The organism is Actinacidiphila sp. bgisy167, assembly GCF_965342175.1.
Taxonomy (GTDB): Bacteria; Actinomycetota; Actinomycetes; order Streptomycetales; family Streptomycetaceae; genus Actinacidiphila.
The window spans coordinates 1-47,284 of record NZ_CBDRBL010000052.1; the positions used below are offsets into that span (position 1 = coordinate 1).

Consider the following 47,284-nt stretch of genomic DNA (forward strand, 5'->3'; position numbering starts at 1 on the left):
TCGTCTTCTTCAGGCTCACGCTGGCGAGGCAACTGGTCGATGGCAAGCTCTCGCTCGACTTCTCTCATGGCGTCTGGGCTCGGGCAGAGAGCTCTGTGAGCGGGCGTGATCACTTCGTCTGGGGCCGGCTCGATGGCTCCGACCTTGACGGCGATGACGTCAGTGATGACGGTTGAAGACCTGGGGTGGACGCTCAGCAGGCGCCATCGGTAACGGCGCGGAACGTCCTTTGCTCTGACGTCGACGGTACTGAGATCAACCCAACGATCGTAGTTCGTAGGAGTACGCCGGACTTGCAGTCCGCATGCGCGACAGGTCGGCGGTTCGATCCACCGAGTGTCGTCCTGGTCCGGCTCTTCGAGAGGTGGAGCTGTAGCCCCCTCCGCTTCGGCGATCTCGTTCGCGTAGCGGTTCCAGCACGGCTCGCAGAGCACAGCCATCAGGTCAATACGCCCCCGCCTTAGCGCCAGATGGCTCGTGTCTCCGCATTGCTCACAGACATGCCGCTCAACGCCTGTAGACCCCATATGTCGGATTGTGAGCGAACTTGCTCATCCCGCAGTAGAGCGAGAACCCGCCTTTATAGACCCCCATTGAGCGAGTCGCGTGAGGCTGACGTGCCCGAAGCTACGCGCCGAACTCGTATTCGAGGATGTAGGCGGCAGAGTCCAGGGTCATCTCGTTGACCTCGACCGGGCGACCCCCGTCGGCGAAAGCCGTGCGGCAGATCAGGATGACGGGCATGCCCATCGACAGCCCGAGTCGGGCTGCCTCGTCTTGCGATGGCATCCGGGAGCGGATCTCCTCGCGGAAGTGCACGGGCTTGGAGCCGAGTTCGGCAAGGCGGGCGTAGGTTCCCCCGGGGCCGGTGTCTTCTTGGGTGATGGCTGACCCAGCCACGAGGTTCGCCGGCAGGTATGAGGTCGACAGGAGGACAGGCTTCCCGTCGAGTACGAAGCGGCGGCTGCGGACGCACACCGCATCCCCGGCGGGTACGTCGAGCACGCCGGCGATGTGTTCAGGGGCGGGTGCCTCGGTCACGGAGACCTGATCCACCACCAAGTTGCGGTCCGCGATGTCGGCCGACCAGATCGAGCGGCCTGATCCCCACTGCTCTTGCGCCAGTCGCTGAATGCCGCGGCGTCGCAGTGGCCGAAAGTCGCGTACGAAGACGCCTGCTCCCTTCCGGGACTCGGCGATGCCTTCGTTCTGCAGGACGCTCAGGGCCTGCCGTGCCGTCATGCGGGCTACGCCGTGGACGGTCATGAGCTCGTTTTCGCCTGGCAGGCGGTCACCAGGGCCGTACTCACCTGCCCGGATGGCGTCCTTCAGCGTGTCGGCGATCCGCTGGTACTTGGGGCGGCGGTCGGTGCCCTCGGTGGTCATGAGCGATCCCTCCTTCCTCTCTAGACAGCTTAGCGGCTAGGCGGTCAGGCGCCCCCTGCGAGATGAATCCAGCCAACATGTATAGAGAGGTTGACGTGTATAGAGATGTTGGCTTCACTGGAGACATCTCTAGACAGGTTGCTCGTCCGGAGCAGCCTCACGAGCAGGGAGACGCTTCATGCCGTCCTTCAAGATCGACGTTTCGACCGCGGTGACGTTCGTTGCGACCGCGCCTACCCCGAAGCTGGTGAACAAGCAGACCGGTGAGGTGGCGATCGACCGGGAGACCGGCGCGCAGATGATGACCATCGGTCTGCTGATCTCGGACGAGGGTGAGGGCAACCTGTACCAGGTGGCCGTGCCGGCGACCGGGGTGGACGAGACGCTGACGCCGGGCACGTTGGTGTCGGTGATCGGGCTGCGGGCCCGTGACTGGGAGAACACGTTCAACGGCCAGACCCGGCACGGGATCTCGTTCCGCGCAGTGGCTGTCACGGCGGTGGCCTGAGCCATGGTGGATCTGGCGACGCTGATCGAGATCGGCACCCCCCTGGCGGGTGCTGCTGGTGGCCTGGGCTACGCGAAGGTGAAGGCGCCGGGCGTGTACTGGTCGCTGGTGGGTCTGCCGGTCACGATGGGCCGGTTCCACTTCACCTATGCCTCCACGATGGACGTGTGCGGCCTGACGGTGGCCCCGTCCCGGCTGCGGGCGTTCATGGTCCGCAACGTCGCGCGCCGTGAGGTCCAGCCGGTCCCGCCGAAGATCCGCCGGGTCGCGGGGTCCGCCACCGGCTTACGCGTCCGCCTCCGGCTCCCCGCCGGCCTGGAACCCGATGACGTCGCCGCGGCCTCCAACAGGCTCAGGCACGCCTGGGGTGTCCACGCCGTGCACGTGGCGGAGATCAAGCCCGGCGTGGTGGAGCTGCGCATGACCGGCTACGACGTCCTGCGCACCGTGCGGATGCCGCGCCGCCTGCCGTCCGGCCCGATGGTGGTGCCCGTGGCGCTGCGGGAGGACGGGACCGCGTTCGTCCGCGACTACAGGGAGATCCCGCACGCCCTCACCTTGGGGGCGAATCAGTCGGGCAAGTCGATGTATCAGCGCAACCTGATCAAGCAACTCGCCAAACTGCCGGTGGCGCTGGTGGGGATCGACTGCAAGCGCGGGGTGGAACAGACCCCGTATGCGCCGCGCCTGTCGGCCCTGGCCACCGACCCGGACCAAGCCGCCGGCCTGCTGGACGCCTTGGTGGGGGAGATGGAGGCCCGCTTCGACCTGCTCAAGGAGTACCAGGGCACCGCGTTGTCCACACCGGATGAGGAGATCACGTCCGACATCTGGGGACTGCCGAAGAAGGTGCGGCCGGTCCCGATCGTCGTCCTCGTGGACGAGGTCGCTGAGCTGTTCTTGACGGCGACGAAGAAGGACGAGGAACGCCGGGACCGGATGGTGACCCAGTTGATCCGGCTCGCGCAGATGGCCCGCGCGGTCGGCATCTACCTGGAGATCTGCGGCCAGCGCTTCGGGGCCGAACTCGGCAAGGGCGCCACCATGCTCCGGGCCCAGCTCACCGGCCGTGTGGTCCACCGGGTCAACGACAAGCAGACCGCCGAAATGGGCCTCGGGGACATCTCACCCGAAGCCATGCACGCCGCAACCGCCATCGCCGCCGACCGCCCCGGGGTCGCGGTCGCGGGTGATGCCTCCGGTGGCTGGACCCACATCCGCACCCCGCTCACCTCGATCACCGACACCGCCGCGGTCTGCCGCGCGCACGCCGACCTGGTTCCCGACCTTCCCGCCCTGGCCCCGTTCCGGCCGCTGGTGCCGGTCGCCGACGAACCGTCCAAGGACACGGCTCCGCTGACCCGGCCCCGACCGGTCACCGAGTAACCCCGCACCCCCGCCCCACGGTCGGCGCGACCGCTTCGCGTCAGGTCCCTACTCCGCCCATCCCTGAAGGAGGTGATCCCCGTGGCCCGCTCCAACAGGTTCGACCCGGTGCTCATCCAGGCTGTGATCGCCGGTGCGCTGTCCTTCGCCCACCTGCACGACATCGCCGAAGCCGCCGGCCAGCACGACTGGAAAGCCTGGGCCTACCCCATCTCCGTCGACCTGCTGCTGGTCGCCGCCTGGCGCCGCATGCGCACCCTACGAGCCGCCGACCTCCCGGCCCGCGCCGCTTGGACCTGGTTCGTGATCGCCCTGGCCGCGTCCCTGGGCGCCAACGTCGCCACCGCCGGACTCCTCGACATGAACGCCGTCCCAACCTGGCTGCGCATCCTCGTCGCCGGATGGCCCGCCCTGGCCTTCCTCGGCGGCACCCTCCTCGCCCACACCCCCACCGCGGCACCCGAACCGGATGTTGAGCCGATTCCGGTACCCCAAGCGGCCCCGGTTTCCGAGCCGTCCGAGCACGTCACGGTCGAACGCGCCCCCGAGCACGCGCCCGAACTTCCCCCGTCTGCTGCGCCCGCTCCTGTATCGGCTCCGGTGTCGTCGCCGTCCGTGCCGCCTGCGCTCTTGGCACACGCCCGGAAGGTCGCCGACACCCACCACGCCACCACCGGCACGCCGATCGACGCCGCGACCCTACGCACCCGCCTCGGCGTCCCGCCGGCCCTGGCCGACGTCCTCGCCACCCAACTCACCTGAGAAGGAGGACACCGCAATGCGACCGCACATCCGCGCCGCCCTGGAACGCTCCGCCGAACTCACCCGGAACAACCGCCTCGTCGACGGCATGCGCATGGGCGAAGCCGCGATCAACCAGGCCACCGACGACGAACACCCCGAGATCCGGCAATGGCTCACCGACCACGCCGACGACTTCACCCGGCGGGAGGACTGACCATGCCGCGCCCGAACCGCTTCTTCAACGTGATCCGCATCGGCCCCGTCAAAGTCGGCACCTACCACGACGGCCGCGGACACACCCGCCACACCGCCGCCTGCACCGCCCCGGCTGCGGCTTCTCCACCGACTACCGCGACCGCTCCGGCGCCGAACTCGCCGCCCGCACCCACCGCTGCCAGCCCTAACCGGCGAAAGGAGACGACTCATCGTGCGCCACCCCGACGCGCAACTGAGGGCCAACCACCGCCCCTCCGAGCTGATCCCGCCCGGCGTCCACCCCGGACAGGCCGTGGTCATACAGGCCGCGCCACCCTCCTACGCCGGGAAGATCCTGCTCACCCTCGCGGCCAGTGCCGGCACCGCCCTGGTGATCGTGGTCCTGGCCCTCGCCTTCCAGACGATCGCCGCCGCAGCAGCCGCGGCCATCCCCACCGTGGGCGGGGCAAGCGTCACGCTCCGCCTCGCACGCAAGCGCTAACGGGCCCCCGGGGCGGCACTCAGCCACCAAGCATCGACCGCCCCGGACGCCCTGCTCCCTTCCAGACCCAACGGACCCGAAAGGACTGCCACATCATGCCCCAGCACGCCTCGAACCGGCCGGTCTGCCGCGACTGTGACGGCTTCCCCATCGTCGCCATCACCACCGGCACCCGCCTCCCGGACGGCACCCGCGCCACCCTCCGCGTCGCCTGCCCCGCCTGCCACGGCACCGGCCACACCACCCCCGCAGGCCTCCTGGCCCGGACCGGGAGGTGAGCGACTTGATCCACACCGCCGCCGCGGCGGGCCTGGACCCGGCCACCCTGCGCGATCTGCTGCGGGTGGCCGGGTCGGACGGCTTCGACCGCTGGCAAGACCAGATCCGCCGCACCGGCGGCTGCGCCGACCCCATCCACCTGACCGGCTACACCAAGACCCTCGACCGGGCCACCGGCACCGTCCTCCACACCTACTCCACCGACACCGAACCCGGCGGACGGCTCCGCGTCGCCTGCGGCAACCGCCGAGCTTCACGGTGCCCAGCCTGCGCCTGGACCTACGCCGGCGACACCTACCACCTCATCCGCGCCGGCCTCGTCGGCGACCCGGCCAAGGGCACCCCCGAGTCGGTTCGGGTGCACCCGAAGGTGTTCGCCACCCTCACCGCCCCGTCCTTCGGCTCCGTCCACAACCGCCCCGGCACCGCGGCCTGCCGCTGCGGCGTCCGCCACCTCGAGGACGACCAGGCGTTGGGCACGCCGCTCGATCCCGAGTCGTACGACTACGCGGGTGCGGTGCTGTGGAACAACCACGCCTCCGACCTGTGGCGCTACTTCACCATCTACCTCCGCCGCGAGATCGCCGCCCGCGCCGGCCTCACCCAGAAAGCCGCCCGCGGACAGTGCCGCGTCTCCTTCGGCAAGGTCGCCGAATACCAACGCCGCGGCGCCGTCCACTTCCACGCCGTCGTCCGCTTCGACGGCCCGGACGGACCCGACTCCCCGCCCCCACCGTGGGCGACCCTCGACCTGCTCACCGACGCCATTGGTGCCGCCGCCCACCGTGTGGCCGTGGCTGTCCCGGATGCCGGCGACTACCCGGCCCGCACGCTGGGTTGGGGCACTCAGCTCGACGTCCAGCCCATCCGGTCCGCCGACGCCACTACGGACGGGGAACTGACCGAACAGGCCGTCGCCTCCTACGTGGCCAAGTACGCCACCAAAGCCGCCGAAACGACCGGCACCGTCGACCGCCGCGTCGGCAACCGCGAAGCCCTCGAACTCCTCAGCGTCCCCCCGCACCCGCGCCGGCTCATCGAAGCCTGCTTCGACCTCCACAAGCTTTACCCCGACCGCAAGCTCCTCGACTGGGCCCACATGCTCGGCTTCCGCGGCCACTTCTCCACCAAATCCCGCCGCTACAGCACCACCCTCGGCGCCCTACGCCGGGTCCGCGCCGACTACCGCGCCACCCAACAACGCCACGCCCTCGGCCTACCCGACCCCGACGACTCCCCAGAGGCCACCACCCTCGTCCTCGCCCACTGGGCCTACGCCGGCCACGGCCACACCCCCGGCGAATCCGTCCTCGCCGCCACCATCCATCGCGACATCCAGACCAACCGCGAAACCGCCCGCGAAGCCCTGCAAGACCTCCGCGCCACGGAAGGAGACCTGTTGTGAGCGACGTTCTGCTGACCGTTGAGCAAGCCGCCGAACGCCTCGGTACGACCGCCCGCTTCCCTCGTCGGCTGATCGCCGAACGCCGCATTGCCTTCGTGAAAGTGGGCCGCCACGTGCGCATTCCGGCGGGTGCCCTGGCGGCCTACATCGAGAGCAACACTGTGCAGCCCCTTCGCCGGGTTCGCGCTCGTCAGGGGAGGGCCGCCTGATGGCCAACAGGAAGGGAAGGCGCCGTAGCTTCGGCGCGGTTCGAAAGCTGCCGTCGGGTCGCTATCAGGCGCGCTATCCGGGCCCGGACGGCGTCATGCGGCCTGCCCCTGACACCTTCGAGACGACGCGGGAAGCGGACGACTGGCTCGCGGAGAAGCAGACTGAGATCCGCCGTGGCGACTGGCGAGACCCGGACACGGGGGCGGTCAACTTCGGGGAGTACGCGTTCCGCTGGGTGAAGGAGCGTCGCCTCTCTCCGACCACCGATGAGCTGTACCGGCGTCTGCTCCGCCTGCACATCCTGCCCACCCTCGGGGACCTGGACCTCGATGAGATCACCGCCCCGCGCGTCCGGAGCTGGCGGTCCGAACGGCTCGACGTCACGGGGGCGGAAACCACGATCGCCAAGAGCTACCGGCTGCTCAAGGCCGTGATGGAGACCGCTGTAGAGGACGAACTGATCCGGCGGAACCCCTGCCGTATTCGGGGCGCCGGCAAGGAGTCCGCGGCTGAACGGCCCGTCGCCACCGTCGACCAGGTCGACGCGCTCGCTCAGGCACTCGGCCCGCGCTGGCGGTTGACGGTCTACCTCGCCGCCTACGGACCGCTCCGCCCGGAGGAGCAGGCGGAGCTCCGCCGCCGGGACGTCGACCTCGACACCCTGACGGTCCGGGTCCGGCAGGCCGCTCCCGAGCTGACGACCGGCAAGCGTGCCGCGGGACCCACCAAGTCCGAAGCGGGCAGGCGGCTTGTGGTCCTGCCGGCCTTCGTGCGTATCGAGCTGCGGCGGCATCTCGACTGGTACGCCGAGAAGGGCGCCGACGGGCTGCTGTTCGTAGGGGAGAAGGGCAAGCCGTTCCGCCGGTCCACGTTCGGGCGAAAGTGGCGGAAGGCCCGTACGACTGTCGGGCTGCCGGAGAGCTTTCGTTTCTACGATCTTCGTCACACCGGGCACACCCTGACGACACGCTCCGGCGCGACGCTCAAGGACACGATGGTGCGTGCGGGCCAGTCGACGGAGCGGGCCGCGCTGATCTATCAGCATTCGGATCTGGAGCGGTAGAGGGAGGTCGCGGCCGGCCTGGATCGCCTGGTCCGCGAGCGGCGTGCGGCGGCAGATGACATGGCATCTGGCACGGATCTGGCACGAGACGCTTGATCCGGTCTAGACAACAAAGAAGCCCCGGGCGGCTCGCCTGGGGCTTTCTGCTGGAGCGGGTGACGGGAATCGAACCCGCGCTCTGAGCTTGGGAATCAACGGCGCTCCGGAGTGTCGCAGCTCTCTGACCAGGGATTACTTGGGTCCATGAGTTGTACAGGAGCCGGTCTGGATTGACCGCTTCTGCCCCTGGTGTACCGCCCTGAAGGGCTGGCATGGGGCTGGCCGTCAGAGGGCGATAGCGGGGACAGCGGGTGGCGCGAGCCGGTACGACGGGGGACTTCCGTCCACAACCAGAGCGCTTGACGGCGACCGTCCACGAACCCCGGGGGTTGACAACCCGAACTGCAACCCTCTGGTGCACCCTCCTACCGCATGGGGCACGTGGGCGAGGGGCACTTGCTACCCGCAGCGAGCAGTCGGATCGCCAGCACCGAGCCGTCCCGGCGGATCGACACGGGGCCGCCCCAGGAATTGTCCCAGTCGACGCGGGCCAGATCTGACCTCCGGTTGTGCACGTCGGCTCGGTACTGCTCGACGTCGCCCTTCACCAGGTGTGCGAAAAGATCTTCCGCTACTCCCGAGAACGCCTCGACACGGGTTCTGTTCAGCCGGAAGACATGGTCGGTGCCGACGAACGGTCCACCCATGAGCTCGTGGTGAGCGTCGTGCACGCTGCCGACCGCCGCATCCGCGAACCCGCTGAAGCGCTCATTCCCCTGTCGTTTGGTGAGGTACTCAGCGGTGGTGTTGCCGTCGCCGGCGAAGGCGCTGAGTCCGGCGGCGGCAGTGCGGGCGACCACTTGCTGGAACCACCGGTAGTGCCCCTGTTGGACGTGGTAGCCCAGTTCAAGCTCCGAGGTCTTGGCGCCTTCGGCCGGAGGCTGGATACCCGGGAAGATGTTCTGTTCCTGAACCTGTTGGTTGAGGCCGGTGCCGGGAGCGGCCGTCGTGTTCCGGAGCCAACCCCCGGTCCCGGGTGCCTCCAGAGTATGGACCGTGAGCGGTCCGTCGACGGGGATCTCGGTGCTGAAGATCAGAGCGGGGGTCTCGTTCCACGCGCCGATGTGCACGGCTTCCACGTGAGCGGATGCTGATGCCAACTGCTCATGTGAGGTACTGGCGTTGCTGTGGTTGCCTTTGCAGGCGATCGGTATCACCCGGGACGTTTCCCCGGGCTTCCATACTTCGGCGAAGAATTGCGGGCGGTAGCGATAGCCAGAACGGTGGCCCTTGTCTCTGCTGGTGAGTGCCCAGCCCGCGCGCAGAGCGGTGTCCGCGGGAATGATGGAGACGGAGTGCTCCGGGTAGCGACGTCGGAGAAACCGCTCGGCGAGTATGAGACCGAAGCCGATGCCGAGCTCGTTCGACTGGAGGGCTTTGTAGTACTCCGCCGTCTCCTTGCCCTCGGTGGATAGGGCCAGGAACGAACCGACCTTGCCGGTCAGGGCTTGGTTGTACTTCAGGCAACCCCAGTGCTCGGCGAGGCCGCGTCCGGCGCCCTTGCGGGAAAGGGCCATGGAGCTACCGAGGACATGCAGCAGCTCCCAGGGTGTCAAATGGACCTGGCGTGCCAGATCGCTCTCCGGGATCGACGCGAGGACGGGTTTGCGACGGAGCTTCTCCGTCTCGCCCTTCTTCTGATTCTTGCCTTCTTGTTCCTTCTTCTGCTCTCGCGTCTCGTCGTCGGCTTTGGCGGCGGCATCTACGCGGCCCACCAGTGGGACGCCCGAATCGATTGAGATGTTGGATGGTTGGACCAGATCGCTCAGAACCTGCTCGGCCGACTTCAACCGGTTCCCCCTGACTGACACGAAATGGCAGACAGGGCTGAAGGTATGTGACGAACAGGCCGGGTCCGTAGGGCGCATCCGGGGCGCAGACGAGCATTCCGGTACTGGGGTTGCTCCGGGTGTGCATGGGGATCGGAGGAGGCCGCTGAGGCAACGGGCGGGAGAGGTTCGACTGAACCCTGACGAGGCACGCCCGAGGTCTCGTCCAAGAGAGGCCACGCAACTTGCCGCCGCTTCTTCAGCGCTCCTCGTCGTCCCCGCGCCGCCGGAGCGCTCGCTCGGCGATCCCGCTGGAGAGTTTGTCCGTTGCCGATTTGGCCCGGCCGAGAGTTCCGCTGCCGAGGCGCCGGGCAGCATCAACCCTTTCGGCACCCTTTTCGAGTACTTTATCCTTCACTTCCTCGGCCGCGTCCACCCATCGTCTCGCCTCCCATGACTGTCGCCCGCGCTCGATACCGAGCCGCCCGTGGAAGTCGACGACGCTGCTCTCGACGTGGTTGCTCGATGCCACCACATCCCTGGACGCGGTCGGGTGCAGTAGCACCTTCGCGTTGGCCGTGCCAGCAGCCGCGCTCAAGCGGGCCAGCAGACGCTCGGTACTCCGTGAGATGAGTTCCAACCGCCTCTTTCGGGCAACCCGAAGTCCAAGGCGATGCCTGTCGAGCTCGTCCGGAGCGGCGTCCAGCACCCGTTCGAGTTCGAGTACGGCGATCGCGTCCTGCAGTTGGAAGCAGCGAGCCAGAACGGCGAGCCACTCCTGGGTCGTGGACTCGGCTTCCTTGGACGCCTTGGCGAGATCACCGACCTTGGCCTTGCGCTCTATCTTCTCCGCAATGGCGTCAAGGCGGCGTAACGCGTAAGCCTGGGTACGCGTGATCGTCATCGATGTGGTCTGCACCTTGGACCAGGTGATCTCGGAGACGCGGCCCACCTGCTCTCGGATGGACATGGCCTCCTCGATCACGAGATCCACTCCGATCATGTCCGCCACCACGGCATCCGTCTGAGCCCTGAGCACGTCGTCGACCTTCTCGTCGATCCTCGCGAGATAGTCGGCGATTTCGTCCATCGTCTGCTGCATCGCGAGCTGTGCCATGATTCCCGCGGCGCCGGCGAGTAGTGCCGGGTTGGTCAGGATGGATCCGGGGGTCCTCGCGAATTCGACGAATCCCTTGATCTGCCCTTTGTTGCCCTTCAACACACCTGTGCTGAGACCCGACTTGGAGCTCTCCCTCAGCCCGTACTGGCTGACGCGCTGCGCGGACTCCTTGGTCAGCTTCACCCAGCGAGCGGAGTTGGCGGCCATTCCGGAACCTGCCTGTGCGACTTCAGCCGCGTTGCCGAGCGCGGGTCCGAGCCGTCGCAGTCCGAGGTCCTTCGAGGGCAGTCGCTCCGTCGCGAGGAAGCGATCGACCGCCGACTGGTTTCCCATTACGGTGAGGCCATCGCCGTCACTGATCAGCTGAACCTCGTCGTCCATGATCGGCTCCTTTATGTGTCGCAATCAACGTGAGGTTGGTCGGGGCGGGACGCAGATGGTGGCGCCGGTGCTTGGGCAGTTCGATGTCTGAAGATCGACGCTCGATGGAGTGCGAGTCCTACTGGGTCGGCCCGCGACGGCGCTGCTCCGAGGCCGGGCAATGCCACGTGACAGCGCCGAGCGGGCCAGTACTCATTCCCCGGTGGTGCCGTCCTGGGACCACTCGTTGGCGAAGTGCTCCATCTGCTTCAGGACCAGGTTGATGGCCTCGACTTCCTGGTCTGGCGGGTAGCCCCGGCGGGCGAGGAGTCGTTTGATGGCGCTGCGGAGGCGGGCGCGGACCGGTTCCCGGGCGATCCAGTCGGGTTTGAGCTTGCTGCGGACCTCGGCGACCAGTTCGCGTGCGATGCCTGCCAGCACCTCGTCGCCCATCAGCGAGCGTGCCGTGCCGTGGTCGGCCACCGCGTCGTAGAAGGCGAGCTCGCGCCAGTCCAGAGGTGGCTCGAACTTCTCGCCGCGGCGGGCGTCTTCCACGACCTCCTTGGCCATCTCGACGAGCTTGGCGATGAGCTCGGCGCTCGTGTACTGCTGCCGCATGTACCGCACCATGAGGTCCTGCAGCCGCTCGGAGAACGTGGTACGCCGAACGACGTTATGCCGCGTCACCTCCCGCATCTTCTTCTCGATGAGCCGACGCAGTGCCTCCGCCGCCAGGTGCGGTGTCTCGCTGTTCTGCAACTGGGCGACGAGGGCGTCGTTGAGGTGCGTGAGCTCGGCTGTCTCCAGGCCGGCCTCGGCGAACAGGTCCGTCACGCCGTCGGTCTCGACGATGGACGACGTCAGCTGCGCCAGATACAGCTCGATCTCGCGGCTCTGGCCCACGGGCAGCCCACGGGCTTCGCGGTCCATTGCGTCGAGCTTCGCCATATAGGCGCGAGCCTCGATGAAGAACTGGATGTCCCGTCGCCAGGCAGGATGGTCGGGGAACCTTTCGTGGATGGTCTGGGAGCTCGCGGACAGCGCGTAGAAGCGCTCCAGGCGGTTGGCGTGGTCGCGGAAGCGGCGGCCGAGCGTCTGGCGCGGGTCGTCGAGCTTCTCCGGGTCGTTGCCCGCTGTCTGCGGGTCACGGAGGTAGCTGGCTGTCTTCCTCGCCGCGTCGATGAACGCCGTCTTGGTCGGCTGAGCAAGCCTCGACTGCCAGTCGACGGGGCGCAGCATGTCGGTGAGGATGTCGTACTCGTTGCGCAGGTGGTCCAGTGCCCGGTCGAGGTCCTGGCCGAGAGTGCGGTCCTGCTGGTCGGCGTCGGTGTACTCGGCGATCGCTCGCTGGAGGTTCTCGGTGAGGGGCGCGTAGCCGACGAGGAGGCCGTCCTCTTTTTCGCGGAAGCGGCGGTTGACGCGGGCCAGGGCTTGCATCAGGTTGGCGCCCTTGAGCGGCCGGTCCAGGTACATCGTGTGGATCGGCGGGGCGTCAAAGCCGGTGAGGAGCATGTTGTTGACGATGAGCAGTTCCAGCGCGTCGTCGGGGTCCTTGGCGCGGTTGATCACCGCCTTGCGCCTGCTGTCGCTCAGTACGTGGGCGAGCAGGTGCGGCTCGTCCTTGCGGGAGTTAGTCGAGAAGACGATCTTCATGGCGCCCTTGTCGACCTCTTCGCTGTGCCACTCGGGCCGCAGCTCTCGAAGCGCGTTGTAGACACTGACGCAGATCTCGCGGGTCGCGCAGACGATCATCGCCTTGCCGGCCGAGCCGCCCGACTCGGAGACGCCGACGAAGCGCTTCATCCGTTCGCGCCGTGCCTCCCAATGCTCCACCAGGTCTTGGGCGAGGTCCCGTATGCGGGCGGGCGCACCATACATCGCGTTCATGGTGGTGACGGCCTGCTCGACGCGGCGGCGCTCGGTGTCGTCGAGGCCGTCGGTGATGCGGTCGGCCTCTTCGTCGATCTTCGTCGGGTCGACATCGTCGTCCAGGACGAGTTGGATGGTCCGGCCTTCGTGGTAGACCTTCACGGTCGCGCCGTCGTCAGCCGCCCGCTTGAGGTCGTACACGTCGATGTAGTCGCCGAAGACCTCGCGGGTGTTGCGGTCCGCCTCGGAGATCGGGGTGCCGGTGAAGGCGAGGAGCGTGGCGTGCGGCAGTGCGTCGCGCAGGTGGCGGGCGTAGCCGTCGAGGGAGTCGTAGTGGCTGCGGTGCGCCTCGTCCACGACGACCACGATGTTGCGGCGGTCCGAGAGCAGCGGATGGTCGGCGCCGGACTCCTTCTCCTCCTTGGTCTTACCGAACTTCTGGAGGGTGGTGAAGAGGATGCCCCCGACGCGCTTGGCGGCAAGCTCTTCGCGTAGTTCGGCGCGGGTGAGGATCTGCTTCGGCGCCTCCGGGAGGATCTCGCTCTCCTGGAACGTCGAGTAGAGCTGATCGTCGAGGTCGGTGCGGTCCGTGATCACGACGACAGTCGGGTTCAGCAGCGCCGGGTTACGCATCACCATCGTGGTGGTGAGGACCATCTCCTCCGACTTGCCGGAGCCCTGCGTGTGCCAGACGACGCCGGCCTTCCCGTCGCTCGCGGCGGCCTCCCGCACGGCTTCGGAGGCTCGGGTCACCGCGTGGTACTGGTGCGGTTTCGCGATGCGCTTCATCCGCTTCGACGGGACGAAGTTGATGAACGACTGGAGCAGGGAGAGGAACCGGGGCTGCGTGAACAGGCCATGCAGCGCCAGGTTCTGACCCGAGTCCCATATCCCGTCGGCGTCGAGCGGGTCGACCCTGGCCCCGAACTCGTCCGTGTTCCACGGCGCGAAGTGCTCGTACGGGGTGAAGGGGGTGCCGTATTTCGCCGCGATGCCGTCGGACAGTAAGACGACGGCGTTGTAGCGGAAGGCGGTCGGAAACTCCTCGACGTAGCGCGCCACCTGGGAGTGCGCGTCCTGCAGGGTGGCGTCCTCGTCCCCGGCGCGCTTCAGCTCCAGGACTGCGAGAGGCAGGCCGTTGACGTAGAGGACGATGTCGAAGCGGCGGTTCTTCTCGCCGTCGATGACGGTGACCTGGTTGAGGGCGCGGTACGTGTTCGCGTCCGGGTTCGCCAGGTCGACGAGGCGGACTGTGGGGTTGTGCTCGGCTCCGAAAGCGTCGGTGTAGGTGACGGAGCGGATGCCGGCCGTCAGGTACGCGTGCGCGGTGCGGTTCTCTTCGTACGTGTCCTGAGAGGCTGGGGACGCCGCGACGGCGACGGCGTCGCGGACGGCGTCCGGGGGCAGCTCGGGGTTCAGCCGCTCGACGGCCTCGCGGAGGTCGGGGTAGAGGATCAGGTCGTCCCACGACTTGCGGTGCCCGGAGCCGGGCGCGAACTTGTTGCCGGGTCCGTGCTGCCAGGCGAGCTCGGCAAGCTCGTCGAGGGCGAGCTGCTCCCAGTCGGACTCGAAGGGGCGGTGGTGCTCGTTGCCGTCGTCGGGGTGCGTCATACGTGGTCCTCGACAATCTTCTCGGCGTCTTTGACGCGGAGTCGGCCGGACATGAGCTGGGGGAGGAGGGTGTCGCGGAGGGCAGTGAGGTTCCGGGACTCACCCTGGAGCGACTTCATGTGGGCGAACGCCACCGCAGCTTCCTTGCCGAAGGCCACTACGGCATCGCTGTCCGGTTGATTCACGAAGTAATTCGCTGCATCAGCAGCGCTCACGCGCTGACGTCCGGACGTTCCGACCATGTTGCGAATTGCGTGCTCACGGAACCGACTATCACGTGCCAGGAAATAACTCAGTTCCAAGGGCATTCCGGCAATGGATCGAATGACAATAAACTCAGTGGATCCGAGGCCAATCTCACCCTCTTGCATGAAATCGACGTACCCGGTTTTTCCGTTCTCTAGGCACGGCGTGATACGTGCCAAGAGTGTGTCACCGTTCGTGAATCGGGGGCCGGACTTGGGTGCTCGGTGGGTCCAAGAGGGAATGCTGGCACGGTTGGTCTGCAGCGCCGCCATGTCGACATAGACGGGTTCGTCGGCGGTGGGCTTGGTGAGCTTGCGATTGAAGGAGACGAGGTCGGTGACAGGGACCGCGATGGCGTCATCTGGTTCGTCAGACAGGCCAAGTTGTGTGTACTTGCACTGAAGCAGCTCCTCATAGGTAGCCGCGATGCGCTCGTTGACGGCGATCTTGTCATCCAGCGCCCCGAGTACAGTCGCGATTGCACGCTGCTCGCCTGGATGGGGCAGGTGGATCGGAATCTGCGTGATGTAATTCCGATTGAGCATTGGTTGGGCAGCGCCGGAGTTATATCCAGAGAAATCGATCTGGTCGAGTAGATAATATGCGAAGCGTGGATCATTGCCCATGAAGTCGGTGACGTACAGAGACGTATTCAGAGGCCAGAAATCCACATCGCAATATGTGGCGTGGCCCATCGAAGCGCCAGCGCGCCCGACCACGACTCCCGGCGCTTTAGCTATGGCTGTGTCATGCACACCGCTTGGCCCTGCCGCTCCAACTACGGGTACCTTTCCCAAGCGGCGTTGTCCCGTGGGGAGATCGTGCCCTCGCTGCAACCTGACCAACTGATCCAGAGTAGTTGCGCGCCATTCAGACATCGATCCTCCCCAGCTGCTCCCGCACCGCCTTCTTCAGCCCCGCTGACTGCCTACTCACCGCTCCCCCTCCAGTTCCTCCGCCGCCGTCGAAAGCTCGTTCAACGCGTCCCATTTGCCCTCCGCTTGTGCCAGCTCTCGCATCTCCCGCTCTGCCTCCTCATCCGCCCGCAGCACCTCCAGAGCGCGCCGCTGGACGTCGAATGCCTCGTAGCGCTCGGCGGACGCCGCGGCGGCTGCCGCGTGGGTGGCCCTGCCCGGTCCGGGGAGGACCGGCAGGTCGTTCATCTCGATGAACCGGGCCGTCGCGGTGCCCCATTCCGCCATGGTGATCTGCTGCCGCCGTCGGGCGCGGAGTTCCGCAAAGTCGAGGAATTGTGTCGTCAGCAGGTTCAACGTGCCGATCTCCTCAGATGTGAGGTAGTTCTTCGCGACACTGACGTCCACCTTGCGGACCCGGCTGCCCTTCCAGGAGGTTAGGCCCATGTTGGGCTGTGCCGGGTCGCAGCGGGCGAGGATCAGCTCTGCGGCGGTCTGGCGCGTCGCCGCGTAGAGCAGCTTGTTCTGGATCGTGGCGTAGAATGTCCGGGCCGTTTCGCTGTCGGGTCGGTAGTCCGCGCTGGTCGCCGCGAAGACGTCCCGCACCTTCTGGTAGAACCGCTTCTCCGAGGCACGGATCTCGCGGATCCGTTCCAGTAGCTCGTCGAAGTAGTCGAAGCCCTCGGAACCGGGGTTCTTCAGGCGCTCGTCGTTGAGAGCGAACCCCTTGACCAAATACTCACGCAGCGTGGTTGTCGCCCACTGGCGGAACTGAATGCCGCGCGGGGACCGCACGCGGTACCCCACTGCGAGGATCATGTCGAGGTTGTAGACGAGTACGTCGCGCCGAACCTGACGCGAACCCTCCTGGCGAACCATTTCCGTAGAGGAAATAGTTGCCTCCGTGAGTTCTCCGTCTTCCAGGATCTGACCGATCCGCTTGTTGATGTTGGGGATGCCCGTGTCGAACAGCTCGGCCATCTCGGCCTGCGTCAGCCACACCGTGTCGCCGGCGGCACGCATCTGGATCTGGCTGCGGCCGTCCTCCGTGCGGTAAAGAACCAGTTCCCCGGCGTTCCCGGAAGAGTACTCAGACATCGACCCTCCCCAACTGCTTCCGCACCGTCTTCTCCAGCTCCGCCGACCGCTCGAACAACCTGTACAGCTCTTCCGTCAGCGAGGCGATCCGCGTCGCCACCGCCTCCGCGTCCTCTTCCTCCGCCTCGACGGCCCCGACATACCGTCCCGGCGTCAGCACGTACCCGTGCTCCCGGACTGTGGCCAGGTCGGCAGAGAAGCAGAACCCTGGCTCGTTCGCATACGTCACCCCAGCCTCACGCGCCGAAGCGGTGCCCCGCCATGCGTGATACGTGCCCGCGATCCTCGCGAGGTCAGCGTCCGTCAGCACGCGCTCCGTGCGGTCGACCATCTCGCCCATGTTCCGGGCGTCGATGAACAAAATCTCGCCACGCCGGTCGTCCAGCCGCCGGGCGCCCTGCGGGGTCTTGTCCTTGGCGAGGAACCACAAGCAGGCCGGGATCTGCGTCGTCCGGAACAGCTGCGACGGCATCGCGACCATGCACGCCACCAGGTCCGCCTCGACCAGTGCCTGCCGGATCTCGCCCTCACCGCTCGACTGGGAGCTCATGGAGCCATTAGCCAGGACGACGCCGGCCGTGCCCCGCTCGCCCAGCTTGGAGATCATGTGCTGGAGCCAGGCGTAGTTGGCGTTGTTCCTCGGCGGCACCCCGTACTTCCACCTCGGGTCGCCCTCGTCCCTCGCCCAGTCCTTGATGTTGAACGGGGGGTTTGCCATGACGAAGTCGGCCTTGAGGTCCGGGTGCTTGTCCTCGGCGAACGTGTCGCCCCAGCGCGGAGCGAGGTTGCCGTCGATGCCGTGGATCGCGAGGTTCATCTTGCCCAGGCGCCAGGTGCGTTCGTTGAGCTCTTGGCCGTAGACCGAGAGGTCGGCCTTGTGGCCGCGGCCCCGGTGGGCCTCGATGAACTTGGCGGCTTGGACGAACATGCCGCCCGAGCCGCATGCCGGGTCGTAGACGCGTCCCTCGTACGGTTCCAGGACTTCCACGATGAGCCGGACGACGCTAGCGGGCGTGTAGAACTCACCGCCCCGCTTGCCTTCCGCCCGTGCGAAGTTGCCGAGGAAGTACTCGTACACCTCGCCCAGCACGTCCTGCGCGGGCTTGTCCTCGCTGCCGCCGAAGCGGGCGTCGCTGATCAGGTCGACGAGTTCGCCGAGGCGCTTCTGGTCGACGTTGTCGCGGTTGAAGATCTTCGGGAGTACGCCGGTCAGCGCAGCGTTCTCGCGCATGATCGCGTCCATGGCGTCGTCCAGCAGCTTGCCGACGCCCTGACTCTTGCCGTTCGCGGCGATCCACGACCAGCGGGCGGTCTCCGGCACCCAGAAGACGTGCGCGCCGGTGTATTCGTCGCGGTCCTCCAGGAAGTCGTCGAGGCGGTCCTCGGCGATGCCGTCCTCGGTGAGCTCCTTCGCCAGCTCGGCGCGGCGCTCCTCGAAAGCGTCGGAGACGTACTTCAGGAAGATCAGGCCGAGGACGAACTCCTTGTACTGCGCGGCGTCGATGGAGCCGCGGAGCTTGTCCGCGGCCTTCCAGAGGATGGCCTGGATCTCCTTGGCGCTGGAGGCGCTGAACAGCTCCGCCTGGTCGGCGGGCTTCTTCTGGCCGGGAATCATGGGGTGGTGCGTCTCCTTCAGGCGCCGGTGCGGGCGTCAATCTCGGTGCTGGTGTCGGCTTCGGGAAGGTGTTGGAAGGTGAGGGTTCCGTCGGCGACGCCGGCGGCCGTGATCCGGGCCAGGTCGTCGAGGGCGGCGGTCTGTTCGCGCAGGAGTGCGGCGCGGGTTTCGATCTCGGCGAGCACGGCGTCGTACCGCTCGGCATCGGCGCGGCTCAGGTCGGGTATGGCGAGGTCCTCGATGCTGCGGGAGGCCCGGACCGCGCCGCTGGTGCGCCCTTGATCGGCGGATGCGGCATGCAGCAGCGCTGCCAGTACGCGGGGCAGGACCGGAGGATCGGCGTCGGGGCGGACGCGCAGGATCCGGGCGGGCGCGGCGACGACGGACATGCCCTCCGCATCGACGTGAACGCCGAAGCGCGGGCTGGCGGTGACGACGATGTCGCCGGGCTCGGTGAACTGGGCGTGTTCGTACGCCGTGAGCAGTACACCGCGGTCGATGCGACGGTCGCCGAAGCGTGTGGTGCCGAGGATTTCCTCCGGGGCGAGCACGGGGTAGTGGCCGTGGATGGTGAGGTGTTCGGGGGCGATCCGATGGCCGGGGCGGCGGCGTAGGCGGCGCTCGTCGAGGAGCCTGCGGACCGTGGTGTGCCGTACCGGCTGTTCCTCCGGGCGCAGTATGGCTTGGATGCGCAGGGCTGCCCGCAGGTCTGCCTGGTGGCGGGCATGTTCACGGAGGTCCGTCAGGCGTTGTTCCAGTTCGCTGATGCGGGCCGGGCGTTCGAGGACGGTTCGGGTGTAGCGGGCCTCGGGTGGGCGCTGGTGCGGGGTGAAGGCGGCGCCGGGCCGGTCGTCGAGTTCCTTCACGGGAACGATGACCGCGTGGCGGGGCTGGTGCCGGGAATCCCTGCGCCAGCCGGAGGCGCGCCAGATGGCGATGTCTTCGGTGAGCGTGTCGAGGACCGGTTCGGTGAGGGGCTGCGCCGAGAAGTCGGAGAGGTGTACGAGACCTGTGCGCTGTGCATCCGGCGTGCGGGCCAGCACCCAGACCGCCGTGCGGTAGCCGGGGCGGTAGGGATAGGCGCCTTCGGGGAGGCTGATCGCGGCCTTGAGTAAACCGCTGCGGAGGAAGGAACGGCGCAGGCGGTCGGCGTCACCGTGCCGGGGGAGCGGGCGGACCAAGACGTCGGCGGGACCGAGGACGATGGCGGACGAGCCGGAGTCGAGGTAGTCGGTGAGGCTTTGCACCCGCTCCAGGACGGATCGCGCGCTGCGGGTCTCCCCGGCCTCGTACGGTAGGGCGCAGACGAGGAGATTCGGATATCCCCAGTCGTCGGCCGTGAGGTCCTCGCCGTGCGTGACGTCGAGCTGAAACTCGTTCACTCCACGTACCAGCATCCGGCGCCGGATGAGTCGTACGCGGGTGGCGTCGTGGTCGGTGGCGAGGTAGGTGTGGCCGGAGTCCTCCCGCGCTCCAGTGTGCAGGGCGGCGAGGAGATCACCGGACTGGGCATACGGGGTGGCGACGACGGATTCCTCGCCGAGGACGTCGACGCCGGACAGGGCCGCGAGGGCGCGGATCACCGCGGGTGTGGGTTCGTCGGCGGCCAGGTCGTGGGAGCCGAGTCTGCGGCGGGCTTCCAGCGTCCAGTCGAACGCCTCGGCAGGGGTGTAGGCGGCCTCGGTGAGCTCGTCGGCCAGCGCGGCCAGCGCGCTCCCGTTCCGCTCAGGATCGGGTACGGTCCGAAGCTCGGACAGCAGGAATGTGTCGTCGGAGTCGAGGCGGGTGGCCTTGCCGAGAACTTCGTCCCAGCCGTGCCCCGAGACTTCGGTGTCGAGCTGTTGACGCAGGCAGATGAGCGCCGTCAGGGCACCCACCAGTGTTGATGCGGGAAGTTCGGGTGTCCGCCAGGCCGCCAGGGTGTGCAGGGCCAACTCCGCCCGCAGACGGCGTGGTTCAGCGTTGCCCCGGCCCGTTGCCGTGAGCCACTCCACGACATCCCGGGCGTCGAACACCGCGCGGCCGTCCTCAACAGTGAGCGGCGCGGGGAAGTCCGGGTGCCGGCGGCTCCACGTCGTGGGGACGGGCCGCCGCACCTGTGCGAGGGCCGCGATTTCGGCGTAGGTGATACGCCAGGCACGTGCCCCGGGCAGGATGGGACGAGTCACGCTCCGCTCTGTGCTCATCGGTGATCGGTCCCCCTTCCTCCACTGGCGAGCCGCTGCTCGTACCCGGCCGGAGCAGGCTGCTCCCGGACGGGTGGCAGAACTGTACAGCTGTGATGCCTCTCAGGATCCGCTCGGTGTGATAACCGGGGTTATCGCCTCCCGCTTCTCTCTGTGAGGGTGCCGTCGGGCACCTTTGGCACCCGCTTGCCGTACCGGCGTACCACGCGACGGTCCCGAGGCCAGCCCGTCGATGTGGGCCGCGTCGGAAGCAGGCGGTGCCGCGGATGCCGTGTCCGCGGCCCAAGGGGAGGGAACCTCGATGACCGCCAACAACCCTCAGCAGCCGCAGCAGCCCGGATGGGGTGGGCAGCAGCCCGGCTTTCCGCAGCAGCCCGTGCCTCCGCAGTTCACTCCGCAGTTCGCGGATCCGGGGAAGAAGAGGTCCAAGGCCAAACTGGGATGCCTCGGGTGCGGCGGTGTCCTGGCCGCCGTGATCGTCATCGGCGCCATCGCTGCTGTGGCGGGCTCCGGTTCCGGTGGCTCGGTCTCCGACAGCGCTTCCTCCAGCAGCGCTTCCTCCGGCAGCGCCCCGGCGACCACCTCGTCCTCTGCGTCGGCGAACCCCGGCAAAGCCGCCCCGCCCCGGCTGTCCACGGTTGACGCGTTCAAGGCGTACGCGAAGGCGCACGAGTCCGCGAAGACACGCGAAGCCGCCGCACACGTCACGAAGATCCAGGGTGCCGACGTGAACAACGACATTCTGGACTCGGCCGATATCTACACCAACTACACCGGTGGACTGACCAGCGCGGACACCGGCAGCGCCAAACTCCTCGCCTCCGCGTTCGCGGACTTCCAGTCCAGCCGGGGAAAGGCCAGCAAGAACGGCCTGGTCACCGTGTACGGCGCCGACGGAGACATCCTCGGCAACGGGAACTACTGACCCCCTGCCCGCCCCGTCCCGGTGCCGCGCCACCTAACGAACTGCATGGCGCCGGGACAGGGTGGGAAGGGCCTTCGGGCCGACGCTCAAGTGGGCGCCGCCCCCTACGTCGAGCGATGATCCGCTGCTGCTCCGGGCCGGCGCACCGCACGCTGCCCGACGCCATCCTGCGGGTCACGCAAAGAAGCAATCATTTCTCTTCTGATGGTTGATAACCAGGGTTATCAACTTGCGAGCAGGTCAAGGCACTTCACTCGCTCTACCTTCCGTGGTGTCGGCGAAACAGGCACGGGAGCCATCAACTCCCCGACCGAGCCGGTGTCCCATCCGTTCGCACCCAGCCGGAATCCCGGGAGGCACCTCATGACCGAATCCGAAAACGAACAGCCCCAGCAGGACGCCCAGCACGACCACCGTCCTGGTCGGCCGGTTGCCGACGGCCAGGCTCTGTCTCTCGCCGAGACGGTGGCGGCCCGCCTGGCTGAAGCAAAGCTCGGCGAATCCGTGAAGACGCTCCTCAAGGAGGCGCTGGGCGACGCCGAGCCGTCCGGGGCGCCTTCGGTCCGCCGTGTCTACCTCGACTCGGTCGCTGTCACCGGATTCCGCGGGATCGGGCCCAAGGCTTGGCTGACACTCAATCCTCGCCCTGGCGTGACGCTCGTGGTCGGCCGCAACGGTTCCGGCAAGTCCAGCATCGCCGAAGGTGTGGAGTCGGCGTTCACGGGCACGAACATGCGCTGGCAGGGACAGGACGCGACGCGGAGCAGCAACTGGCGCAACCTGCATGACGGCGCCAAGCCGGTGATCGAGGTCAAGCTCGCCGTCGAGGGGGACACGGGCAGAAGCACCCTGACCCGCGCCTGGAAGTCCGAGGGCTTCGCCGACTCCGAGGGGGAGTTCAGGCGGCCCGGCCACGGCTGCGTTCCCGCTGATCGTGCCCCTTGGCTGCAGGCCCTGACGGACTACCGGCCGTTCCTGTCGTACGCCGATCTCGACCGCATGCTCAGCGGAAAGCCGTCGCAGATGTACGACGCGATCGCTTCGATCCTGGGCCTGGGCCACTTGAGCGCCGCCGACAACCGCCTCCAGAAGGAGGAGAAGGAACTGGGCGACGCGGCCAAGGCCGTGAAGAGCCAGCTGCCTGAGATCAAGCAGGCGCTCTACGCCCTGGAGGACGACGACCGCGCCGTTCAGGCTCTGCTTGCCGTCGACGAGGCAACGTACGACTTCGAGACGCTCGACGGGCTGGTGGCCGGCCTGCCGACCACCGATGAGGGCCTCATCGCCGAACTGCGCGCTGCCGTAGACATGCGGGGACCCGACATGACGCAGGTCCATCCCGCGGTCGAACGGCTGCGCCTCGCGCTCGCCGAGAGCGAGGACGTCCGCGCCACCGGCGCCGAGGACGCCCTCCAGCGCGCCGACCTCCTGACCAAGGCGCTGGACCACGCCACCCGTCACCCCGACGAGGAGTTCTGCCCGGTGTGCGGATCCGGAGGGGTCCTCGACGACGCCTGGGCGGAGAGTGCCACCGCCCAGATCGCCGTACTGCGGGACGAGGCGCAGGCCGCTGAGGACGCTCGCCGAGAACTTCGGTCAGCGGTACGGGAGGTGCACAACCTGATCGAGAAGCCCCAGCGGATTCCCGCCGCCCTCGCCGACCCGTGGAGCGCGTGGCTCGCCTGCCGGACCGTCAGTGACCCGGCTGAGCTCGCCCGCCGGGCCGGTGAGACTGCCGCGACCCTGGCCGACGCGTGCGCCTCGGTGAAGGAGTACTCGGCGAAGGAACTGGAGCAGCGCGACGAGCGGTGGCGCCGGCTCGTCTCCGACCTCGCGAGCTGGACCAAGGCGGCGCGCGCCACGGAAGGGAGCAAGGAGCGTCTGGCCGACATCAAGAAGGCCCGTAGCTGGATCAAGAAGCTCTCCACCGAGCTGCGGGAACGGCGTATGGAAGGCTTCGCCGAGCAGTCACAGAGGATCTGGGAACGGCTCCGCCAGGAGAGCAGCATCGACCTGAAGTCCGTGAACCTGCAGGGCAGTGAGAAGGCCGTGGTCCGCAAGCTCGTCATGGACGTCTCCGTAGACGGCAAGGAGGCGTCGGCGCTCAGCGTCATGAGCCAGGGCGAGCAGCACTCCCTCGCGCTGTCGCTGTTCCTGCCCCGCGCCACCACGGCGGACAGTCCGTTCGGGTTCGTCGTTATCGACGACCCCGTCCAGTCCATGGACCCCGCGAAGGTGCACGGACTCGCTCAGGTCCTGCACGACCTGGGCGAGCACCGGCAGGTCGTCGTGTTCACCCACGACACCAGGCTCCAGAGGGCGTTCGCGAGCCAGGAGCTGCCGGTCACGGTGTTCGAGGTGGAGCGTGACAAGCACTCCAAGGTGAAGGTCAAGCCGGTGACCGACCCGGTCAAGCAGGCGCTCAAGGATGCACGTGCCCTCGCCAGTACCAAGGACTTGCCCGTGACGGCACAGAGTCATGTGCTGCCGAGCCTGTGCCGTATCGCGTTGGAGAACGCCTTCGTCGAGGCCGCCTGGATCCGGCACTACCGCTCCGGCGGCTCGGAACAGGAGCTGCAGGCAGCCATCACCGACTCGGACAGGCTCTTGAAGGTCGCGGCCGTGGCGCTGCTCGGGCACGCCACGGAAACCGAGGATGACGTTTTCCGGGCCCTCGCGGTGCTCTGCGGACCGCGCGCCGAGGGATTCCTCAAGCAGTGCCAGCGTGGGGCGCACCCCGCCGGCGCGCGGATCACCGACCCTCACCGGTTCGTGGACGAGATCGAAGCCATCGTGGCGAAGGTGCGCAAGCCGGAGGTGACCGCGTGATGTCCGCTCCCGCCCCTACTTCGGTCGAAGAGCTCCTCCTCACAGCCGACCAGCTGCTCGAAGGGCGCAGCGGGGCAACACCTGCCGGCCGCCACCGGGGCGCGGCCGTCGCGCTGCGCACCGCCCTGGAGATCGCCGTTGACCGCACCCTCGACTCGGCCATGGCGGGACTCGCCCGCACCAAGAGCACGCGGGCCAAGATGCTCTGCCTGCGCTACTGCACCACGGAGGAGACCGCACGCCGGGCCAAGGCCCTCTGGTCCCACCTCTGTCTGGCATGCCACTACCACCAGTACGAGATCGGCCCCACTCGCGACCAGGTTCGCACCTGGCGGGCGGAGGTCGGCGAGCTGGCCGAGGAATTGACTCCCTGACGGCTTGTCACCAACTCGTCTCTGATAGTTCTTTCGCCGGGGAACGGGCATCTGCCCGGCGCAGCACCTCTCGGGGCGCTGCAAGGGAGGGGAAATACATGGGCACCGAAACGCGCGACGACATCACGCGCGACGAGATCATCGCCATCGAGCAGAAGGCAGTCGACCGCGCCTACGACTGCTATGACGAACGGCTTGCCGAGATGACCGGGGGGTCGGTTGGCTCAGCCTCCGCCAGCGGCAAGGACAGTGTCGCCAACCGGCTCGCGGCCGAGGAGCGGGCCGCGGAGTATGGCGGTCTCGGCAACGAATCGCTGGTCATCAGCCGCATCGATGTCCGGGAGGAGCCTGGTGGAGAGCCCGGGCCCTGGTACATCGGTCGCCGCGCCGTCTCCGATATCCGCACCCGCGACACCGTCGTCGTGCTGTGGACCAGCCCGCTCGCCAAAAAGTGGTTAGAGGCGCAGCCTGACGCACCGGGCGAGGTGCTTCTGCATCGACGACTGCGTTGCGCCGAGCGGGTCGTCAAGGACTACTTCGACGAGATTGCCGTGTCTGCCCCCGACCCGCGACGTGCTGCACACGACGTTGAACCGGTGGCCGGGCGCGCGCACGAGGCCGCCGCCGCACAGCGGCAGCGCCAGATACACCCGCCCGTCCTCACCCCCAATGACGTCGCCCGTCTCCACCGTCAAAAGCCGCAGCAACTCGATGACTTTCTCCTGCGCGAGCTCCAGCGCTCGCGGAGCGGCAGCATGCGGGACATCGTCGAGACCATCCGCCGTGACCAGATGGCTCTGGTCACCGGTTCCCCATCCGACATCCTCGTCGTTCAGGGAGGGCCGGGCACCGGCAAGTCCGCGGTCGGCCTGCACCGCGTGACCTGGCTCGTCAACAACGGGCACTTCAAGGCTCAGGAGATCCTCGTCGTCGGCCCCCACCAGCGCTTTCTGGACTACGTCAGCCACGTCCTGCCCACTCTCGGCACCCGAAACGTCAACGCCGTGCAGCTGACCCGACTCTGGGACGGCGAGATCCACGGCGACGACACGTCGCAGGCGCGGACGGTGAAGTCCGACGAACGCATGGCGGCCGTCCTGCGGCGACGCGTCGAAATGGAGTGCCGGCCGGAGGCCCTTGACGACTTCACCACCACCCCCTCCTACGAGGACGCCAAGCCGGAGTTCACCGTTACAGCCGGGAGCACGACCCTGCGCATCCCGCGCTCCGAGGTCCTCGAGATTCTCGAGGACGTACGCGAAGCCGACGGCTCCTACCGTGAGCGCCGCGACCGGTTCCGCAGCCTGCTCGTCGACCGCCTGCTGCAGGAACTCGTTGCCGTCGCCCCGCGCCGCAGCCGAGATGACACGATCCGCCGTGACCTGGGACGCAACCGCCAGGTCGAGCGCCTCATCGAACGTATATGGCCGTCGCCGGGTGCCAGGGAGGCCCTCCGCAGCCTCTACGATTCGCCAGGCATCCTTCGCACCTGCGCCGAGGGCATCCTCGACGACGAGGAGCAGGCTGCCCTGCACCGCTCCCGGGCCGACAGGGCCGACGACGATCCCTGGACCCTCGACGACCACGTCTGCCTCGAAGAACTGCGGTATCTCATCACCGGGGAGACCCCGCAGCGCTACGGGCACATCGTCGTCGACGAGGCACAGGACCTGGCACCCATGCAGGCCCGCTCGCTGCGCCGACGCTCTGCGGCGAACGGCTCCATGACTGTTCTCGGCGACCTCGCCCAGGCCACCGGCCCCCACACCTACACCGATTGGGACCGTCTCGGGACCATCCTGTCCGACCACGGCGACTGGAGGGTCGCAGAGCTGAACACCAGCTACCGCGTGCCGGCGGAGATCATGGAGTTCGTCGCGCCCCTGGCGCGCACGGTCGCTCCCGCGCTGCCCTACCCCCAGGCCATACGCATGGCGGGCGAGGACGCCGTCCGGACGATGCCGATCGAGCCGTGGAAACTCCTGGACGAGACCGTCACTCACGTCACCCGCCTCGTCGGCACCAATGACGGGCACACGCTTCGGTCCGTCGCCGTCATCGTCCCGGACGATTCCGGCTGGCTCGACGAGATCAGCCGCCACCTGGATCAGGCCGACGGCATCACGGGCCAGGAGCGTGCGGCGGTGTCCGTCTTGGCCGCAGCCCAGGCCAAGGGCATGGAGTACGACCACGTCCTCGTTGTCGAACCGGCCACCATCGCCGACCGCGGCCCGGCCGGCCTGCGCCAGCTCTACGTCGCCCTCACCCGCAGCACCCAGAGTCTGACGGTCCTGCACACTTCGCCACTCCCGGAGGCCCTCACGAACACCGACGGCACCCCCGGAGAGGTGGCCGCCATAACCCATCGGAACGTGGCAGACGGCGACATCCCGGAGATCGGCACCGACATGCGGGTCCGGGTGACCGGCCCGGGGCCCGGTGGCCGCTACAGGGTCAAGGCGCTGTCACCCGCCTTCGACGGACCCTTGTTCCTGACAGTGCGGCACGGCTCGGTTGCCCCGCGGCCTGGCGATGAACTGGACTGCTGGGTGTTCGCCCACGAGACGAACCACTGTCTGCTCACAGCGGACCAGCGCGGCCGTCAGCCCATCTCGCCGAGGATGGCCGAACGCTACGTGGCGGCGCTCGACATTCTCGCTGAGCTGACCGGCGGCGGCACCGCTCCGGAGGACGCCCGCGATCGTCTGTCCGAGCTCAAGGGCATGGCCAACCGCGTTCTGCGTCGCGACCAGGCGGACTGGGTGGACGTGCGGCGTGTCCTCGGATCTCCGGACAGGCACCAGCTGAGCCTTCTGCGCGACCTCGCGACGAATACCAACCGCGCGCTCAAGGACAACGGCTTGGACGAGAGCCGAATCCAGGACGATCTGGCCCGTTCCGGCTGGTCCCAGTCTCTGGCCGCGGCCCGGGAGACCCTCCAGCGCCGCCTGGCTGCCGCGCTCGAACCGGGAACCGAGAATGCACCCGCCTCCGCTGTTCAGCAGCCCCATCAGAAGGAAGCCGAGCCCGTGACCTCCGTCGAAGACATGCCAGCCACGCAGGCAGCAACAGCGAAGGGTCTCATGGACGCGCTGGAGACCGCGGCGTCCACCGACCGCACGTGCAAGAAGCACGAGGCCGTGCGCCACGCACTGAAATCAACCCTGCTGTGGGCCGACCTGCAGCCGACAGACTCTCCGGTCATCGACGTCAGCCGCGTCGCGGAAGACGGCCACTTCCTCTACGAGGTCCTCGGGGCCGGCCGCTCCACCCACGCTGATCTGCGCGCGGGAGCCGCCCGGCTCCTGGAGATCAACCACACCCTGTCCACCCCTGCCGACCGCCTCCACCTGGTTCTCTGCGAACCGCCCGCCAAGGACTGGTCGGCCGACACCTTGCGTGACGCCTTCGGCGTTCACGTCCTGTGGCGTACCCGGGACAGCTGGGGCGGCCAGGACGTGGAAACCGCCTTGGGATCCGATCGGCCATAGTCCCGGCCAGACCGCTTGTCCCGTGGAACAGGTGGGTGCTCGGCGCGTTTTGGGGTCGTGGGTTTCCTGACCAGTGGCGGAGCGTTCAGGGCCACCGGGTGCGGACGGTGCTGAGAGCAGCACCGCTGGATGCCCCTGCGGCGTGAGATCGGCGAGCTGTTCCCGTTGGCTCGCTCTGCCTTCGTTTCTGAGGTGGAAGGCATCCCACTGTTCCACAGCCGCTGTGAGCTGCCTTGCTGTCAGGCTGGCTTCGGGTTGTCTTGAACACCTCTTGCCGCTATAGCAGATGGTGTTGACTGCCTGTCTGGCCTGATCAGGCCGCGTGAGAATGAGCGGGAGGAAGCAGTGGATCAAGCAGGGGGCAGAGAGGGTTCCTTCCCGAAGTCATCCCAGGTCAGAAACGAGCTCTCCGGGCAGGTGACTGGGCCGTCCATCCAGGCAGGAGCGATCCATGGCGACGTGAACATCACAATGGCGGGCCCGCCTTCGGAGGCCGAGGCTACCGACGAGGACCTCGCTGAGGAGCTGCGCAGGTCTTCACAGATCTGGCGAGCCCGGTTCTCCAGCGTCGACTTGGTCAACCTGCCGCGGGTGGCGATGCTCGCGCAGAGCAACGCGGTGGCAGCTGCCGCGAGGAGAGCCGGACTCGACGGCACGAGGCCATTTGGCGGGCAGGGGATGGCGCCCGGGGAGTTCGTCCGGATCGTTCGCCCCTTGTTCGAGACATGGGATGCGGAGGCGGTGACGCTCCGCGAGGACACCGCAGAGAAGGCGCATCGTGGCCTTCTGGTCTCCTTCGAAAGCGCTATGCGTTGCAACAATCCCCCCGAGGTGCCGTTGAAGGAACCGACCGGAATCTTGGCCCAGGATCCCCATCTGGTCTTTTCTATCGGGACAAAGAAGGTGGTCATCACCTTCGACCCGCGTTGGCTGACAACGTCGACGGCGACTACAACGCTCCATGATTCTGCTCGGGAGCCCCTGGTTTTCTCGGGTATCGGAACTGTGGCGTCGGTGTCGGAACGAGGGAAGATTCGAATCTCGGCACTTATTTTCGGGCAGCCGGAAACCCTGGCTCAGGCTCAGTTTGAGTATGCAAAGAAATCTTCCATTTCGGCTCCGCCCGGTTTGACGTGGGCGGACTTCCGTAACGAGCTGTCAAGTTCGGAGTTATCGCACTTTCGTGGGGATCAATCGCAGGAAAGGGGAACCGTGAGCCGCAAGAGTATCGCTCTGCTATTTGATGAGGATAAGGTGCTGCCCGAGCAGATCGACCGAGTCGTGCTGACCCAGCTCTCACGGGTTGTTCCCGAATATCGACGGGATCTGGGTGTGGCCATCGCGAGTCTGTTCTTCAATGGTGGCGGTGTTTCGGCTGCTGACCTCGCTGCTCATTTCCTTGCTCGGGAACCCGCGCTCTGGAAGTCCCTCACGGTGCCTGGGCTTACTACCCTGATCGAGGACTGCAATCTCGCCGTCTCTACCGTTTCTGGGCTTAGTGAGGAGCAGGCGGTGGACCTGCATGAGACGATGCGAGAAGAAGCTCCCAGTTACCTCGGATGCGTTGAGGTAGACAGGAACTTGCCCTTGCATAAGCGGCTTCTTCCGGCACGCGGTGACTATCATGTCGTCGGCGCCGAATTGCGCCTGGTCTACAGCGCGGCAAGGCGTGCTCTCGACGAGGCTAATGGTGAGAACCTGGAAGTGCCGTTGGATAAATGGCGGGAGAGAGGGTTGTTTCGCAGCGTTGAATGGGAAGAAGACCTGGAACAGTCTGCGGCCGAGGAAAGAGAGGCGTCGATGTTTATCGAGGCCTGGCTGAATGCGCAGTCTGAATGATTCCCCTGGGCCTCCGCCGTTATCTGTCCGGGAAGTCGAGCGTGTAATCGCTGCCGCCGTGGCAGCCCCGCGGCGGGCATCAGCCGACTCGACCCGAGCCTGCGATGCGCCGCTTTCGAGCTTGGGCGAGCCCCCTATCGATCAGTCCCTGTCGCAGGAGACCATGGTGTGTTTATGTTGAAGGTGAGGCTTGAGAAGTCCCGGCCTTGGAGCACTGGGCCATTCTGCGTGCCGCCGCTGATGCAGTTGTGCACGTCGCCGACCGAGGAGTTGGCCTGTGCCCGCTGCCACCACTCATCGAGCATGATGCGGAACTCTCCATCCAGCGCGGCTCGCACGCCGAGGGCGCTGGCCAGTGCCTGCGCGCGCATCGGGTCGGCAGGGTCTCCCTCGAGCGCGGCGACTTCCAGTTCGCCGGAGCTGACCTGCGGCGTCCCGTCGTCTTGTGTCCCCTGGGTCGCGGCTCGCCCGAATGGGCGCCGCACCAGCGTGGTAAGTCCTTGCCACGCCTGCCGTCCGGCTTCGCCGCCAAGACCGCCGGCCAGCGCGGCGAGGGCCGCTGCGGTGATCGGATCCATACCGCAGACGTATATCACCAGCCACTGACAATAGGTGAGCTTTCTCAAGTCCCGCTTGCACGGCCGCAACAAGCGGAGCAGGCCGGTCGCACGACATCAGTGATCACCTGATGTCGGGACAACGCGGACGGACCGGAGAGGGGTGAATAGGCGACGCTCGGCGAACTGCCAAGGGGTTCTTGCCGCGGTGGCGAAGGCGGCGGGGCCTTCTGGGAGGTGCGTGAGGACGCCGAGGAGCAGGGTGTGGGAGACGGCCAGGAGGAGGCCGTGGCGCCCGGCGGTGTGGTGGAGGAAGGCGGCGCAGTGGCGGGCGCGGGTGTGGAGCTCGGTGAGGCTCTCGCCGTCCTCGCAGCGTAGGGAGGGGTTGGCGAGGCGCCGGGCGCGCCAGGCGCGGTAGGCCGGCGGATAGGTCTCGGCCGTGCGGCCGAGGACGATGCTCGGGGCGCGCCATTCGGCAAGGAGGCCGGAAGTGGCCACGATCGGCAAGCCCGTGAGGTGCGAGACGAGGGTGGCTGTCTGACGGGCACGGGGGACCGGACTGGTGACGATCGCGGTGATCCCCTCGGGGAGGGGGAGGGAGCGGCGTACCTGATCGCGGCCCTCCTCCGTGAGAGTGGCCTCGTGTGGGGCGTGGTAACCGGGGCGGTGGCCTTCGTAGGCACCGTGACGCATGAGCCAGATGTCAGCCAAGGATCCAGCCTCCGTCGACGCGCAGGGTCTGTCCGGTGATGAAGCCGGCGTCGTCGGTGGCGAGGAAGGCGACGGCCGCGGCGACGTCGTCCGGGCGGCCCCGGCGTTGGACGCACTGGCGGGCGAGCTGCCGGGCGGTCATGGCCTCGGGGTCGTCGACGACGGTGTCCTCGGCGGGGACGCGGATGGAGCCGGGGGCGACGCAGTTCGAGGTGACGCCTGCGTGGCCGAGTTCGCGGGCGAGGGCGCGAGTGAGTCCTTCGAGGCCGGCCTTGGCGCTGACGTAGCCGGCGAGGTCATGGCGTCCCGCCGTGGCGAGGACGGAGCCGATCGTGATGATCCGGCCCCAGCCGGCGGCCGTAATGGAGGGGGTGAGCTCGTGGGCGAGGAGGTAGTGGCTGGTCAGGTTGGTGGCCAGTGCGTCGTCCCAGTGGGCCTGTGTCGTCTCCATCCACGGCTGGCGGGGGTAGGCGCCGGCGTTGCTGACCAGGATGTCGATCGGGCCGAGCCGGTCGTGGGCAAGGTGGGAGAGGGTACGTACGGCCTCGGCCTCGCGGACGTCGGCTGCCAGGGGGATGGCGGTGCCGCCGCTGTCGGTGATGCGGGTGGCGAGGTCGGCTGCGGCCTGGTCGTCGTGGAGGTGAGCGAGGGCGACGGTGGCGCCGTCGGCAGCGAGACGGCGGGCGATGGCCGAGCCGAGGCCGCCAGTGGCTCCGGTGACCAAGGCGGTGCGGCCGTTCAGGGGGCCGGGCATGGCGACTCCAGCGGGCAGAAGTAGGTGGCGGGGTCGAAGGCTGGGCTCATGGCCTCGGCGAGACGGGCGAGGAGGACAAGCCGGTCCTCGGGTGCCAGGTCGCACAGGTTGTAGACGCCGAGGATGCGCATGGCCAGGTACGGGCGGAGCAGGTTCGCCAGATCCCCGCGGGGCCAGAGGCGGTCGGCGACCGGTCGTACGAGCTGATTCCAGTACGCGGCCACGGCGGCTCGCCGGGGAGCCGAGAGGCGCGGGGTGTAGTCGATGTGGACGGTGCCGGTGGTGTGGTCGACGGCCGCTTGTCCGATCTCGGGGGTGTTGGCCGGGACGTGGTCGAAGGCGGCGGGGTGGTCGGAGAACGCGGCCGGGTTGTACGTGGGCACGAGCCAGCCACCGAGGGCGGAGGCGTACCAGAGGAAGTTCGCGAACTCGCCGGGGATGCTGTTCATCCCGGCGGTGTCGTAGTCGAACCAGGCGAGCGGGTGGGCGAGATTGACGTCGGTGGGGTCGCCCTGGGTGAGGGCCGCCCAGACCGGCTCGCTCGTGGCGAAGTGGGCGCGCAGCCAGCGGAGGGTGGCAGCCCAGTCGAGGCTGTGTCTGCGGCCGTTGATGTTCAGGGTGTAGGTGTTGAGGCGGGAGACCGGAATGTTGACGATGCCGTCGGCGATCAGGAAGTCCCTGCCGGCGTAGTACGTGTTGAGTCGGCCGCCGGGTGCTGCGCGGTTCCAGTACAGCTTGCGGACGACGTGCGCCGGATCGGTCGGCCATGCCGTCGCGAGGATGACCTCTCGGTACGCGGCCGTGAGTTGGTCCATGTAGGTGTGGAGGTCGCCGCTCGGCTCGTCCGCGTTGAGAAGGTCGAGCAGGAGGCCCTGGTCGGTGCCGCCGGGGAGACGTTCGTACGCCAGGAGGTGCCCGCCCGGCACGCGCAGGTGGGCATGGAGGGAGGGGACGCGGTAGTGCCGGGCCAGGCGGGCGTGGCCGCGGATTTCCTCGCGGGCCTCGGCCGGGTCGCGGGTGTACTTCAGGAGCAGCGGGCGGCCGAGGAGGTCGACGGGGCAGAGCAGGTTGCGGGTGAAGCGCCGTACCGGACCGAACCGAAGGAGAGGCCGGATGCTCATGGCCTTCCCCCGTCGAGGAGTTCCAGGCCGATCTGGGCCAGCGCTGTGGGCGGGAAGGCGTCCATGTGCACGTCCGTGTCCGGGGCGATGGAGTCGCGGACGGGGCAGAGGTCGCCCTGGTGCATGCGGTCGGACAGGTCGGTGGCGACGGCGTGGTGGTGCGGCAGGCCGGTGCGCCACTTGCTGTGGCTGTGGCGCGCGTACAGACCGATGACCGGCGGGCCGCTGTACTCCCCGCCTCGCGCCATCGCGGCGAGGTGGGTGAGACCGGTGTCGTTGCCCACGATGAGGTGGCAGTGCGGGAAGAGGTCGGCGAGGTGGTCGGCCGGCATCCCGTCAAGGCGGAGGATCTGCACATGGCGTCGAGGGGCCTCTGCGGTGATGCGGAGGCCGTCGCCTGGGTTGCCGCCGATGAGCAGCAGCCGGGCCTGGGTCTGCTGGCTCTCGGCGATGTGCTCGGCGAGCTCGACGTAGCGCTGGGTCGTGTAGTCCTTGCGCTCCGGCCAACTGGTGGCGGTAATGGCCCCGATGGTCAGGCCGCCCAGCCAGCCCACCGAGCGCAGTTCCTCCACGAGGTTGTTCGGGCTGGTCGCGAGGATCGGAGCGAAGGGTGCGGTGCCGGGCAGACGGATGCCCAGGCGGCGCTCCAGGGCCAGGTAGTGGCGGGCCGGCAGGTCCGAGTGGGCGCGGCCGTCGGTCGACCAGCACGGTGGGGCAGCCGGGTCCAGCACCAGGCGCACCGCCGCTTCCGAGCCGTAGGACTCGATTCCCGTCCGGTCTCCGATCACTGCACGCCATCCGCTGGGGGTGGCGGCCTCGGGCGTCGTGATGAGCCCGGCACGGGCGATCAGTCCCGCGTACGGACCTACCGCCCGAACGGTCACGCGAACCGACCGCAGCCGTAGCCAGTCGAGGACCGCGCGGACCCCGGACAGCGCGAGGAGGGAGTCGCCGAGCTTCCCGTCGAAGGCCACCACGATCTCGCCACACCCGCTCAGGCGGTGGACGAGCTCGGTGGAAGGGGTAAGCGGGAGTGGCGCGCCGATGGGAGCGCTGCCCCGGTCGTACCCGAGCGGGGTGGTGTGGACGGCCCCGGCGGGGATGACCGGGGAACCGTGGTGAAACCGGATCCCCGCCGGGGCGACCGCGGTCATGCCGTGCCTTCGATCGTGGTGAGCGAGACCAGGGGCAGACCGAGGTCGGTGAGCAGGTCGCGGGCTCCTCGGGTGGTGTCCTCCACCAGGCAGGCCGCCGCCAGCGGGACGGCGCCGGCCTCGCGGAGGCGCCGGGTGAGGTTGGCCAAGGTCCGGCCTGTGGTGATCTCGTCGTCCACGATGACGATCCGCTGGCCGGAAGCGATGCCGTACGCGAAGACGTCGGTGCGCATCGCGTGGGGCTCGCTGAAGCGGACCGCTCCGTCGAGCGGGAGGTGCAGTTTCCAGGCGATCTTGTACGGGAGGTGGGCGGCGCCGGCGAGGGAGACGGTCGGCAGGATGCCGCCGGCGTCCAGGCCGAGGAGGAAGTCCACGGAGGCGATTTCGCCCGTCACCTGCTCTTGGAGCAGACGCCACAGGTCAGCTCCGGTGTTGGCGAGGGTGTCGGGGTGGACCGGGTCCTCCAGGCCGTCGAGGGAGTGGATGACGCGTTCGCGGCGGCTTGTGGCTCCGACGCTGAGGCGCTCGACGATCCGGGCGGAGAAGGACGGCATGGTGATGGTTTCAGGCATGGCGAAGCTCCTGTCGGATGGAGAAGGAGGGGGACGCCGTTCAGGCGGCGAGCTGGGCGGCGTACCAGGTGAGGAACTGGTCGACAGCCGTGGTGACGGGCTTGAGGCCGCGGTCGGTGTCGCCGTTGCGCCAGGCGCTGGAGATCTCGGCCAGGGAGGGCGCCGAGAGGTTGGGCAGGCCCGGCATGCGGGAGGCTGCGGTGAGGATCCGGTCGGGGCCGGACTCCCACTGGTTGTGCTCGCGGAGGAGGAGGCGGCAGGCGAGTACGAGGTGTTTGTAGAGCTGCCGCAGGGTGGCCGGCCTGGCGTCGGCGCGTAGGCGGCGCATGGTCAGGATGACCTGGGGGAGTTCGCGGACGGCGGCGAGCGCGAGCTCTTCTCTGCTGATCGACGGTAGTTCGAGGTCGGGTGCGGCGTGCAGGACGGGGCTGCCCTGCTGGAGCTGGTGGAGGGCGAACGCCAGGCGTGGGGTGAGGCGCCGGGCGGTCAGTTCGCCGGGGGTGACGAGGGTGGGGCCGAGGGATGCCGCACCGCCCAGGGCGGTCCGGTACTGCTCCAGGGCCTCGTGGACCCGGCTGATGGCCTCGTGTTCGGCGATCACCAGAAGGTCCAGGTCGGACCATCCGGCGATCCAACTGCCCTCGCCGGGGCTGCCGGTCAGGGCGGCGAGCTGTACGCCGGGGCCGTATGCCCGTACTGCGTCGGTGAAGTCGGCCGTCGCCGAGGCGATGGCGGCCGGCAGGCCGAGCCCGTAGGGGGTGGCCACGCGCAGTGCCGTGGCGGCGGGTGGGGCTGCGATGCGGCGGAGGCGGGCGCGGAGGGCGGCGATGCTGCCGGTGTTGTCGATGACGTGGTCGGCGAGCGCGGCGACCTTGTGGGCGCCGCGGCTCATCTTGATCTCGTCCTTCGCGGCGACGGTCTGGGCCGGTGTCCCGGATCGCTCGACGCGTACGGCGAAGGAGGCGTCCAGATAGACGATCTGGAGCGTGTCGCCCATGAGTTGCTTGAGTTCGGCGATCGAGGCGTTGTCGTGGACGGACTCGATGGTGAACAGCCAGGTGTCGACGTGGGCATCCGCGAAACGGTTCAACTCGCCGAGCAGTAGCTCGGCCTGGCGCCGGGCCGACAACGAGTACGGGTCCGCGAGGCCCTCCCGGTGGGCGGCCTGCCGCAGGAGGAAGCCGATCTTGAGGCGCTGGGCACCGCACGTGCGCTGGACGAATCCGGCGCTGGTGCTCTTGCCGCACTCGCTTAGCCCGCCGAAGGCGAGGACTCGGCGTAGGTGCCGACTCGGCTTGATCTCCGCGGGGGCGGCGTTGTCCCTGCCGTACAACTTGAAGCGGGCCGGTACGGGAAGCCGGCGGCGGCCGGCGACGACGTCGGATACCAGCGCGTCGAGGGCGGCGCGCAGTTCCTCTCGCTGGCCGTGGAGGGCGGGGACGCGTCGGCGGGCCAGCTCGTCCCGGGCTGCCGCCCGTTCGCTGTGCCAGATTCGCAGCGTCAGCACCGAAAGACGGTCGATGACGGAGGCGAGCGTCTCTGTGTGCAGCGGCGCATCGGCGCGACCTGCGTCCGTCAGCGAGCCGAGGACCTCGTCGGCCCGCTCGGCGAGGGCGTTGCGTTCGGCGTTGAGTTGGTCGATCTCGCGTTTGCAGTCGGCGACCTGGGCGGCGGAGAGTAAGGCGCCGCGCACCCGGTCCTCGGTGTCCCACAGACGTCCGTTGACGGTGTGGAGCCGGGTGACGGCGTCGTCCAGGCGGTGCCGGTCCTTGTCCTGAAGAGCGGCGATGGCGCGGGACAGGCCGGGCGGCAGAACCAGGGGTGGGGAGTTCTGGGTCATCGGGGACTCCCGTCGGTGGGTTGGCTGAGGTCGAGGTGAGCGATTACGTCGGCATGGACGTCGTCCAGAGAGCGGTTCTCGCAGTCGACGATCGCGGTGTACGAGCCGTGGTCGGCCTGGTGGAGGAGGACCGCGTGCAGCGTCTTCTGGTAGGCCGGGTAGATCCCGGTCCAGGGGCGGCCCTCGCGGACGCTGGTGATGGCGTAGCTGCGCTCGGCGTCGAGGGACGGGAGTAGGAGGATCGAGTTCTCTGGTGCGGTGGCTCGCGCACCGGCGATGCCCGTCACGGTCTTGAACGCCTCGCCGACCGTCAGTCCGTCCTTGACCACGCAGGTCGCGGCGGCCACGGCGAGGAGCATGGGCAGCCCCCGGTCGAGCAGGCCCGTGCGTCCGGCGTCGCGGGCGGCGGCGCGCTTGGCGTGGCCGACGAGCAGCATCTCGGTCAGTTCGACGGTCGTGGACGTCTCGAACCACCACTGGGCGTAGTTGCCGGCGGCCACCCGCGTCCACGGCTCGGGGTCGTGCTCGTGGACCGCGCCCAGCGGCTGGAAGTCGTCCCAGCGCTCGGCCAGCCGCACGAGGTGGGTCGTCTTCCCCACGTTGTCAGGGCCGTTGAGGCTGACGAAGTCCGGTGCCCGCACCATCGCTCACGCCTCGCGGATAGGGGTGTCGAGGACGGAGATGATCGCGTCCGTGTTCGCGGCGATGAACTCGGCGAGATCCGGCGGCATCAGGTTCAGTTCGCGGACCGCCTCGCCGGTGAACGGGATGCGTACCACCTCGTACCTGCCCCGCTCCGGCTTGGAAAACTCCGAACCCGTGCGCGCGGCCAGGTCCATCGACTCCAGGCGCGCGGCGAAGATGTGCTGGACACCGACGCCGCCATCCAGCTCGTCAGTGATCAGGTGGACGAGCTCGGCGCGCTCCAGCTTGCCGCCCAGCTCCTCGAACACCTCCCGGTGCAGGGCCGCCTCGATGGTGGCGTCGGCCTCCTCGATCCCGCCGCCGACGGTCACCCAGTACGGCTCCCTGCCCGGCTTGGTGCGCTTGATGAGGACGAGCTCGTCGCCGTCGAGGAGGATTGCGCGGGCGTTGCGCTTGACGATGTCCGTCATGCTGTCTGCTCCTTCTGATGGTGGTACAGGGGAGAACAAGCGGAGGGCTGCCTCGTCGCGGTAGACGCCTCCCGGCTCGGTTGAACTCAGCATGGTGCAGATTGGTGACGGGGTGTGACGTACACGTGCTGCAGCAATGCCGCACCACTGCTGAAGGAGGCTGACTACGCTGGCCGTTTCGGCGTTCCACCGGGTGACGAACAGGGGGTAGGACGGTGGTCACGGTGCAGCGATGGTCCGGCCGGGAAGCCCGGCTGTTACGCGACGCCCTGCGCATGAGCCTGCGGGACTTCGCCGCCTACCTGGGCGTGAGCGATCGGACTGTGTCGAACTGGGAGGGCGGCGGGGCGAGTTACCAGCCCCGCGGTGAGTCCCAGGCCGTCCTCGATACGGCGCTGGGCCGCGCGTCGGACGATGTGAAAGCCCGCTTCACGGCAGCCCTGGGAACGAGCGGCACTGCTCCACCCGTCACAGGCCGGATCGGCGTCGACTCCCACAAGTTCCTGCCGGTCTTCATCGGCGCCGAGCGCGCCGACCGGCTGCGCGCCCACATGACGGTGAGCGTGGGCGACCAATGGCTGGAGTCCTCCTCGGCCCGCGTGAACCACCCCGAAGCGCGGGACTGTGTCCTGCACGTCTTCGCGTGCGGAGCCGCTGTCTTCCACCTCGTCCAACCTCGCGAGCCTCCCGCGCTCACCGACCTCGCCGTCTGGCGCTACCGTTCGTACGCCTCCGACCTGCCCTGGGCACGGAACAAGCTCCGCGACCTCCTGGATGAAGACCACGACCGCGTCCCCAACCCCGAGTACGTCCTCTCCCTGTACTGGCTCACCTCTGCACCTTGGGCCGGAGACGCTTACGACACCGCCCTGCGCCTGCTGTCCACGCCCTCGGTCCTGGTCGACCGCGGTGCTCCGGGCGGGCCCACGCCGCTGGACGGCACGGTCGAGGCATCGCTCCTCGCCACCGGCTTCGACCACCCGGACATCGTGTCCTTCGGCGTACGGGGAGTTTCCACCGGTTACGCCGGCTGGTCCGGCGTCGCCTACGCCTCCCACTCCCGAGAGCGCGGCCTCACCGTCGACGAGTTGGTCGCCTGCGAGTTGACCGTCCAGGCCCTGTGGTGCTTCACCCGCCAGGTCCAGCAGATGATCGAGGATGGCCAGGACCCCTCCATGCCCGAGCAGTATGGCTGGCGCTTCCTGCGTGCCGCCTCCTCCCGGCTCACCACCGCCCGCGCCCAGGAGACCGCGCAGCACGTCCTGATGCGGGAGGCCATCATGAAGACCAGTGGACTGGCCGAAAGGCTGCGCGCCGCACAGGACGCTCTGCGCGAGAGCGTCGGCTGAAGCACACGGGGCAGGGGAGACAGCGGATGGACATCGGCAGTGCCGCGCTGGTCGTGATCGACATGCAGAACGGCTTCGTGAACCACCACAGCCGCCACGCGGTGCTCGCGGTCTCCGACCTGGTCGCCCAGTGGTCCGCCGCCGGGCGCCCTGTGCTCTTCACCCGGTACTTCAACTATCCGGACAGCCCCTACGAGCGCTTCTTCCAGTGGAGCCGAGTTCAGGAACCGCCCGAGACGGACATCGTTCCTGAGCTCGCGGAAGCAGCCCTCCGCGCACACGCGGTCGTCGACAAGACCGGCTATACGCTCCTCACCCCGGAGGCTGGCGAACTGATCCGCCGAGCAGGCTGGACCGACCTCGTCTTCTGCGGGATCGCCACCGAGAGCTGCGTCCTGAAGTCCGCTGCCGACGCCTTTGAGCACGGCTACGCTCCGTGGATCGTCGCCGACGCCTGCGCCAGCGACGCAGGCCCCGACGTCCACGACGCCGGCCTCCTCGTCGCCCGCCGCTTGATCGGGACCGGCCAACTCGTCACCAGCAACCACGTGATGAGTCAACTCACTGCGTACGCAGGGACTCCGGTGCTGGAATAGCCCCATGGCCGACACGCTGTACGACACCGACCTGATCATCATCGGTGGCGGCCCGGCAGGCTGCGCCGCCGCTCGCATGGCCGCCAGCGTCGGCATGCGCTCGATCCTGATCGAGCCGGATCGGCTGTGCCGCAACCTCTACCGGATCCCGGCCCTGAACAACGTCCTCGGCGGCTACACCACCGGCCCCGAGCTCGCCGACTCCATCGTCGCGGAACTGAAGAGCACGGAGCTGTGCCGCCTCGAACTCGGGCGGCACGTCACCGAACTCCGCGCCGACGAGGCTCGCGTGACCGTCACAGTCGACACCGGCGCCCGTCTCACCGCTCCGTACGCCATCGTCGCCACCGGTGTCGGCCCCCTCCAGCCCCGCGACGTCACCTGGATCACCGCTCCCAGCGGCCTGACGCTGCCCCCGCTCTGGCAGGCCGAGGCCGATGACACTGAGGGCCGCGCCCTCCTCGTCCTTGGCGGCGACCGCCCGATCGGCACGTTCCTGCGGGCCAACCCGACCACCGACACCCGCCTGCTCGTGGCGTATCCGGCGGCCGACGAGTACAAGATCGACGAGATCCGTGAGGACTCACGCGTCACACTTCTCCCCGTCGAGCACCTGACGCTGGGGCCCGCAGCGGGCACCGCGGTGGCAGCGGAAGCGATGGGCCAGGGCGGCACCGGGCAGACGATCACGGCGGATGCTGCCTACCTCAGCATCGGCAACGCCCCGACCGCCCCATCCGGCGACCTGACCCGCGGCGCGGACGGATACTGCCCGCCCACCGACCAGCACCCCCGCGTCATCGTGGCCGGCGACCTCCGCTCCGCCCGCTTCCAACGGATCATGACTGCCCTGGGTTCTGGCAGCGAGGCCGCGCTGCAGGCTTACTACGCGGCCAGGGAGCTGCTCGCTGACGGCTGAGGCATAGGGGGAGGCGACAGTGCTCGGAAGGGAACCTCTTTGACCACCAGTCGGGGCAAGGCGGCGGTCGCTGCAGCCGTTGTCGTTCAGGAGGGGCGGGTTCTTCTTGTACGGCGGCGTGTGGCGGAAGGCGCACTCTCGTGGCAGTTCCCGGCCGGGAAGATCGAATCGGAGGAGACCCCGGGAGAAGCCGCAGCACGTGAGACCGAGGAAGAGACCGGACTCCTCGTGACCCCGCAGAGAGCGCTGGGACAACGGGTGCACCCCATGACAGGTAGGGAGATCCACTACGTCGCATGCCGTCCCGTCGGTGGCGAGGCGATCATCGCGAGTGAGGGCGAAGTAGCCAGCCTGACCTGGGCCGCGTACAGCGAGATTCCGCAGTACGTGCCGTACGGGCTGTTTGGTCCGGTGCAGGATTACCTCGACGAGACTCTGCTTGGCTGAACCCTGCAGGGCCGACGTTTCTTGAGGTTTAAGGGGCGTGCTGCTGGTGCATCAGGTTTCACCGCTGCCGTCACACTCACCGCAGTAGACGTCTGGCTTCCGTCGCTGGGGGGCGCGAGAGAAGCGGGGGACGTAAACCGGTCGGGCGGAGAGGAGAACTCGCACAGGCGGTGTCGTACCGAGATGGCAGAGTGCCAGCCATGGACATCGACCGGTTCTGGCAGTTCATCGAATCCGCGCGTTCTTCCGCGACCATCGTCGGCAGGCCCCTCGACGAGGTGCTGGTGGGGCTGCTCGCCGAACGCTCACCTCAGGAAGTCCTGGAGTATGCGGAGCGGTTCGACGAGGTACATGACGGGCTGTACCGGTGGGACGTCTGGGCTGCTGCGTACCTCATCGGCGGGGGGTGCTCCGACGACAGCTTCATCGACTTCCGGGCCGGGGTGATCGCCCTGGGCCGCGAGTGGTACGAGCGGGTCGCCGCCGAGCCGGACAGCATTGCCGAGCACCCTGCCGTGGTGGAAGCGATACAGGATCACCGCGACGAGACCTTGTTTTACGAGGAGATGAACTACGTGGGCGGCGGCGCCTTCGAGCTCCTCACCGGAGACTCGGACGCTTTCTACAAAGCCTGGGCCGAGTACAAGCCCGCCGATGAACACGTCGGCACGGAAGCCGACATGGGCGAGGACTTCGACTTCGACGACGCCGGGGAGATGCACCGACGGCTTCCCCGCCTCGCACGGCTGTCTCTCGGGCCGAATGCCTAGTGCCGCATCAGGCAACGTTGGCCCGGCTGTGACGTCTCAATCGGTGCTGTGCCACCGATGGGCTATGCCTTCCACGGTCAGACGTCAGTCGGGTACGTCTTCGCTGTCGAAGTCGCTGGTGGAGGTGAGACCTTCGACGAAGGAGCGGAAGTCCGGTGCGAGGGCCAGCTCTTCATTGCGGTCGGCGTCGAACCAGGTTACCGATGGTTCCCCGTGTCGGCCGGATGCCCGGTAGTCGAGTGCAATCCAGTAGTGCCCGCCGCCTGAGATAAGCACGGCAGGCGCGGGCAGTCCCCATTCCTTGATCAGGTACGGACTGTCCAGCAGAGAGAGTGTGCGTTCGTCTTTGCCGATGCCCATCAAGTGGTCGAACGGGATGTGATCGGCACTCCAGGAAGTCGGCTGGTTTGTCGGGAAAGCGTCCCGGTCGGCTGCGGACTCGCCCCCGTTCTGACCGCGCAGCAGGGCAAGGAGCGAGCTGGGGAGCGTGACACCGAGCAATCGCTCGGCTTTGTGCACGGTCTCACCAGTCAGCGGCTGGTGCACTACGTAGCTGCTGCCGGGCTTCCAGAAGGCGCCCTGCACATCCTCAAAGCGTGCCATGGCCGAAATCGTAGGAGCCCCGCATCGCGCTGCGCCGCCCGGCCCGAGCTCGGTCGCAGGTAGAGGGGCGGGCCGACCGGAGGACGGGGTACGGCCGGTGGTCGGGAGCGCTCTCGACCACCGGCCGTCAGATTCCCCCTCTGGTTGGTGCCTTTTGTGCGATCAATCCTTCGTGTCGAGACCCGCGACGGCGATGCTCTCCAACCGGCCGTACTCCAGCATGTCCTCGTGGGTCATGAAGGGGATGAGGACCTTGCGGTTCGGAATGACGTACTTGAACAGCAGTTCGGCCAGCTTCACTATGGCTTCGTGTGCCTCGGCTTCGGCGTTGGGGTTGTTGATGTGGGCGCCGGCGGCCTGGAGTTCTTCGATGGTTGCGCCACGGGCCATGGCCTGCTCTTCCTCGGTGAAGAGGCGCCCATCGAGATGTCGGAAGACCAGGGAATCCTTCGGGCCCTTGAAGTCCATGTCGAAAAGCAGGGCCATGACGTGGGGGCGGGGGGTGGCATCGGGCATGGAGGTTCTCCTTGAGAGGGACGAGACGAATACCGATGCGTCTATGGTCTGGAGAACCGCCGGTTGGGCTAACCGGCGATTGTCGGCTATGTTCCCGCCTCGTTTCGCGGCTCAGCGTCGGCGCGGGGACATGTTCGCGGGGTTGGTTCCGATGTGGGCGGAGTGCCCTGGTGCGGGGACGGCGTGGGCGCTGCCGGCTCGCCGGCCCTGGGAGTTCCGGGGTTCGGCGGGGAGGTCGGCCATCCGCCGCAGCCGCCACACGAGTACGTCGCTCGCCCGTTCCGCTGTGTCCAGTTCCTGTCGGGCGGCTGCCCGGGCGAGCAGGGCGGTGGGATCGTGTCCGGTGATTCGGGCTTCATGGAGAGTGGCTGCGAGGGCGGGCCAGCCGGGTTCGGTGAGGATGCGGTCGGCCAGTTTGGGCAGGACTTGGCGGACAGTGGTGGCGTGGTGGTGTCGCCAGGAGGGGGCCAGGAAGCTGCTCTGCTGGTGGAGCAGGGCCATGGGGCGGCTGGCGGCGGCCGGGTAGGCGGCACGGAGGTGCGCGGCGGCCCGGTGCGCGGCTTCAGCCTGCTGGGCGTGTTGTTTCTTGGCGTGCCAGTGGGCGGCGGCGGTGATCAGGAAGAACAGCATGTCGATGGCCATCGCTGCGGTGGCGCCGTCCTCGCCTCGGCCAAGGGCCGGGCCGCTGTGGATGAGGTCGCGGGCGGCTTGGCGCAGGGCGTGGTCGTGACCCCGTGAGGCATGTACGTGAGAGCGGGAGGCTCGTTCGAACGCGGTGGCTGCGGCCTGGAGTTCGTTGCGGGTGTGGGCGGCGGAGGTCTGGGCGAGGGCGTCGAGGACCTCTCCGGTGGCGGCGATCTGCGCGGCGATGACGCCCTCGTCGCCCTGGTCGATCATGAGCAGCGCCTGCCAGGCGGCTCCGGCGGCTCGTCGGCGTGCGGACGCGGGCCCGGTCGATGGCAGGGCCGGCTGCTGGGTGGCGTCGTCCGCGTTCTGGGCCCAGCGTTCACGGATGCGCGGCAGGGAGAGGTCCGGGGCGAGTTTGGAGCCGGAGTAGAAGACCGGCTCGCCCTTGCCGTTGCGGTCTCCAGGCAGGGCGACGGTGTAGCCGAGAGTGTCGCCCGACGGTGCGATACGGCGCCGAACAAGCAGGCCGGCTGCGGCGAGGCGGTCGAAGAACTCCTCCTCGCCCGCCGTGCCTGCCGCTGAGCGACGGACCTCTTCCCGTAGTTCCTCGCGCGAGGTGCGCTGCCGGCCGAAGCGCTCGGCCTTGTGACGCTCGGCGCTGGTGGGCCGCTTGGCGGCGGTACCGTCCCCGGGGGTGATTTGGCGCAGGCCGTAGTCCGCTTCGATGAGGCGGGCCTCAGCCTGGGCGCGGCGGGCCTCGTTGTGCAGGCGGGGCCGTCGGCCGTCGTCGCGGACGAGGGTGGCGATGATGTGGATGTGGTCGTCGGCGTGGCGTACGGCAGCCCAGCGGCAGGCGGTGTCGTCGCCGTCGGGGGCGATGCCGGTGGCGGCGACCATGCGGCGGGCGATGGCTGCCCAGTCGTCGTCGGACAGGATCGGGTCATCGGGGCTGGCGCGTATGGACAGGTGCCACACGTGTTTCTCGGGGCGTCGGCCGGCGGGCAGGGCGTTGACGGGCTGGTCGAGTAGCCGCTGCAACTGCCCGTAGGTGGCTCGCGGATCGCGGCCGGGGTCGGGGGTGAGCGGGTCGAAGGCGGCGACCAGGTGCGGGTCGGTGTGCTCCTCGTGGGTGCCGGGGCCGTACAGGTAGCGGATCAGGCCGACGGTTCCGCTGCCGCGCTTGTGGATGCGGGGGATCACGCCGGGGCACCGCCGTTCCGGTGGGCGAGCAGGGCATCGGTGGCGTCTTCCATCCGGCGGGCCGCGCTCAGGACGGCTCCTGCGGTGGCGTCGAGGTGGGGGGCGTCGGCGCCGGAGTTGAGGGCTTTGGCGACCTGGTTGAACAGGCCGTGGATTCGGCCCAGGTGCCGACGGGCGGCGAACAGCTCGCCGATGACCTCCCGTTCGGTGGCGATCTCGGCGGCGGTGCGGGTCAGGTCGCGGGCGGCCTTGTCGACGGCGTAGGCGAGGAACGCGGCGTTGGTCATCTGACACTGAGCTGCTGCGTCGGTGAAGCGCTTGTACTCGGCGTCGTTCATGCGGCAGCTGGGCTGGTGCAGGCGCTTGCGGGGCTTCGGCTGACGGGCGCGCTGACGCCGCTGCGCAAAGGTCCCGTCCTGCCGTCCCCCTCCAGGCTGCGGTCCGCCCTCGGTCGCAGTCTGCCGGTCCGACGCCTCCTGGCGCCGGGACGCTCCCGCCACCCCCGGGGCGGGAACTCCGGGAGCATTGCTCCCGGGACAACTTGCTCCGCCGTTGTCGTGCCTGCTCTCAACCTCTCCTCCGCGCTGGGAGGTTACCGGGGCGGTGACGGTGTGCTTACTGTCCTGCTGCTGCGTGTCGAGTGCTCCGGTGGCGTGGTCGCGTTCTGTGCGGAAGTGGTTGCGCATAGGGGGCTCCGTTCGCGGTCGGTGGTGGTGGGGATGGTCGTCGGGATCGGCGGTTTGGCGTGACCCCGCTTCTGGGATAGGCGGCGGCGCGGCTGCTGGGCTGTCGGCAGCCGCGCCGACCGCTGGAGAGAAGGGGCCGTGCTGTCCGGATGGGTTAGGTCCGGTCGGTGGGAGAGCAGTGTTTGAGGTGTTCGCCGGTCTGGGCGGCGCGGCGGACGAGTGTGATGGCGTCGGTCAGGCGAGTGGTTGCGGCGCCGAGTCCGGATTCGGTCACGGCATTGCGGGCGGAGTCACGGGTGATCGCTTGGGGGTCCGGGTGGGCGGCGGCGATCACTTCGGCCAGCTCTTCCAGCGTTGCCATGGGCGGGCGTCCACCCTGCCCCCCGCCCCGCGGTACGGAACCCTTGCCCGGTCCCTGAGCTGCGTCGTCAGGCTCGCCCACGGGCTCGTTCCGTACGGATGCGGTGGGCGTCAGGACTCGCAGACCGCTGTCCGGATCGGTACTTGAGGACTCCTGGGCGTCCGGTGCGGGTGCGGGTGCGCTTGGTATGGCCTCGGCCTTGCGGGGCTGGGGGAGATCGTTCCGGTCAAGCTGCCCGATCTCCTGGTACGGAACGTCTGTCGGGGTTCCGTCGGGCGACTGCTGCCGGTACGGAACCGGTCCGGTGGCTGGGTGTGCAGGGATTCGGGCGGGTGTGGTCCTTGCGGACCGGGTGACCAGGATGTGGAGGTGGGTGGCTCCGGCCAGGGCGAGTGGGGCGATGGCGGACAGGACGGCGACGGTGGTGTCGCCGAGGTGGAGTCCCGTGCCGGTCGTCTGCTGGTTGAGGCGGATGGCGTGTAGCGCATTGGCCCAGACGCTGGTGGCGGTGGCGGCGCCTACCAGTGCCCATACGTACAGGCGTGCAGGCAACGGGGCGGTCCGCAGGAGGACGAGGGCGCCGACGCCGATGGCTATGAACCCGTCGATGACGAGGGGGAACGTGTAGGTCAAGAGGTTACGGACATGGATCGCGGCGGCCATCTGGCGCAGCGCGTCGTAGGAGAGAGCGAAGCCGACGGTGCCGAGCAGCGCGATACCGATGCGGATCGCGGCGCTTGCCCGTGCGGGAGTGCGGTGGGCGGTGTCGGTGGTGGTTGAAGGCATGTTGGTGCTCCAGGGAGGGGGCGCGGGTGACGCGGCCCCGGGTCGGGGAGACTCGTCGCGACCCGTCGCATACCTGGTCAGTACAGGTACGGGTGCGGCGGTGATGTCGAGTCGACTCGTTGCCGGTCTTCGACCCGTCCCCTTGCTGACCTGCGCGGAGACGAGTCGCGACGAGTTGTGTCGGGTCAGGCGCCGGTCGGGGGTTCCGGCGTGGGCTCGGGGCAGTAGCGCGCCCAGGAGTCGGTGAACTGCAGGCGGGTGAAGCCCTTGGCCTGGATGTCGCCGTGGAAGCGGCGGTTGGCTGAGCTGATGCCGTACTCCCTGAGCAGGAGTTGCAGTCCGCGAGGGGTGAGGCCGTTTTTGGTGTACTCCGGCCAGGGCGTCTCGTCGTCCTTGTTGAGGATGTCGAGGAGGCGACCGGTGCGGATCACCGGCGGGTTGCCTTCGGTCGCGAAGGCGCGCCGGATGTCGACCAGGAGGCGAATGCCCAGGCCGCTGCTGTCCTGGTCCTGCTGGGCCTCGTGGCTCGTCATGGCCAGGCACGCGGCCCGTGCGAGCTCGGGCCATCGGCCGTCTG

The 47,284-nt window shown here is 68.3% G+C and carries 42 protein-coding genes and 2 pseudogenes; 20 read left to right on the plus strand and 24 right to left on the minus strand.

Features of this window, described 5'->3' with window-relative positions; all coding sequences use genetic code 11:
- Both ACRWND_RS19780 and ACRWND_RS19785 read right to left on the minus strand, forming a co-directional pair.
- On the minus strand, positions 1–527 hold a 527-nt coding region (locus ACRWND_RS19780), incomplete at its 3' end, for a DUF6083 domain-containing protein (RefSeq protein ID WP_431951165.1).
- Positions 528–627: 100 nt separating this feature from the next.
- Complete coding sequence (locus ACRWND_RS19785; RefSeq protein WP_431951167.1) at positions 628–1,386, minus strand: GntR family transcriptional regulator; 759 nt, start codon at positions 1,384–1,386, stop codon at positions 628–630.
- A gap of 178 nt (positions 1,387–1,564) precedes the next feature.
- Between ACRWND_RS19785 and ACRWND_RS19790 the strand changes: the two genes are divergently transcribed.
- The 10 genes and pseudogenes from ACRWND_RS19790 to ACRWND_RS19835 all read left to right on the plus strand — a co-directional run bounded on the left by ACRWND_RS19790 (position 1,565) and on the right by ACRWND_RS19835 (position 7,774).
- Positions 1,565–1,894, plus strand: coding sequence for a hypothetical protein (locus ACRWND_RS19790; protein ID WP_431951169.1), 330 nt, complete (start codon positions 1,565–1,567; stop codon positions 1,892–1,894).
- 3 nt (positions 1,895–1,897) lie between these two features.
- Positions 1,898–3,280 (plus strand): FtsK/SpoIIIE domain-containing protein, encoded by a 1,383-nt coding sequence (locus ACRWND_RS19795; protein WP_431951171.1) that lies wholly within the window; start codon positions 1,898–1,900, stop codon positions 3,278–3,280.
- An 81-nt stretch (positions 3,281–3,361) separates the two neighbouring features.
- The gene (locus tag ACRWND_RS19800; RefSeq protein ID WP_431951173.1) at positions 3,362–4,042 is read left to right on the plus strand and encodes a DUF2637 domain-containing protein; all 681 of its coding nucleotides are present in this window, start codon (positions 3,362–3,364) and stop codon (positions 4,040–4,042) included.
- Between the two features lie 16 nt (positions 4,043–4,058).
- Positions 4,059–4,238, plus strand: a complete 180-nt coding sequence (locus ACRWND_RS19805) for a hypothetical protein (RefSeq protein ID WP_431951175.1) — start codon at positions 4,059–4,061, stop codon at positions 4,236–4,238.
- Positions 4,239–4,240: 2 nt separating this feature from the next.
- A pseudogene (locus tag ACRWND_RS19810) lies at positions 4,241–4,428 on the plus strand (mobile element transfer protein).
- A 23-nt stretch (positions 4,429–4,451) separates the two neighbouring features.
- A complete protein-coding gene (locus ACRWND_RS19815; RefSeq protein WP_431951177.1) occupies positions 4,452–4,721 on the plus strand; it encodes a hypothetical protein in 270 nt (89 codons plus the stop codon).
- Positions 4,722–4,816: 95 nt separating this feature from the next.
- Entirely contained in the window at positions 4,817–4,999 is a 183-nt protein-coding gene (locus ACRWND_RS19820) for a hypothetical protein (RefSeq protein ID WP_431951179.1), read from the plus strand.
- A 5-nt stretch (positions 5,000–5,004) separates the two neighbouring features.
- Positions 5,005–6,405 (plus strand): replication initiator protein RepSA, encoded by a 1,401-nt coding sequence (repSA, locus tag ACRWND_RS19825; RefSeq protein ID WP_431951181.1) that lies wholly within the window; start codon positions 5,005–5,007, stop codon positions 6,403–6,405.
- A complete protein-coding gene (locus ACRWND_RS19830) occupies positions 6,402–6,614 on the plus strand; it encodes an excisionase family DNA-binding protein (protein WP_431951183.1) in 213 nt (70 codons plus the stop codon). The genes repSA and ACRWND_RS19830 overlap by 4 nt, the downstream gene beginning before the upstream one ends.
- A pseudogene (locus ACRWND_RS19835) lies at positions 6,614–7,774 on the plus strand (tyrosine-type recombinase/integrase). Before ACRWND_RS19830 ends, ACRWND_RS19835 begins: the two are co-directional and overlap by 1 nt.
- Before the next feature lie 368 nt (positions 7,775–8,142).
- Here the strand turns inward: ACRWND_RS19835 and ACRWND_RS19840 are convergent.
- From ACRWND_RS19840 to ACRWND_RS19870, 7 genes are all read right to left on the minus strand, one after another.
- On the minus strand, positions 8,143–9,567 hold the full coding sequence (locus ACRWND_RS19840) for a hypothetical protein (protein WP_431951185.1): 1,425 nt from the start codon (positions 9,565–9,567) through the stop codon (positions 8,143–8,145).
- A gap of 238 nt (positions 9,568–9,805) precedes the next feature.
- Positions 9,806–11,047 carry a hypothetical protein gene (locus tag ACRWND_RS19845; protein ID WP_431951187.1) on the minus strand — a complete coding sequence of 414 codons (1,242 nt, stop codon included), beginning with the start codon at positions 11,045–11,047 and terminating at the stop codon, positions 9,806–9,808.
- A gap of 192 nt (positions 11,048–11,239) precedes the next feature.
- Complete coding sequence (locus ACRWND_RS19850; protein ID WP_431951189.1) at positions 11,240–14,506, minus strand: type I restriction endonuclease subunit R; 3,267 nt, start codon at positions 14,504–14,506, stop codon at positions 11,240–11,242.
- Positions 14,503–15,630, minus strand: coding sequence for a restriction endonuclease subunit S (locus ACRWND_RS19855; RefSeq protein WP_431951191.1), 1,128 nt, complete (start codon positions 15,628–15,630; stop codon positions 14,503–14,505). Before ACRWND_RS19855 ends, ACRWND_RS19850 begins: the two co-directional genes overlap by 4 nt.
- Before the next feature lie 54 nt (positions 15,631–15,684).
- The gene (locus ACRWND_RS19860) at positions 15,685–16,764 is read right to left on the minus strand and encodes a virulence RhuM family protein (RefSeq protein WP_431951193.1); all 1,080 of its coding nucleotides are present in this window, start codon (positions 16,762–16,764) and stop codon (positions 15,685–15,687) included.
- On the minus strand, positions 16,757–18,379 hold the full coding sequence (locus ACRWND_RS19865; protein WP_431951195.1) for a type I restriction-modification system subunit M: 1,623 nt from the start codon (positions 18,377–18,379) through the stop codon (positions 16,757–16,759). Before ACRWND_RS19865 ends, ACRWND_RS19860 begins: the two co-directional genes overlap by 8 nt.
- 17 nt (positions 18,380–18,396) lie before the next feature.
- Positions 18,397–20,547: a hypothetical protein gene (locus ACRWND_RS19870; RefSeq protein ID WP_431951197.1), complete on the minus strand. Its 2,151-nt coding sequence runs from the start codon at positions 20,545–20,547 to the stop codon at positions 18,397–18,399.
- Positions 20,548–20,866: 319 nt separating this feature from the next.
- Here ACRWND_RS19870 and ACRWND_RS19875 point away from each other — a divergent pair, with 319 nt between their 5' ends.
- From ACRWND_RS19875 to ACRWND_RS19895, 5 genes are all read left to right on the plus strand, one after another.
- On the plus strand, positions 20,867–21,490 hold the full coding sequence (locus ACRWND_RS19875) for a hypothetical protein (RefSeq protein WP_431951199.1): 624 nt from the start codon (positions 20,867–20,869) through the stop codon (positions 21,488–21,490).
- Positions 21,491–21,853: 363 nt separating this feature from the next.
- A complete protein-coding gene (locus tag ACRWND_RS19880) occupies positions 21,854–24,319 on the plus strand; it encodes an AAA family ATPase (protein WP_431951201.1) in 2,466 nt (821 codons plus the stop codon).
- On the plus strand, positions 24,319–24,693 hold the full coding sequence (locus ACRWND_RS19885) for a hypothetical protein (RefSeq protein ID WP_431951203.1): 375 nt from the start codon (positions 24,319–24,321) through the stop codon (positions 24,691–24,693). Before ACRWND_RS19880 ends, ACRWND_RS19885 begins: the two co-directional genes overlap by 1 nt.
- Before the next feature lie 98 nt (positions 24,694–24,791).
- Positions 24,792–28,184 (plus strand): HelD family protein, encoded by a 3,393-nt coding sequence (locus ACRWND_RS19890; protein WP_431951205.1) that lies wholly within the window; start codon positions 24,792–24,794, stop codon positions 28,182–28,184.
- Between the two features lie 459 nt (positions 28,185–28,643).
- The gene (locus ACRWND_RS19895) at positions 28,644–30,023 is read left to right on the plus strand and encodes a hypothetical protein (protein WP_431951207.1); all 1,380 of its coding nucleotides are present in this window, start codon (positions 28,644–28,646) and stop codon (positions 30,021–30,023) included.
- Positions 30,024–30,157: 134 nt separating this feature from the next.
- Here the strand turns inward: ACRWND_RS19895 and ACRWND_RS19900 are convergent, their stop codons facing one another.
- From ACRWND_RS19900 to ACRWND_RS19940, 9 genes are all read right to left on the minus strand, one after another.
- Positions 30,158–30,601 carry a hypothetical protein gene (locus ACRWND_RS19900; RefSeq protein ID WP_431951209.1) on the minus strand — a complete coding sequence of 148 codons (444 nt, stop codon included), beginning with the start codon at positions 30,599–30,601 and terminating at the stop codon, positions 30,158–30,160.
- A 96-nt stretch (positions 30,602–30,697) separates the two neighbouring features.
- Positions 30,698–31,291 (minus strand): histidine phosphatase family protein, encoded by a 594-nt coding sequence (locus ACRWND_RS19905; protein WP_431951211.1) that lies wholly within the window; start codon positions 31,289–31,291, stop codon positions 30,698–30,700.
- Positions 31,284–32,045, minus strand: a complete 762-nt coding sequence (locus ACRWND_RS19910) for an SDR family NAD(P)-dependent oxidoreductase (RefSeq protein ID WP_431951213.1) — start codon at positions 32,043–32,045, stop codon at positions 31,284–31,286. The genes ACRWND_RS19905 and ACRWND_RS19910 overlap by 8 nt, the downstream gene beginning before the upstream one ends.
- On the minus strand, positions 32,030–33,166 hold the full coding sequence (locus ACRWND_RS19915; protein WP_431951215.1) for a hypothetical protein: 1,137 nt from the start codon (positions 33,164–33,166) through the stop codon (positions 32,030–32,032). Before ACRWND_RS19915 ends, ACRWND_RS19910 begins: the two co-directional genes overlap by 16 nt.
- A complete protein-coding gene (locus tag ACRWND_RS19920; RefSeq protein ID WP_431951217.1) occupies positions 33,163–34,320 on the minus strand; it encodes a glycosyltransferase family 9 protein in 1,158 nt (385 codons plus the stop codon). The genes ACRWND_RS19915 and ACRWND_RS19920 overlap by 4 nt, the downstream gene beginning before the upstream one ends.
- A complete protein-coding gene (locus ACRWND_RS19925; RefSeq protein ID WP_431951219.1) occupies positions 34,317–34,892 on the minus strand; it encodes a phosphoribosyltransferase in 576 nt (191 codons plus the stop codon). The genes ACRWND_RS19920 and ACRWND_RS19925 overlap by 4 nt, the downstream gene beginning before the upstream one ends.
- Positions 34,893–34,932: 40 nt before the next feature.
- Positions 34,933–36,732, minus strand: coding sequence for a DUF4254 domain-containing protein (locus ACRWND_RS19930; RefSeq protein ID WP_431951221.1), 1,800 nt, complete (start codon positions 36,730–36,732; stop codon positions 34,933–34,935).
- Complete coding sequence (locus tag ACRWND_RS19935) at positions 36,729–37,376, minus strand: hypothetical protein (protein ID WP_431951222.1); 648 nt, start codon at positions 37,374–37,376, stop codon at positions 36,729–36,731. Before ACRWND_RS19935 ends, ACRWND_RS19930 begins: the two co-directional genes overlap by 4 nt.
- A 3-nt stretch (positions 37,377–37,379) precedes the next feature.
- Complete coding sequence (locus ACRWND_RS19940; RefSeq protein WP_431951224.1) at positions 37,380–37,847, minus strand: NUDIX hydrolase; 468 nt, start codon at positions 37,845–37,847, stop codon at positions 37,380–37,382.
- Between the two features lie 275 nt (positions 37,848–38,122).
- Here ACRWND_RS19940 and ACRWND_RS19945 point away from each other — a divergent pair, with 275 nt between their 5' ends.
- The 5 genes from ACRWND_RS19945 (at position 38,123) to ACRWND_RS19965 (ending at position 41,928) form a co-directional block, all read left to right on the plus strand.
- Entirely contained in the window at positions 38,123–39,196 is a 1,074-nt protein-coding gene (locus tag ACRWND_RS19945; protein WP_431951246.1) for a helix-turn-helix domain-containing protein, read from the plus strand.
- A 26-nt stretch (positions 39,197–39,222) separates the two neighbouring features.
- The gene (locus ACRWND_RS19950) at positions 39,223–39,792 is read left to right on the plus strand and encodes a cysteine hydrolase (protein ID WP_431951226.1); all 570 of its coding nucleotides are present in this window, start codon (positions 39,223–39,225) and stop codon (positions 39,790–39,792) included.
- A gap of 4 nt (positions 39,793–39,796) precedes the next feature.
- Positions 39,797–40,711 carry an FAD-dependent oxidoreductase gene (locus ACRWND_RS19955; protein WP_431951228.1) on the plus strand — a complete coding sequence of 305 codons (915 nt, stop codon included), beginning with the start codon at positions 39,797–39,799 and terminating at the stop codon, positions 40,709–40,711.
- A gap of 39 nt (positions 40,712–40,750) precedes the next feature.
- Positions 40,751–41,158, plus strand: a complete 408-nt coding sequence (locus tag ACRWND_RS19960) for an NUDIX domain-containing protein (protein WP_431951230.1) — start codon at positions 40,751–40,753, stop codon at positions 41,156–41,158.
- Positions 41,159–41,358: 200 nt separating this feature from the next.
- A complete protein-coding gene (locus ACRWND_RS19965; RefSeq protein ID WP_431951232.1) occupies positions 41,359–41,928 on the plus strand; it encodes a DUF4240 domain-containing protein in 570 nt (189 codons plus the stop codon).
- Positions 41,929–42,012: 84 nt separating this feature from the next.
- On the opposite strand, the gene ACRWND_RS19970 is transcribed toward ACRWND_RS19965, so the two are convergent.
- From ACRWND_RS19970 to ACRWND_RS19995, 6 genes are all read right to left on the minus strand, one after another.
- On the minus strand, positions 42,013–42,531 hold the full coding sequence (locus ACRWND_RS19970) for an SMI1/KNR4 family protein (protein WP_431951234.1): 519 nt from the start codon (positions 42,529–42,531) through the stop codon (positions 42,013–42,015).
- 162 nt (positions 42,532–42,693) lie between these two features.
- Positions 42,694–43,047, minus strand: a complete 354-nt coding sequence (locus ACRWND_RS19975; RefSeq protein WP_431951236.1) for a hypothetical protein — start codon at positions 43,045–43,047, stop codon at positions 42,694–42,696.
- A gap of 111 nt (positions 43,048–43,158) precedes the next feature.
- Positions 43,159–44,874, minus strand: a complete 1,716-nt coding sequence (locus ACRWND_RS19980; RefSeq protein ID WP_431951238.1) for a mobilization protein — start codon at positions 44,872–44,874, stop codon at positions 43,159–43,161.
- Positions 44,871–45,212, minus strand: coding sequence for a plasmid mobilization relaxosome protein MobC (locus tag ACRWND_RS19985; RefSeq protein ID WP_431951240.1), 342 nt, complete (start codon positions 45,210–45,212; stop codon positions 44,871–44,873). Before ACRWND_RS19985 ends, ACRWND_RS19980 begins: the two co-directional genes overlap by 4 nt.
- A gap of 502 nt (positions 45,213–45,714) precedes the next feature.
- The gene (locus ACRWND_RS19990) at positions 45,715–46,707 is read right to left on the minus strand and encodes a DUF2637 domain-containing protein (RefSeq protein ID WP_431951242.1); all 993 of its coding nucleotides are present in this window, start codon (positions 46,705–46,707) and stop codon (positions 45,715–45,717) included.
- Between the two features lie 185 nt (positions 46,708–46,892).
- Positions 46,893–47,284 (minus strand): DUF3631 domain-containing protein (locus ACRWND_RS19995; protein WP_431951244.1); only part of this gene is annotated, 392 nt, incomplete at its 5' end.

What these genes read in the sequence shown, in the direction of transcription:
- ACRWND_RS19785 (WP_431951167.1), bottom strand. Translation starts at nt 1,386, where the DNA reads ATGACCACCGAGGGCACCGACCGCCGCCCCAAGTACCAGCGGATCGCC.
- ACRWND_RS19790 (WP_431951169.1), top strand. Translation starts at nt 1,565, where the DNA reads ATGCCGTCCTTCAAGATCGACGTTTCGACCGCGGTGACGTTCGTTGCG.
- ACRWND_RS19795 (WP_431951171.1), top strand. Translation starts at nt 1,898, where the DNA reads ATGGTGGATCTGGCGACGCTGATCGAGATCGGCACCCCCCTGGCGGGT.
- ACRWND_RS19805 (WP_431951175.1), top strand. Translation starts at nt 4,059, where the DNA reads ATGCGACCGCACATCCGCGCCGCCCTGGAACGCTCCGCCGAACTCACC.
- ACRWND_RS19820 (WP_431951179.1), top strand. Translation starts at nt 4,817, where the DNA reads ATGCCCCAGCACGCCTCGAACCGGCCGGTCTGCCGCGACTGTGACGGC.
- ACRWND_RS19845 (WP_431951187.1), bottom strand. Translation starts at nt 11,047, where the DNA reads ATGGACGACGAGGTTCAGCTGATCAGTGACGGCGATGGCCTCACCGTA.
- ACRWND_RS19850 (WP_431951189.1), bottom strand. Translation starts at nt 14,506, where the DNA reads ATGACGCACCCCGACGACGGCAACGAGCACCACCGCCCCTTCGAGTCC.
- ACRWND_RS19855 (WP_431951191.1), bottom strand. Translation starts at nt 15,630, where the DNA reads ATGTCTGAATGGCGCGCAACTACTCTGGATCAGTTGGTCAGGTTGCAG.
- ACRWND_RS19860 (WP_431951193.1), bottom strand. Translation starts at nt 16,764, where the DNA reads ATGTCTGAGTACTCTTCCGGGAACGCCGGGGAACTGGTTCTTTACCGC.
- ACRWND_RS19865 (WP_431951195.1), bottom strand. Translation starts at nt 18,379, where the DNA reads ATGATTCCCGGCCAGAAGAAGCCCGCCGACCAGGCGGAGCTGTTCAGC.
- ACRWND_RS19875 (WP_431951199.1), top strand. Translation starts at nt 20,867, where the DNA reads ATGACCGCCAACAACCCTCAGCAGCCGCAGCAGCCCGGATGGGGTGGG.
- ACRWND_RS19880 (WP_431951201.1), top strand. Translation starts at nt 21,854, where the DNA reads ATGACCGAATCCGAAAACGAACAGCCCCAGCAGGACGCCCAGCACGAC.
- ACRWND_RS19885 (WP_431951203.1), top strand. Translation starts at nt 24,319, where the DNA reads ATGTCCGCTCCCGCCCCTACTTCGGTCGAAGAGCTCCTCCTCACAGCC.
- ACRWND_RS19890 (WP_431951205.1), top strand. Translation starts at nt 24,792, where the DNA reads ATGGGCACCGAAACGCGCGACGACATCACGCGCGACGAGATCATCGCC.
- ACRWND_RS19900 (WP_431951209.1), bottom strand. Translation starts at nt 30,601, where the DNA reads ATGGATCCGATCACCGCAGCGGCCCTCGCCGCGCTGGCCGGCGGTCTT.
- ACRWND_RS19910 (WP_431951213.1), bottom strand. Translation starts at nt 32,045, where the DNA reads ATGCCCGGCCCCCTGAACGGCCGCACCGCCTTGGTCACCGGAGCCACT.
- ACRWND_RS19915 (WP_431951215.1), bottom strand. Translation starts at nt 33,166, where the DNA reads ATGAGCATCCGGCCTCTCCTTCGGTTCGGTCCGGTACGGCGCTTCACC.
- ACRWND_RS19920 (WP_431951217.1), bottom strand. Translation starts at nt 34,320, where the DNA reads ATGACCGCGGTCGCCCCGGCGGGGATCCGGTTTCACCACGGTTCCCCG.
- ACRWND_RS19925 (WP_431951219.1), bottom strand. Translation starts at nt 34,892, where the DNA reads ATGCCTGAAACCATCACCATGCCGTCCTTCTCCGCCCGGATCGTCGAG.
- ACRWND_RS19930 (WP_431951221.1), bottom strand. Translation starts at nt 36,732, where the DNA reads ATGACCCAGAACTCCCCACCCCTGGTTCTGCCGCCCGGCCTGTCCCGC.
- ACRWND_RS19935 (WP_431951222.1), bottom strand. Translation starts at nt 37,376, where the DNA reads ATGGTGCGGGCACCGGACTTCGTCAGCCTCAACGGCCCTGACAACGTG.
- ACRWND_RS19940 (WP_431951224.1), bottom strand. Translation starts at nt 37,847, where the DNA reads ATGACGGACATCGTCAAGCGCAACGCCCGCGCAATCCTCCTCGACGGC.
- ACRWND_RS19945 (WP_431951246.1), top strand. Translation starts at nt 38,123, where the DNA reads ATGAGCCTGCGGGACTTCGCCGCCTACCTGGGCGTGAGCGATCGGACT.
- ACRWND_RS19950 (WP_431951226.1), top strand. Translation starts at nt 39,223, where the DNA reads ATGGACATCGGCAGTGCCGCGCTGGTCGTGATCGACATGCAGAACGGC.
- ACRWND_RS19955 (WP_431951228.1), top strand. Translation starts at nt 39,797, where the DNA reads ATGGCCGACACGCTGTACGACACCGACCTGATCATCATCGGTGGCGGC.
- ACRWND_RS19965 (WP_431951232.1), top strand. Translation starts at nt 41,359, where the DNA reads ATGGACATCGACCGGTTCTGGCAGTTCATCGAATCCGCGCGTTCTTCC.
- ACRWND_RS19970 (WP_431951234.1), bottom strand. Translation starts at nt 42,531, where the DNA reads ATGGCACGCTTTGAGGATGTGCAGGGCGCCTTCTGGAAGCCCGGCAGC.
- ACRWND_RS19975 (WP_431951236.1), bottom strand. Translation starts at nt 43,047, where the DNA reads ATGCCCGATGCCACCCCCCGCCCCCACGTCATGGCCCTGCTTTTCGAC.
- ACRWND_RS19985 (WP_431951240.1), bottom strand. Translation starts at nt 45,212, where the DNA reads ATGAACGACGCCGAGTACAAGCGCTTCACCGACGCAGCAGCTCAGTGT.
- ACRWND_RS19990 (WP_431951242.1), bottom strand. Translation starts at nt 46,707, where the DNA reads ATGCCTTCAACCACCACCGACACCGCCCACCGCACTCCCGCACGGGCA.